The organism is Azospirillum sp. A23, assembly GCF_042938965.1.
GTDB classification, from domain to species: Bacteria; Pseudomonadota; Alphaproteobacteria; order Azospirillales; family Azospirillaceae; genus Azospirillum; species Azospirillum melinis.
Genome location: NZ_CP170667.1, coordinates 1,178,164 through 1,234,117, shown reverse-complemented (window position 1 = coordinate 1,234,117; position 55,954 = coordinate 1,178,164). Strand labels below are relative to the sequence as shown.

Here is a 55,954-nt window from a genome sequence, read left to right as displayed (position 1 = left end):
CTCGATGGCCTTCAGATAATGGCGGACGGCGGAATAGCTGCCGGCCTGCACCATCGTCGGCATCTTGCCGTAGCGGTCGAAGAACTTCTTGGACCAGGCGCGCGATTCGTCGTCGCGGTCCCAATAAAAGCCGGTGGTCAGCACCAGATCCTGGGCGACCTGAAGCCCCAGAGCATGCACGTCGGACAGGAAGATCAGCAGACCGGCGAGCTTCTGCTGGCCACCCTGCGTCAGGCCGAATTCCGACGCCTGCTTGATCGAGGTGATGGTGTCGCCGCCGGCGTTGGCAAGGCCGACGATCTTGGCGCCCGACGCCTGCGCCTGGAGCAGGAAGGAGGAGAAATCGGCGGAGTTCAGCGGCGCCTTCACCGAACCGACGACCTTGCCGCCCGCCTTCTTCACCTCGACCGAGGTGTCGGCCTCCAGCTGATGGCCGAAGGCGTAGTCGGCGGTGATGAAGAACCAGCTGTCGCCGCCCTCCTTCACCATCGCCTGACCGGTGCCGACGGCCAGCGCGTGGGTGTCGTAGGGCCAGTGGAAGCCGGTGGGGGAACAGGCGTCGCCGGTCAGACGCGAGGTGGCCGGACCTTCCATCAGGAAGATCTTCTTCTTCTCCTTGGTCACTTCCTGTACGGCCAGCGCCACGCCGGAGTTGGGCACATCGACGATCACATCGACGCCATCCTGGTCGATCCATTGGCGGGCGAGGTTGGCGCCGATGTCCGGCTTGTTCTGGTGGTCGGCGGAGATGATCTCGATGGGCTTGCCCAGAATCTTGTTGCCGAACTCCTCCGCCGCCATGCGGGCGGCGATGACCGATCCCTCGCCGCCGAGGTCGGCATAGAGGCCCGAACGGTCATTCAGCACACCGATCTTGACCATGTCGCCGGACAGCTTGCCCTGCTGGGCCATGGCAGGCCCGGTGGACATGACACCGATCGTCAGGGCAGCAAGGGCGGCACTGGCCAGAAGACGTGCGATCATGCGTGAATTCCTCCCCCTCAGCGTTGCGTTGCGCATAGTGCGGGCGCCCGTCCGGATTGGATCGTTCGGATCGGTTCGTCCGGCGGGTCCCGGACGGTCGTGCCGGCCTGCTCATTTGGTTTCATCGGAAACCGTCAGGCCGTGCGCGCCGTCCCTTCCCGTCCACTATGCAGGGGCATCACCTTGTACGGAAAGCGGAATTTCAGCTTCACAAACAATTTTCATCAAGGGTCTGCCGAAACGCCCGCTTTTTCCATTCGGCGGTGTATGGAGCTGTCCGGCGGCGGGTCAACGGCCTGTCGGCCCCGGTCGATCCGCCGCATGATCGGCGTCACCGTGGTGCCGTGAACGAGAATCGAGAGCAGCACGATCAACCCGGTGATCGCCCACAGCGCATTCGGCACATCGAACTCCGCGGCGTTCAGCGCATAGGCGATGTAATAGATGCTGCCCATGCCGCGGATGCCGAAGAAGCCGATGGCCAGCTTCTCGCCGACCGGCATCGCCACGCCGGTCAGCCCGACCACCCCCGCCACCGGACGCACCAGAAGCAGGATGACCACCGCGGCACCCACGGCGCTCCAGGACAGGGCGTCGATCAGGCCATGCGCGATCGTCCCACCGAACAGTACGAGCATCATCATCATCATCAGCCGCTCGGTCTGCTCGACGAAATCGTGCAAACGCTCGTGGTATTCGCTGTTGCGCTCCGCGTCGCGCAGGGCAAGCGCGGCGACGAAGACGGCGACGAATCCATATCCGCTGGCAAGTTCCGTCAGGCCATAAGCGATCAGCGTGATGCCGAGCGACACGAACCCGTCGCCGGTCCGCGACAGGTTGGCGCGGTTCGGCACACGGAACGTGACATAGCCGAGGAAACGCCCGACCAGCCAACCGACACCGACTCCGGCAATCAGCTTCCAGACCACGTCCAACAGCACCCAATGTTCCAGCAGGTCCCAGGGCGGATTGCCGTTGAGCAGCGCCACCCCGATGGCGAGATGGACGAAGGGAAAGGCCAGCCCGTCATTCAGCCCGGCCTCGGAGGTCAGGCTGAACCGGATCTCGTCCTCCTCACCCGATTTCGGCGGGCCGACCTGAATGTCGGAGGCAAGGACCGGATCGGTGGGCGCCAGAGCCGCCCCCAGCAGGATCGAGGCCGGAAGAGGGAAATCGAGCCAGTACCAGCCGATCAGGGCGATCATGAGAATCGACAACGGCATGGTGATGCCCAGCAGGCGCCACGTGATGATCCAGCGACGCCAGCCAATGCGGCGATCCAGCTTCAGCCCCGCCCCCATCAGGGAAATGATGACGATCAGTTCGGTCAGCCGCTCGGTTGCTTCCGGAAAGGCCAGCGGCTCCGGGTTTTCCAGTTCCAGCGTTCCGAAGACCAGAAAGCCGAGACCGACGCAGATGATCGGGAGGGACAGCGGCAATTCCCTCAGCACCATCGGCAGCCACGCCACCAGCAGGATCAGGAATCCCAGCCCTACTAACATGACCGTGTAAGACATGCGCCGCCCATTGCCATGATCGCTTCGGCACGGCAATAGGGCCGCGCCAAGGCCAATCTACGACAACGCACGACGTCGCGAATGGGTTCAGCTCAGGCGCAAGAAGGCTTGCGGAATGGATGGCGAAGGTGCCGGCTCAATCGGTCGCGCTTCCCTGCCCGAACTGGAGGCCACAATGGAACGCTTGAACCCGATGCCGCCCGCGGGAGCCGGAACCGCGGGGGCCGTCGCAAAATCGGCCGGTCAGGCCGCCGAGGTCATCGGAAAACCGCTGTAGTCGAGCGAGGCCGACCAGAAACGTTCCAGCTTGCGCAGGGTCTCGTTGGCCTTGGTCAGTTCCTCGTCGCTGAAGCCGGCCTTCTCGAGGGCGGTCAGATGACGTTCGAACATGACGCTGATCTTCTCGCGCAGATCCAGGCCCTTCTCCGACAGGCGGACACGGACCGACCGGCGGTCGTGCGGAGAGCGTTCCTGGCCGAGATAGCCGTTCTCGACCATCTTCTTGACGTTATAGGAGACGTTGGAGCCCAGATAATAACCGCGCGCGGTCAGTTCGCCGACCGTCATCTCGTCTTCGCCGATGTTGTACAGGATCAGGCTCTGGACGTTGTTGATGTCCTGGATGCCGAGCCGGTCCAACTCAGTCTTGAGCACTTCAAGAAAGTGGCGGTGAAGCCGCTCGATCAACAGAATGCTCTCATAATAGGGTTTGCGCACCGCGGTCTCCTTTGGCTCTAACCGGCCGTTCCCCGCGCAAGGACGATACCGGGACCTTAAAGCGAGATTAACCGATCATTCGTCGGCAATCATCTTAATAATTCCAGAAAAAGTCTGGCACAACCCGTCTGTACAGGCCCCTTTCGCAGGGTCCCCCCGGCGAAAGGCTTTCGGCCGGGCGGCAGGTCACGCATAAGCAAAAAGGGGAAGGCCACGCAATCGGTGCGTGACCTTCATCCCCTCGGCATCGCCTATGGTCAGTCCCGGAACACGAGATCGCCGCCAGCCGGTTCGGCGAAGTGCCGCTCGACATCCGACGGACCGACATCGGTCAGCTCGGCCGGCTTCCATTTCGGGTTCTTGTCCTTGTCGACCAGGACGGCGCGGATACCCTCGTAGAAATCGTCGCCGGCCAGACAGGCGAGGCTGAGGCGCAGTTCCTGCACCATGCAGCCTTCAAAATCCAGCTTGGCGCCACGGCGCAAGGCAGCCAGCGTCACCTTCAGGCTGGTCGGCGACACCCGGCGCAGGATGGCGATCTGACCGGTTGCCCACTCGGTTCCCTCTGCCTCCAGCGCCTTGACGATGGCTTCGACACTGTCGAAGGCGTAGCAGCGGTCGACCGCCGCGCGGATGCCGCTCACCGCCGCATCGCCCGCTTCACCGCGGTGGGTGGCGACGGCTTCGTCGGCCGGAACGCCGGCAGCCAGATCGTCGATCAGCGCGTCGATCCTGGCGCTCGGTACGAACGCGTCGGCGGCACCGATGGCAAGCAGGTCGGCGGCCTTCAGCCGGTCGCCGGTCAGCCCCAGCCAGATGCCGACCTGCCCCGGCAGGCGCGGCAGGAAATAGGTGCCGCCGACGTCGGGATAGAGGCCGATCCCGGTTTCCGGCATGGCGAACAGGGTGCGCTCGGTGATGATGCGGTGGGTGCCGTGCACCGACAGTCCGACGCCGCCGCCCATGGAAATGCCGTCGATCAGTGCGACATAGGGCTTGGACAGGCGCTTGATCAGCCGGTTCAGCACATATTCCTCGCTGAAGAAGGCACGGACCGGTCCGGTGTCGCCACGCCCCTCCTTGGCGGCCTTACCAGCCTCATACAGGCTGACGACGTCGCCGCCAGCGCAGAAGGCCTTTTCGCCGGCACCGCGAATCACGACGGCCTTGACCTCCGGATCGGCGTTCCAGGCCCGCAACTGCGGATCGAACAGCCTGATCATGCCCAGCGTCAGCGCGTTCAGCGCCTTGGGCCGGTTGAGCGTGACGAGGCCGATAGCGCCCCGACGTTCGAACAGAATCTCAGCAGCGTCGCTCATCGTCTTGTATTTTCTCAATTATCGTTGCGAATCTGGCGGTGACGGGCCACCTGCGCCATCCCTGCCGAGCATCCCTTTGCGCGTCAGGACGGCAGCATCGGCCGACAGCGATGATACGGGAGCGGGCGGCGCTGTCAAACCCACCATACGGATCCGGATGTTCGCCCGTTACGGTCCGGCACGGCCAATCAGGAACATCGCCCCTCTTGGACCGTTGCGCTCACGCTCTCATCTGAAGACGAGACACCATTCGACTTCTCAGGGAAGGTCAGATGCCGATGCCGCTCAACAGCCTGCCGGGTGCGCCATGAAGATCGGAATCGTCCTGAACCGGCAGGCGGGCTCCCTGGTCGATCGGCCCATCGATCGCGCGGAGACGGCGATCCGCACAGCATTCGAACGGCATGGCGCGACCGTGGACCTCCACACCGTCGACGGCGCGCAATGCACCGACACGATCCAACGGGTGCTGGACTCCGATGCCGAGGCCGTTGTGGTCGGCGGCGGCGACGGCACGCTGCACAGCGCGGTGAAGCTGGCGCTCCCTAAGGGCAAGACGCTTGGCGTGATACCTTTAGGGACTCTCAACCTGTTAGCCCGTGATCTTCATGTTCCGCTGGAACTGGAGGATGCGGCGGAGGCACTGGCTGCGGGCCGGATCCGCGCCATCGACATCGCCGAGGTGAACGGGGAGCCCTACACCAACAGTTCGGTTCTGGGCTTTTATCCGCAGGTGGTCCAGGAACGCGAACGCCAGCGCAAGCAGCACCGGCTGCTGAAATGGCCAGGTGCCGCCGTAGCCTTGGCGAAGACGCTGTACCGGCTGCCGATGCTGGATGTCCGGCTGGACTGGGGCGAGGGGCCGCGGCGGATGCGCACGCCGATTCTGGTGGTCTCTAACAACGTCTATGACGACGGGTTCGGGCTCGTCCTCTCCCGCCAAGCGCTCGATGCCGGGAAACTCGGGGTTTATGTGGCCCGCGAACGGAACGCCTTCGCGATGTTGCGGTTGATGGGACGTCTGGTTGCCGGTTCGTGGAAGCAGGACGAAGGGCTGGAGACCTATGCGGTGACCAACCTGACGGTCCACAGCCGCAGGCACCACCTGAAGATGGTCAACGATGGCGAGATCCGGAAACTGCACGCCCCGCTGCATTATCGGATTCTCCCCGGTGCACTGAAGGTTCTGGCGCCCGGCTGAGAGAAAGGATGAGGATGGCGTGAAACGGCTCGCTCACATCTCCGACCTGCATTTCGGGCGGATCGACCCGCGCGTGGTCGATGGCCTGCTGGCCGACCTGACCGCGCAGGCTCCCGACCTGATCGTCATTTCAGGCGATTTCGTCCAGCGGGCCAAGCCGCGCCACTTCGAAGAGGCGCGGGCCTTTCTGCAAAAATTGCCGTTTCCTTACATGGCTGTACCGGGAAATCATGACATCCCGGTTTACAATGTGTTCAAGCGCTTCACCGACCCGTTCGGCCATTACCGGCGCTACATCACCAGCGACTTCAGTCCGCTGCACATTGACGACGAGATCGCGGTGCTGGGCATCAATACCGCCCGCCCCGTGATCATGGATTTTTCCGAAGGGCGGATGAACAAGCGGCAGATCGCGCGGGTCCGCGAGGTCTTCTGCGGAATGCCGGACAGGGTGTTCAAGGTGCTGTTCACCCACCATCCCTTCCTGCCGCCGCCCGACCTGCCAAAGACCCAGCTGGTCGGCCGCCACAAGCTGGCGCTGCCCGCGTTGGAAAGCTGCGGCGTCGACCTGCTGCTGGCCGGGCATCTGCACAAGGCCTATTCCGGCGACATCATGAGCTTCCACACCCAGGTCGCCCGGTCCATCCTGGTCGCCCAGGCCTCCACCGCCACCTCCACCCGCCTGCGGAACGAGGCGAACGCCTATAACCTGATCACCGTCGCCCATCCCGATGTGAGGTTCGAGGTGCGGTCCTGGGAGGGCGCCGCCTTTACCGGCGGATTGGTGTCAAGTTACCGCAAGGAAGGCAGCCGCTGGGCCCTGCAGGCACAGGACACCGGCTTCCGGCCGGTGGGCTCCGATGGTTCCACCGTCGCCGATCCGATGGCTGCGCGATGGGAGTCGGTTGCCCGGCATGCAAGCGGGGAGGCCCATGGCGGGGCATGAGACCTGCGCAAGGCTGCCGGCCCGGTCCCTAAGGACTGGAACGGCCCCCGCGGCTTGAGTTCACGATGAGGGAAGGCGTAGGATCGCCGCACTCGTTCTAAGTGCATGGTTCTCCCGATGCCGATCACCCTGCCCGCCGCCTTCCCGCGCACCCGTCTGCGCCGCAACCGCGCCGATGCCTGGACCCGCCGTCTGGTCGCCGAGAACACGCTGACCGCCGACGATCTGATCTGGCCGGTCTTCGTGATCGAAGGCGAGAACCGGCGGGAACCCGTCGCCTCGATGCCTGGGGTGGAGCGCATGACCATCGACCTGCTGTGCGAGGCGGTGGTGGAAGCCGGCGCGCTGGGCATTCCCTGCATCGCGCTGTTTCCGGTCGTGGGCTCCGAGGGCAAGTCGGAGGATGCGGCGGAAGCCTACAATCCTGAGAATCTGATGAACCGCGCCATCCGCGCGGTGAAGGCCGCCGCTCCCGATGTCGGCATCCTGGGCGACGTGGCCCTCGACCCCTACACAACGCATGGGCATGACGGCCTCCTGCGCGACGGCTACATCCAGAATGACGAGACGGTCGAGGTTCTGATCCGTCAGGCCCTGTCGCAGGCGGAGGCCGGCGTCGACATCGTCGCCCCGTCCGACATGATGGACGGCCGCATCGGCGCCATCCGCGACACGCTGGATGCCGAGGGGTATCAGCTGACCCGTGTCTGTTCCTACGCCGCCAAATACGCCTCCGCCTTCTACGGCCCGTTCCGCGACGCAGTGAATTCCGGCGGCTTCCTGAAGGGCGACAAGACCACCTACCAAATGGACCCCGCCAACACCGACGAGGCCCTGCGCGAGGTCGCCTGCGACCTGCAGGAGGGTGCGGACATGGTGATGGTGAAGCCGGGCCTGCCTTATCTCGACGTCATCAGGCGGGTGAAGGACCAGTTCGCGGTCCCGACCTTCGCCTACCACGTGTCGGGCGAATACGCGATGCTGCGCGCCGCGTCTGGCAATGGCTGGCTGAACTACGACAAGGCTCTGCTGGAAACGCTGATGGGTTTCAAGCGGGCCGGATGCGACGCCATCCTGACCTATGGCGCGGTGGATGCGGCGAGGCTGCTCAGGCAGGGCTGAGCGGTTCGGGACCGTCTTTGAGCCGTTCGGGGCCGCGGAGCGATCCGCGGCCCTTTATCGTCAGGGCATCCCGAACGACGGAGACGCCCGATGACCGCTGAATTTCCCGTCCGCATGGCTCTGCTGACCGGCCTGCTGCTGGCCGCCTCGCCCGCTGCGGCGTTCGAACTGCACAGCCCCGATTTCACCGACACGTCGCCGATCCCCGAGCGCAATGTCTTCGCTGGCTTTGGCTGTACCGGCGCCAACCAGTCGCCGGCCCTGAGTTGGACGGCGCCCCCGGCCGGCACGCGCAGCCTCGCCGTCACCATCTACGATCCGGATGCGCCGACCGGCAGCGGCTGGTGGCATTGGGTGGTGTTCAACCTGCCGCCCGACAGCCGCGGCCTGCCCGCCGGTGCCGGCGATGCGGCCAAGCCGACCCTGCCAGCCGGTGCCGTTCAGAGCCGCACCGACTTCGGCACTCCCGGCTATGGCGGTCCCTGCCCGCCGCAGGGCGACAAGCCGCACCGCTATGTCGTCACCGTCCATGCGCTGAAGGTCGACAGCCTACCCCTGCCCGCGGACGCATCGGGCGCCATGGTCGGCTTCAACCTGAATGCCGCTGGCTTGGGCAAGGCGACGCTGACGGCCCGTTACGGCCGTTGATCGCCTGACCCGACCAGCCCTAGGATTGACCGAGGCCGAAGGATGAACGCCATGGGTCCCGATCTGCTCGCCCGCCTGTCCCGCTTCGCCGCCCGCGATCTGCGTCCCGGCGGCGGCGACCGGCCACACCGGCCGGAGCTGTGGGCCTTCGTCGCCCATGACCGCGAGCGTCTGGCCGAGGTGCAGATCGAGCGCACCGCCCTGATCGCGGTGCTGGAAGGCACCAAGGAGCTGACCGACCAATCCGGCACAACCCGCCGCTTCCCGGCCGGCAGCGCCATGCTGCTGCCGCCGGGCTGGTCCGGAGCGGTGGTGAACGATCCCAGCGCCGGCGGACGTTACCGTGCGCTGGTGCTGGAGTTCCCGGCGGAGATGGTCCGGCGGCTTCTGCGGGCCCATGGCACGGACGGGCTGACGCAACGCACCCGGCCCGGCGACTGGCATGTCACCCTGACGCCATCCCTGACCGACGCCATCCACCATGCCGCCGCCGGTCTCACCGCCGATCCTCCGCTCCCGCCCAAGCTGGCGGAGCATCGCTGCATGGAGGTGTTGCTGGCCTTGCTGGAGGATGGTGTCTGGTGGCTGGGACCGGTGGCGCCGACCGGGACCGCCGACGCGGTGCGCCAGTTGCTGCGGACCCAGCCCGACATTTCCTGGACCGCGGAGCGCGTGGCCGGAGCGCTCAACCTCAGCACCGGCACGCTGCGCCGCCGATTGAGCGACGAGGGGTGCTCGGTCCGCAGCATCCTGACGGAAGAACGGGTTGCCCACGCCCGCGACCTGCTGGAAAGCGAGGGGCTGAGCGTGCAGGAGGCGGCGGAGGCCTGCGGTTATGCCAACCGCTCCCACTTCGCCCGCCGCATCAGGGAAGCGATGGGCGTCAACCCGTCGAACCTGCGGGGACGCTGACCGGCGCAGCACCGTAGGCGCGGATCAGGGCCGCGACCGAATCGGCGATCACCTTCTCCGGGTCGGCGGTGACCGGCAGGCCCAACATGGTCGGCCAGAACAGAACCTCCTTCATGCCGCCAAGCAGCTGGGTCGCCACCACATGCGGCTCCGGCGCGTTCAGCCGGCCGCGGGCATGTTGGGCGGCGATGTAGTCGTCCAGCAACGCATAGGCTTGGCTCTTACCGCCTTCCAGATAGTCCTGCGACAGTTCGGGAAAGCGCTGATGCTCGGCGATCACCAGACGCAGGAGGCCGCGCACCTCAGGCCGGCCGGTATGGACCAGCAGGGATCGCAGGAAAGCCGGCAGAGCCTGCTCCGGCGGCTGGTCGTGGCGCAGCAGGCTTTGTCCGTCCTCGCTGCGGAACCCCTCATAGAGTTCCGACACAACGGCCTGGAACAGCTCCCGCTTGCCGGGGAAATGGTTGTAGACGGTGCGCTTCGACACGTTGGCGTCGGCGGCGATGGCGTCCATCGACGACGCCTCATAGCCATGTGTCAGGAAGGCACGTGTGGCCGCCTCCACCACCGCATCCCGTTTGGCCGAACCGCGCGCGGCACCCCCCGCCTGAGACGTTGACATTCCCCACCCTCTAAGTACACTGCACAGTGTAGTGTAGTTGTTGCCGCAGGTTCCCAGGGTAATCCGCCCGGCCGCGGCACGGGAGGGGTAAAGCGATGAAACAGCGCAACATCGGTGGCATTCTCTCGGTATCCGAAATCGGCCTCGGCTGCATGGGCATGTCGGAGTTCTATGGCCCGACCGACGATGCCCAGTCGCTCACCACGCTGGAACGGGCGTTGGAGCTTGGCGTCACCCACTACGACACCGCCGACATGTATGGCAGTGGACACAATGAAACGCTGCTCGCCCGTTTCCTGACCGGCAAGCGCGACCGGGTGACGATTGCCACCAAGTTCGGCATCGTCCGCCAGCCCGGCGAGTATGCCCGCCGGGTCGATACCAGCCCGGCCTACGTGGCCCAGGCCTGCGATGCTTCGCTGAAGCGGCTGGGGGTGGAGACCATTGACCTCTATTACGCTCACCGCATCAACCCGGACATCCCCGTGGAAGAGACGGTCGGCGCCATGGCCGATCTGGTGACGGCGGGCAAGGTCCGCGCGCTCGGCCTGTCGGAGGTGTCGGCGGCCACCCTGCGCCGTGCCCACGCCGTCCACCCCATCGCCGCGGTGCAGAGCGAATATTCGCTGTGGACCCGCGATGTGGAGGCTGCGGTGCTGCCAACCTGCCGGGACCTCGGCATCTCGCTGGTCGCCTACGCACCGCTCGGCCGCGGCATGCTGACCGGGACGGTCAGCAGCCCCGACCAGTTCGCCGAGAACGACTTCCGCCGCGTGGCACCACGCTTTGCCGGCGACAATTTCGACCGCAATCTGGCCTTGGTCGAACAGGTCAAGGCACTTGCGGCGCAGAAGGGCTGCACGCCGGGACAAGTGGCGCTGGCTTGGCTGCTGGCTCAGGGGCCCGACATTCTGCCGATCCCAGGCACCAAGCGGATCAAGTATCTGGAGGAGAATGTCGGCGCAGCAGCGGTGACGCTGACCGATGCGGAGGCCAAGGCGCTGAACGACGCGCTGCCACCGGGCGCGGCGGCGGGGGACCGCTACACCGCCGAGGGGATGCGCGGGGTGAATGTGTAAGTTGCGATGACGGACGATGGGAGGCGGCATGGCCTGCCACCTCCCATGTCCTGCATGTCCTACTTCGGCGTTCCCGACCAGACCTGGAACTGGGTGGTTTCCATCAGCATGTCGCTGTGGCCGAACGCCGCCTTGAACAGCTTGCCGATGCCGGCAGTCCTCTGCGTCACCGCAACCAGCGTGCCGCGCAGCTTCAGATACTGCTTCGTCCCAGCCACCAGCGCGTCGAGCATGCCGAAATCCTCGTCCTTGCCGCGGTGGAGCGGCGGGTTGGACAGGATCAGGCCGAAACGCTCGCGGGTGCCCAGGCCGGCCAAGCCGTCGCTCAGCACCAGTTCGGCGTCCGGCACATTCTGGCGGGCAGCGTGCAGGGCCACCGCGTCGATGTCCAGCAGGGTCAACGGCGCGTCGGGCTGGCGTTCACGCACGGCCCGTGCGATCACCCCAGCGCCGCAGCCGAAATCCAGCACGCGGGTACCGGCCGCCACCTCCGGCAGCACTTTCAGCAGGCATTCGGTGCCGGCATCCAGATGGCCGTGGGCGAACAGGCCCGGATAGGACACCAGCTCCAGCGTCCGATCGGGCAGAGCGAGGGTGACGGTCTGCCGCCAATCCTCCAGCGCCCCCTTGGCCGGTGCATCGGTGCGCCGGGTCAGCAGCAGCCGGGCGCGCCGCTTGATGATCAGCGTTTCCGGCTCTTCCGTCAGCCCGTCCAAATGCTTCGCGGCACTGGTCACGCCTTCGTCGTTGCCGCCGGCGATCCACAGCGGGGCACCGGGGGAAAGGCGGGAGGCAAGCGCATGCAAGGCCATCTCGAATCCCGCCCAACCGCGCGGCAGGCGCAGCACGGCTCCGTCGAACGGTCCCTCCGCCGGCCAGGGGGTGGCGGCCTGCCCGCCCGTGGCGAGACGGTTCCACGCCACCACGTCCGCACCGCCATCGCGGAGCGCGTCGGCGATGGCACCGTCGCTGTCGAAGGCGACGAGAATCCGGCCCTGCGGCCGGATGTCGGACAGGGCTTCGGCGGCCACGGCGGCGACGGTGGAGTCGCGGTCCGTAGCCCGATTGTCGAGACGTGCCACCGGATTAGCCCTTGTCCCGCATCAGCCGTGCCTTGTCGCGCTGCCAGCTGCGGTCCTTCTCACTCTGACGCTTGTCATGCTTCTTCTTGCCGGTGGCGAGGCCGATCTCGACCTTGGCATAGCCACGGTCGTTGAAATAGACCGACATCGGCACCAGCGTGACGCCCTTCTGCTTGATCCCGGCCGCGAGCTTGTCCAGCTCGCGGCGACGGACCAGCAACTTGCGCGGCCGCTTCGGCTCATGCTGATCGATGCGGCCGGCCTGGAGATATTCGGGGATGTACGCGTTGAACAGGTACAGTTCCCCGCCCTTCAGCCCGGCATAGGCCTCGTTCACACTGGCGCGACCGCCGCGCAACGACTTCACCTCCGACCCGGTCAGCATGATCCCGGCTTCGAGGACATCATCGATGAAGAAGTCGAACCGCGCGCGGCGGTTCTGCGCCGCATATTTTTTTGCTTCCTCGCGCGTCGCCAAATCTCTCTCCTATACGGCCCGTTCCGTCACTCAGGACAACAGGCCGGCCTTGGTCATGGCTCCACGCACGGCGGCACGGGCGGTCTCGGTCGCCGGAACCAGCGGCAGGCGCACCTCGTCGCTGCCGAGGCCGAGCAGGCTGGCGGCGAACTTGACCGGCGCCGGGCTGGTTTCGACAAACATCGAGTCGTGAACCGGCGACAGCACGTCGCGCAGGCGGAACGCCTCCTTCAGGTCGCCCTTCGCCCAGGCGGTCTGCATGGCGGAGCACAGCGCCGGCGCGATGTTCGCGGTGACGGAGATGCAGCCCACCCCGCCCTGCGCGTTGAAGGCCAGCGCCGTGGCATCCTCGCCCGACAGCTGGATGAAGTCGGGGCCGACCTCCTGCAGCAGGCGGGACGGGCGGGACAGATCGGCGGTCGCGTCCTTCACGCCGACGATGTTGGGCAGCTTTGCAAGCCGCGCCATCGTCGCCACAGACATATCCACGACACTGCGGCCCGGAATGTTGTAAATGAAGATCGGCAAATCCGCCGCGTCATGGATCGCCTTGAAATGCTGGTACAGACCCTCTTGAGACGGCTTGTTGTAGTAGGGCGTGACCACGAGCGCCGCCTGCGCGCCAGCCTGCTTGGCATGGCGGGTCAGGGCGATGGCTTCGTCGGTCGAGTTGGAGCCGGTTCCGGCCATCACCGGAACCTTGCCGCCGGCCGCCTCGATGCACAGCTCCACGACGCGGTTGTGTTCTTCGTGGGACAGGGTCGGCGACTCGCCGGTGGTGCCGCAGGGCACAAGACCGTGCGTGCCCTGCGCGACCTGCCACTCCACGAAGGACTGGAAGGCCTTCTCGTCCACTTTCCCGCCCTTGAACGGAGTCAGAAGGGCGACGATGGAACCGTGGAACATGGCTGCCTCCTCAGTCGGCTTAGCTGGAAAAAAGAGTTGCGCACATTATCCCTCCCCGCCGCCCTCGGCAAGAGCGCCCGGACCTCTGTTTTTGCGGGTCTCCTCACCCTTTTCGCGGCGCTTCCCGGCGCCCTTCCCGCGGCGGCGCTGAGCCCGCAGGACATCGTCCTCTACCGCGAGGCCTTCAGGCTCGCCAATGACGAGCGTCTTTCGGAAGCGCTGGCCTCGGCGTCGAACGCGCAAGACCCGTTACCGGCGAAGGTTCTGCGCTGGATCGCGCTCGCCAACCCGGGCGGCGGCAGCTTCACCGACATCGCCGCCTTCATCCGCGAGAATCCGGACTGGCCGAACATGGCGGCGCTGCGCCGTCAGGCGGAAATGGCGATGCCCGACATCCCGCCGGCCGACGTGGTGGAGTGGTTCCGCCAGAGCCCGCCGCAGACCAACGATGGCTTCGTCCGCTATGCCGACGCGCTGATCGCGACCGGCAGCGCGGAGCGTGCGACCACCCTGATCCGCAAGCAGTGGGCCGACGCCACCTTCACGGCGGACGAGGAGGCCACCTTCCTCTCCCATTACACGCCTTATCTGCGCCAGCAGGACCATAAGGCGCGCATCGACCGGCTGCTCTGGGCCAAGCAGGAGGCTCCGGTCCGCCGGATGCTGCCCTTCTTCGACGAAGCCTATGACGCGCTGATCGAGGCGCGCATCGCGCTGGACGGCGACAGTGCGGGCGCCGAGGCGATCCTGTCGCGCGTGCCGCCCAGCCTGCTCAACGATCCGGGCCTGATGTTCGACCGCGCCCGCTATTTGCGGCGCAAGGGCGACGATGCCGGCGCGCTGGAAATCATCGCCCAGGCCGGCACCGACATGGGCCGTCCGCAATCCTGGTGGTCGGAACGGCATCTGCTGGCCCGCCGGGCGATGGAGCGCGGCGACTACAACCTCGCTTACCGGCTGGTCAGCGCCAACGGGATGAGCGAGGGCAGTTCCTTCGCCGATGCGGAGTTCCTGTCGGGCTTCCTGGCGCTTCGCTTCCTCGACAAGCCGTCGGAAGCCTTCACCCACTTCCACAAGCTGTACCGCTCCGTCACCGCACCGATCAGCAAGGCGCGCGGCGCCTACTGGTGCGGCCGTGCCGCGGAGGCGTTGGGCCAGACCGGACCGGCGCGCGACTGGTATGCCAAGGCGGCGACCTACCCCACCACCTTCTACGGCCAGTTGGCTTTCCGCCATGTCTCCGGGGGCGCGGTGACCCTGCCGACGCCGCCGACCGTGTCCAGCGCCGAGACGGCCGCCTTCAACAGGCGCGAGGTCGTGCGCGTCGCCCGCCTGCTGGCGGAGATCGGCGGCAATGCGTCCGATCAGGTGACCGGGTTCGTCCGCCGCCTGAGCCTGGACGCCAAGACGCCGGCCGACTATGTGCTCACCGCCCGGTTGGCCAGCGACGTCGGCCGCCGCGATCTGGCTGTGGCAGCCGCCAAGGACGCCGCCCAGAACGAGGTGTTCCTAGTCGAGGCCGGCTATCCGATGATCGATGCCCGCCCGGCCGCACCGGAACTGGCGCTGATCCACGGCATCATCCGGCAGGAAAGCACCTTCAACCCCACCATCGTTTCGTCCGCCGGTGCGCGCGGGCTGATGCAGCTGATGCCGACGACGGCGCAGCTGGTGGCGGGAAAGCTGGGGCTGAAGCACACGAACGCGCGGCTGACCTCCGACCCCGGCTACAACGTCACGCTGGGGTCGGCCTATCTGGCCGAGCTGATCGACCGCTTCAACGGATCCTGGGTGCTGGCGATCGCCGGCTACAACGCCGGTCCGAACCGGGTGCGCCAGTGGCTGCAGACCTATGGCGATCCCCGCACGGAGACCATCGACGTGGTCGACTGGATCGAACTGATCCCGATCTCCGAAACCCGCAACTATGTCCAGCGCGTGCTGGAGGCGGTGCAGGTCTATCGCGCCCGCCTGAACGGCGACCGGGCCGAGCCGAACCTGGACAGGGATCTGCGGCGGTAAGCAGTTCGGGTTGGGGAGGGGAACAGCGCCCCCTCCCCAGTTCCTTTACGGTACAGCGACGCCGTCACGCCGTCGTCGGGTTGGGCATGCCCGGCATCGGCTCGTCGGCCGGCGGAGGGACTTCCGGCAGGATGCCGGGGTTGTCGGGCACCGGATAAGGATCGGGCGTCGTCGGACGGTCGGGCTGCGGCGGATTCGGGTTGGACGGCGGCGGAATCTCGCCGGGGGTGGACGGCTTCTGCGGTTCGCTCATACGGGAACTCCTTCGCGAGGGTGGCCATGGGGGTGGCCCTGGGATAACGCGTCAGTTGACAGTCCGTTCAATCGCCCGGCCTCCGGCCTGAACGTCCTGACCGGCACCCTCGACCGTGTTGCAGCCGGTCAGCATGGCCGCCAGCGCCATCAGAAAGGTCAGGATCACCATCTCGCGCGCGGGGAACGGGATGGCGCGGGCGGTGGCGCGCTGCCGACGGTTCTTGGCGTGCTGCATGGTGTCTCTCCGGTCTGGGGTGGGGCTGGGAGAAGGAAATCAGCGATTGCGATTGGGTGATGGCCGGGGTGTCGTTCGTCTCTGTTTCTGACAACGGAATGACAGCGGCTTGGTTCCGCACCCCACCTCGCCGCCATGCAGTGAATGCAACGGTCCTTTCGAGGCGCCTGAAAACCTTGACGCGGTACGCCCACCGGGCAAGATGACCAGCTTTTGCGCAGCCTGCCCGCTTTCCGGTCAAGCCCTACGGTCCGGCGGCACGGCACAGGCCGCGACATCACCCTCTTCCACCACAGGTTTCGTCATGAGCACCGCCACCCTGCCCGCCCCGGAGCCGTTGCGCGCGCGCCTTGCCGCCCACATCGGCGAACTGCTGCGGCTGGCGGCGCCGGTCATCGTCTCCCGCGCCGGCCTGATGGTAATGATGGCGGTCGACACCGCCATCGTCGGCCGTTTCTCCGCCCAGGAGCTGGCCTATTACGGGCTGGCCCATCTGCCCGGCAACATCATGGTCGGTACCGGTGTCGGTCTGCTGATGGGCACCGTGATGATCACCGCCCACGCCTTCGGCGCCGGCAACGATGCGGACTGCGGGCGGGCATGGCGGCGGTCGGTCCCCTATGCGCTGCTGCTGGGGGTGCTGTTCGCCCTGGTCTCGCTGCTCGGCGTTCCGCTTTTCCAGGCCGGCGGCCAGACCGCGGAGATGTCTGCCGGCGGCGCCCATGTGCTGGCGGTTCTGGGCCTCGGTGCGCCGGGCATGATGCTCTACATCACCACCGGCTTCTTTCTGGAGGGCGTCAAGCGCCCATGGCCGGGCATGGTCGCCATGGTGATCGGCAACATCGTCAATGCGGCGCTGGCCTGGGCGCTGGTGTGGGGCCATGTCGGGCTGGAGCCGCTGGGCGCGGTCGGCTCCGCCTGGGCGACCACCATCGTGCGCTGGGCCATGGGGCTGGGGCTCGTCGCCTATGTCTGGTGGATGCGAGACCATGACCGCTGGCAGGTCCGCCGGCCGGTGTCCGACTGGTGGAGCGGTGCCGCACGCCAGCGTCACCTCGGCTATGCCGCCGGGCTCAGCATCGGGGTGGAGAGCGGGGCTTTCGGTGGGCTCGGCCTGTTCGCCGGCATGATCTCCCCACTGGCGCTGGGGGCCTACACGGTCGGGCTGAACCTGACCGCCCTGCCCTTCATGGCGGCGGTCGGACTTGCCTCGGCCACCGCGGTGCGGGTCGGCGTCGCCTATGGCCGCGGCGACCGCAGCGACATGGCGCTGGCCGGCTGGACCGGCCTCGGCGTCACCAGCGCCATCCTGGCCTGCGTCGGCATTCTCTATCGCAGCGTGCCCGACGCGCTGGGCGCCATCTACTCCAACGATCCGCAGCTGCTGGAGGCGGTGGTGCCGCTGATCGCCTTCACCGCCTGGATCCTGATCGCCGACGGCGGCCAGACGGTGATGGCGAACGCGTTGCGCGGCCGGCACGACGCCTGGATCCCGACGGCGCTGCACTTCTTCTCCTACGCCGTGGTGATGATTCCGGTGTCGGCCTTCCTGGTCTTCGGTCTCGGCCACGGTGCCCATGGGCTGTTCGAGGGAATCCTGATCGCCAGTCTGGTATCGGTCACCATCCTCTCGCTCCGATTCGCGTATTTGAGCCGGCGTTGAGCCGGCTTTTCAGCCCCGAATCGTTGTGTGCAATTGCGAGAGTTGCTATATTTCCTAGGCAAAACCTTCGGCCCGCAAGGCCAGTGACTGCCGCGGATTCGTCAAGCGGCGGCGCATTCGAAGAATGAGTGTCCTGCTTGAGCAACACGCCCCTTCCTCCCGCCTCCGACATCGCGCCGATCAACATCGAAGACGAGATGCGGAAATCGTATCTCGACTACGCGATGAGCGTGATCGTGAGCCGCGCCCTGCCCGACGTCCGCGACGGGCTGAAGCCGGTGCACCGGCGCATCCTCTACGCGATGAAGGAGGGCGGGTACGACTCGACCAAGCCCTATAAGAAGTCGGCGCGCATCGTCGGCGACGTGATGGGTAAATACCACCCGCACGGCGACAGCGCGATCTACGACGCCATGGTCCGCATGGCGCAGGACTTCTCGATGCGCCTGCCGCTGATCGACGGCCAGGGCAATTTCGGTTCGATGGACGGCGATCCGCCCGCGGCGATGCGCTACACCGAGGCGCGTCTGGCCAAGTCGGCGGAAGCGCTGCTGGATGACATCGACAAGGACACCATCGACTTCCAGGCCAGCTACGACGATTCGGGCCGGGAGCCCACCGTCGTCCCGGCCCGCTTCCCGAACCTGCTGGTGAACGGCGCAGGCGGCATCGCCGTCGGCATGGCGACCAACATCCCGACCCACAATCTGGGCGAGGTGATCGACGCCTGCTGCGCCTATATCGACAACCCAGACGTCACGCTCGAAGAGCTGATGGAGCATGTGCCCGGCCCCGATTTCCCGACGGGCGGCCTGATCCTCGGCCGCTCGGGCAGCCGGGCGGCTCTGCAGACCGGGCGCGGCTCGATCATCCTGCGCGCCAAGACCCATTTCGAGGAGGTGCGCAAGGACCGCACCGCCATCGTCGCGACCGAGATCCCCTATCAGGTCAACAAGGCCAAGCTGATGGAACGCATCGGCGAGGTCGTGAACGACAAGATCATCGAGGGCATCGCCGACCTGCGCGACGAATCCGACCGCGACGGCGTGCGCGTGGTGGTCGAGCTGAAGCGCGACGCGGTTCCCGACGTGGTGCTGGCCCAGCTGTTCCGCCACACCCAGCTCCAGACCTCCTTCGGCGTCAACATGCTGGCGCTGAACGGCGGCCGTCCGGAGCTGATGCATCTGCTGCAGATCATCACCGCCTTCGTCCGCTTCCGCGAGCAGGTCATCACCCGCCGGACAGAGTTCCTGCTGGGTAAGGCGCGCGAGCGGGCGCACACCTTGGTCGGTCTGGCGGTCGCCGTCGCCAACCTGGATGCGATGATCGAGCTGATCCGCAGCGCCCCCGACCCGGTCTGGGCGCGCGAGGAGATGATGAACCGCGAGTGGCCGGTCCATGACGTCGGCCCGCTGATCGAACTGATCGACGAGCCGGGCCGCGGCGTCAGCGAACAGGGCACCTACCGGCTGTCGGAAGTCCAGGCGCGCGCCATCCTCGACCTGCGCCTGCACCGCCTGACCGGGCTGGAGCGCGATAAGATCGGCGCCGAGCTGACCGACGTCACCGACCAGATCGCCGATTTCCTCGCCACGCTCGCCAACCGGCCGAAGCTGATGGGGATCCTGCGCGACGAGCTGGTCGAGATGAAGGAGCGGTTCGGCACCCCGCGCCGCACCGAGATCCAGGATCTGGAGTTCGAGGCCGACATCGAGGACCTGATCCAGCGCGAGGACATGGTCGTCACCGTCAGCCAGTCCGGCTATGTGAAGCGGGTGCCGCTGTCGACCTACCGTGCGCAGAAGCGCGGCGGCAAGGGCCGCTCCGGCATGTCGATGAAGGCGGAGGATGCGGTCAGCGACCTGTTCGTCGCCAACACCCACACGCCGCTGCTGCTGTTCTCGAACCGCGGCATGGTCTACAAGCTGAAGGTCTACCGGCTGCCGCTGGGCAATCCGCAGGCGCGCGGCAAGGCCTTCGTCAACCTGCTGCCGCTGATCGACGGGGAGACCATCACCACCGTCCTGCCGCTGCCGGAAGACGAGGCCGCCTGGTCCGATCTGCACGTCGTCTTCGCCACGTCGAAGGGCAACGTGCGCCGCAACCGCATGTCCGACTTTGCCAACATCCGCTCGAACGGCCTGATCGCCATGAAGCTGGAGGAGGAAGGCGAGCGGCTGATCGGCGTCCACACCTGCTCGGAAACCGACGACATCCTGCTGGCGACCCGCGGCGGCAAGTGCATCCGATTCCCTGTGGACGACGTGCGCGTCTTCGCCGGCCGCACCTCCACCGGCGTGCGCGGCATCAAGCTGGCCGACGGGGACGAGGTGGTGTCGCTGTCGATCCTGGCCCATGTCGACGCCACGCCCGAGGAACGCGCCGCCTTCTTCAAGATGAAGCGCGACGAAGGGCTGGAGATGGAGGGCGAGGCCGCTCCGGAAGCCGATGAAGTGCCGACCGACAGCGTCACCCTGTCGCAGGAGCGGTACGAAGAATTGAAACAGAAGGAACAGTATATTCTCACCGTCTCCGACCGCGGCTATGGCAAGCGCAGTTCGTCCTACGAGTATCGCACCGCCGGACGCGGGGGCCAGGGCATCTGGAACATGGAGATGGGCGAGCGTAACGGCTCCATCGTCGCCGCCTTCCCGGTCGAATCGAACCATCAGGTGATGATGGTCACCAACGGCGGCCAGGTGATCCGCATGCCTCTGCACGATGTGCGGGTGGCAGGCCGCAAGACGCTGGGCGTCACTCTGTTCCGCGTGGGGGCGGACGAACGCGTGGTGTCCGTCGCCACCATCGCCGAGGAAGAGGGCGAGAATGGCGTGGGTGAGAACGGCCTCGGGGAGACTGGAGTCGAGGACGGCGGTGACGCCAACGGTTCGGTCGGGTCGGTCGGCGATGCCGGCGGCACCACCGGGCCGAACGAATAACGGACGGGCCTAAAGGGGAACCCATGGCGACCAGCCAGACCGAGACCAGCACGGGTCGTCGAATCGGTGTCTATCCAGGCACCTTCGATCCGATCACCAACGGTCACATGGACATCATTCAGCGCGCCGCCCGTCAGGTCGACCACCTGATCATCGGTGTCGCCCGGAATGCCGGCAAGGGGCCGCTCTACTCCACGGACGAACGGGTCGCCATGGTTCGCGAGGATGTGGCAGCGCTGAATGCCGGCGGGGCCAGCATCGAAGTGCGGGCGTTTGACAATCTGCTGATGCATTTTGCCATCGAGATGAACGCCCGCGTCATCATCCGCGGCCTGCGCGCCGTCTCGGATTTCGAATATGAATTCCAGATGGCGGGCATGAATGCCCGTCTGAACCCGAAGGTCGAAACGATCTTCCTGATGTCGTCGGAGAAGCACCAGTTCATCTCCTCGCGCTTCGTCAAGGAGATCGGGCGCCTGGGCGGCGACATCCGCCATTTCGTTTCGGCCCGTGTCGCCGAACGGCTGGCCGAACGCTTCGCGCTGGAGGCCGGCAACGGCACTGTCCCGACGACCAGCCAGACCTGATCCTCGAAGCCATGGGTTTGATGGGCGGGCTTGATGCAAAATCCTGCATCCGCCATCAACCCCATGGTTGACCTTTCAGGCGCGTCTTTCTATGGTGCGCCCACTTCCGGCGGGGGCCAGTTTCCCACCGCCGCGCTGGATGATCCGGTAGCTCAGTCGGTAGAGCACGTGACTTTTAATCATGTGGCCGTGGGTTCGAATCCCACCCGGATCACCATCCCTTCAAATTTCCACCAAGCGCGATCAACGATTTCTCACAGGCCACACAAGCGTGGTTTTTCGAGTCGTGGATCGGAAAAATCAGATCCCCCTTTTTGATATTTTCTTTCGTAGGCCATGAGAGGAAATCGATAAGGGTAAGCCCCAATTTAATCTTCCCGTGATTCTATTAAGACTCACAACGATTAGAGATTAAAGGGTTCAGCCATGGATCGGTTGATGAATGCATCTGTTCGGGCGAAGGTGATTGCAGCTTTCTCGGTGCTGTTAATCGGCACCGCGCTGCTTGGCCTGTTTGCGATCAACCGCATGTCATCTGTCAATGACGAGGCGGCTGAGATTCGCGACAATTGGCTGCCTTCGGTCGTCGCCGTCTCCGATCTCTATTCGACCTTCTATTCCTACCGGACCGGCGAAGGCGCATTGATCGCCGTGCAGGACGAGGCCGAGATCCGCAAGGAAGAGGAAAGCCTGGAAAAAATCATCCACGCTATAGAACAAAAGCGCGCCGTGTACGAGAGCATGCTGACACCGGGCTGGGAAACCGAGACCTATCGAAAGCTCGTCGAGTCGCTCAATCGCTATTTCACCATCAGTCGGGACAAGTTGCGCCCTCTCGCGCGCAAGAACGACGCGGTAGCAATCTCCGGACTGTTCATCGGCGAGTCGCGACAGGAATTCCGTACTGCCATGGCAATTCTGGAAGAGCTGGTGAATTTCAATCGCGTTGAGGGGGTCAAGGCGGCGGACAATGGGGCCAAGATCTACGTCGTCTCCCGTAACTGGATCGCCGCTGCGATACTCGTGGTGGCGATGTTTGGCATGGGCGCCGCCCTGCTGATCCTGACCGCCGTCGTAAAGCCGATTCATGCCCTGACCGGAACCATGGGCCGGCTGGCAAACCGGGAAATGAGCGTCGAAATCGCTGGCACGGCGCGACGGGATGAGTTGGGCTCGATGGCCCGCGCGGTCCAAGTGTTCAAGGACAACATGATCGAGGCCGATCGCCTCGCCGCCGTCGAAGCCGCCGAACAGCAGGCCAAGATGCGCCGCGCCCAAGCCATCGAGCAGTTGCTCACCGGCTTCGAAAATTCGTCGACCGCCGCTCTGCGCACAGTCGCAGCGGCCGCGTCGGAGTTGGACGCCACCGCGCACAGCATGTCGGCGATGGCGCAGCAGACCAGCACCCAGGCCACCGTCGTGGCATCGGCGGCCGAGCAGACCAGCGCCAACGTCCAGACCGTCGCCACCGCCACCGAAGAAATGGCCAGCTCGATCCGCGAGATCGGTTCCCAAATCTCCCGTTCCGCCGACATCGCCGGCAAGGCGGTGCAAGAAGCCTCCCAAACCAGCGATGCTGTCCGCAGCCTCGCCCAGGCCGCGCAGAAAATCGGTGAGGTCGTCGGACTGATCACCGACATCGCAAGTCAGACCAACCTGTTGGCCTTGAACGCCACCATCGAAGCGGCGCGGGCCGGTGAGGCCGGGAAGGGCTTCGCCGTCGTTGCCAGCGAGGTGAAGAGCCTTGCCGGCCAGACGGCCAAGGCGACGGAGGAGATCGCCAGCCAGATCGGCGCCATCCAGCAGACGACGCAGGGCGTGGTGACGGCGATCACCGGCATCGGCGGCACCATCGGCAGCATCAACGACATCACCACCGCCATTGCCGCCGCCATCGAGGAGCAGAGTGCTGCGACCAACGAGATCTCCCGCAACGTCCAGCAGGCCGCGGCCGGGACGCAGGAAGTGACGGGCAGCATCGTTCAGGTGACACAGGCGGCGGGCGAGGCCGGCAATGCCGCCGGTCAGGTACTGACCGCCGCCGGCGAGTTGTCCCGGCAGGCCGAACTGATGCGCCGGGACGTCGAAACCTTCCTGGGCGACATCAAGGCCGCCTGAGCGCCAGCCTCCCGACCACAAACGAAAAGCCCCGCCGAAGCGGGGCTTTTCGTTGTTCTGAAACGGACTGCCGAGATGGCGACCCCAGCTGGATTCGAACCAGCGACCTGCCGCTTAGAAGGCGGCTGCTCTATCCAACTGAGCTATGGGGCCTTATCCCGGTTTCTCCCCCGGATGCTGGTCGCGACTCGGGCCGATACCGGCTGCCGCATAGGCTATCAGAAGCGCGGGCGGTCGGTGCGGAAGTTGTCGGCGTAGTTGCGCGGACGGACGCGGCGGACCGCAACCTCCTGCACGGTATAGCTCCAACCCTCGCGCTCCGCGAAGGCGATGGCCTCTTCCTTGGTCTCGAAGGACAAGCGCACCTGGTTCAGCGTGTCGCCGGAGCTGGTCCAGCCCATCAGCGGTTCCGGACGGCGCGGCGTCTCGATCTCGTAATCCAGCATCCAACGGTGAGTCTTGGCCCGGCCGGATTGCATGGCCGTCTTGCTCGGCTGATAGATCCGGACGTTCATGGCTCGCTCGTCTCCCCAAATGCCTGCCGTTGCGTCCTGGCTCCATGGCTTGGACGCGGATTTGTCCTCTGGCGATGGTCGGGGCGCCCGGATTCGAACCGGGGGCCTCCAGTACCCAAAACTGGCGCGCTGACCAGACTGCGCTACGCCCCGTCGCCGCGTTGTGAGATACACGAACGCCACGCTCACGGCAAGCGGAGGGCGCACCGCTTTCGCGGTCTTTTCCATCCCGCCTGCCCTGCCGGTCGTTCGCTGCGGCATTCGGTCGCTCAACAGCCTGTCGTCAACACCGTTCCGGATCCGTTTCGTTGCCATCACTCCCCCCCGCACCACTCGCCATCTTGCTGTTCCAGCCGGACCTTGCCGACCGGCCGGACCGCCGCTCGGCCATCGACCTCGCCCACGAACTGCTGCGAACAGGTGCTGCGGTGGATGTGGTGGCGCCGATGGGCGGAGGACCGCTGCGCGCGGAGCTGGATCCCGCCGTCGGGCAGATCGACCTTGCCAAGCGCCATGCCGCCACATCCCCTCTCGCCCTGGCGCGCATGGTGGCGGAACGGCAGCCGGCGCTGCTGGCGGTTCCGCGGGAGGTGGTCTGGGTCGGCCGGCTGGCGCTGTGGCTGGCGCGCAGCAAGGTGCCGCTGGTCGTGCTGACGGGCGAGGTGAAGGCCGACCTTGCGGCTATTCATGCCGCAGCGCCTCGATCGGGTTGAGGCGGGCAGCCCGTCTGGCGGGGTACAGGCCGAAGAACACGCCGACGATACCGCTGACCACCACCGCCAGAACGACCGAGTCGATCTGGATCAGCGTCGGCCATCCGGCCAGAGCCGCGACTCCCATGGCGGTGCCGATGCCGAGCGCCACGCCGACGGCGGCGCCGATCAGCGACAGGGTGGTCGATTCGATCAGGAACTGCACCAGGATGTCGCGCCGCCGCGCCCCAATGGCAAGCCGCAGCCCGATCTCCCGCGTGCGCTCGGTCACCGACACCAGCATGATGTTCATGATACCGATGCCGCCGACCAGCAGCGAGACCGCTGCCACAGCGGCCAGCAGGAAGGACAGGGCGCGTGACGAGGCATCACGGGTCGCGGACACCTCCGACAGGTCACGCATCCAGAAATCGTCGTCCTGGCCGGCAACCAGCCGGTGGCGCTGGCGCAGCAGGTCGCGGATCTGCGCCTGGGCCTCGGCCATGTCGGTGCCGTCGCGCATCTTCACCACCATGGTGTGGATGAAGCGCGGGTTGCTCTTCGCCATGCCCGGAATGTTGCGCTTGGCGGCGGACAGCGGCACGAAGATGACGTCGTCCTGATCCTGACCCTGGGTGTTCTGCCCCTTCTCCGCCAGCACGCCGACGACGGTCAGCGGGGTGGAGAAGACCCGCACCGGCTCCCCGATGGGGTCGCCGCCGCCGAACAGGTTGCGCACCACCGTCTGGCCCAGCACCACCACCTTGTTGGCCTGTGCCACATCCTCGTCCGACAGGCCACGACCGGTCGCGACATTCCAGTCGCGGGCATCCATATAGTCGGGCGTGATGCCGAACAGCACGGTGCCCCAATTCTGGTTGCCGGCGACGATCTGCAACCCCCAGCGCACCGACGGAGCCGTCACCACCACGCCGGGGATCTCCGACAGCACCGCCAGCGTATCGTCCTCCGTCAGGGAGGAGGCTGTGCCGGCGCCCAGCTTCACACCGCCCCGGGCGATGCTGCCCTGCCCCACCATGATCAGGTTGGTGCCCAAGCTGGCGATCTGGCGCAGCACCTGATCGCGCGCACCGGCGCCCACCGCGACCATGGCGATAACGGCAGCCACGCCGATGACGATACCCAGCATGGTCAGCGCGCTGCGCAGCGGGTTGGCCCGCAGCGAATCGAGCGCGGCGCGCAGGGCGTCCCAGGCGGTCATGCCGCGGCCTCCGGCGTCTGGTTCACGTCGTCGATCAGCCGGCCGTCGCGGAAGTGCAGGACGCGGGACGCGAAGCGCGCCACCTCCGGCTCATGCGTCACCAGCACGATAGTGATGCCGCGGCGGTTCAGCCGCTGGAACAGGCCGATGATCTCCAGGCTGGTGGCGCTGTCGAGCGCCCCGGTCGGCTCGTCGGCCAACAGCAACAGCGGATCGTTGACCAGCGCACGGGCGATGGCGACGCGCTGCTGCTGCCCACCGGAAAGCTGGGTCGGCCGGTGCCTTGCCCGTTCGCGCAGCCCCACCGAGTCGAGTGCGGCAAGCGCCCGCTCGACCCGCTGGGCATGGCCAACGCCGGCATAGACCATCGGCAGCATGACGTTGTCGAGCGCCGTCTGCCGCGGCAGCAGGTTGAAGGATTGGAAGACGAAGCCGATGCTGCGGTTCCGCACCGCCGCCAGCGCGTCGGAGGATAGTCCGGCACCCTCTTGCCCCGTCACCTCCTGCCGATCCAGCCGGTAGGTGCCCGAATCCGGACGGTCCAGGCAGCCCAGCAGGTTCATGAAGGTGGATTTGCCGGACCCCGACGGCCCCATCACCGCAACGAACTCGCCACGACGGATGACGACGGAGACATCGTCCAGCGCATGGACGATCTGCGGCCCCATGCGGTAATGGCGGGTCAGGCGCTCGACCGCGATCAGAGGCACGACCTGAGGCTCGGCCGTTTCAGAAGCCAAGGCGCGGTCCCCGGCGGGTATCGCGGTCGGCGGCGAGGATGCCGGTGATGACCTCCTGCCCCGCCCGCAGGTCGCCGGACACCACCTCGGTGAAGCTGCCGTCACCGATGCCGAGCCGCACCGGCACACCGACAGGGCTCCCGTTGCCTGGGCTGGGCACCCAGACGGTGCGCGTGGCTTCGGCTGCCCGGCCGGGATCGACCAGCGACTCGAAGCGGTCGCGCTGCGCCGGGTCGAGCAGTCCGGCCATCCGCTCCAGCGTCGCGGTGCGGATGGCGTTGGCCTCTACCCGGCGGCGTTCCGGATCGCCGCCTTCCGCATCCAGTACTGCGAAGCGCTCGCGGGCCTCGGCGACCAGGGCGGCGATGTCGCGCCGCTTGATCTCGTCCAGCTTCAGCCCGTCCGTCACCCGCTTGGCGGCAGCCTCCAGCGCCACGGCACCGCGCCCGCCATTCAGGCCGCCGGTGGTCGGCGCCGGCGCATCGGCGGACGGTTCGACGCCCGGCGGACGGAAGCGCAGGGCCGCATTCGGCAGCTTCACCGCCGATGGCCGCTCGTCCACCGTGATGCGCAGGTTGGCGGTCATCCCGGGCAGCAGGCGCAGCTCCGGATTCTCCACCGTGATGACGACGATGTAGGTGACGACGGTCTGGTCCTCCTTCGGCGCCAGCCGCACCTGCGCCACCCGGCCGGTGAAGCTGTCGCCGGGGAAGGCGTTGACGGTGAAACGCACCGCCATCCCTTCGCGGACCCGGCCGATGTCGGCCTCGTCGATGTTGGCCAGCACCTCCATCTGCCGCAGATCCTGGGCGATGGTGAACAGGGTGGGCGCCGACAGGCTGGCCGCCACCGTCTGGCCGCTGCTGACCGCCCGGTTCACCACCACGCCGTCGATGGGCGACCGGATGACCGAGCGGTTCAAATCGACACGGACCAGTTGCAAGGCCGCTTCGCGCTGGGCCACCTGGGCACGGGCGACCTCCACCTGGGCGGCGGCGACCGCCAGCGAGGCTTCGGCGGATGCCTCCGCCGCTTCGGCCTGCCGCTTCTGCGCACGGGCGGCGATCAGCTGGGCCTGGGCGCTGTGGGCCGCGGTTTCCGCCTTTTCCAGATCGGCGGCGGCGACCACGCCACGGCCCTGCAGATCGCGCCGCCGCCGCAGGTCGCGCTCCGCATCGCGCTGGGCAAGGTCGGCACGGACGATCTGCGCGTCGGCATTGGCAATGCTGGCGTTGGCATTGGCGAGATCGGCCCGCGCCTTGTCGAGCAGGGCCTGCTGCTGGATCAGCGCCGCCTTGGCGGAATCGACATCCGCACCGGCCTGGGCCAGCCGCGCGGCAAGCTGATCGCCGTTCAGCCGGGCGAGGATCTGCCCGCTGGTGACGCGGCTGTTGAAATCGGCATAGAGCTCGGCGATCTGGCCGGAGAGTTGCGAGCTGACCTCAACCGTCACCAGCGCGCTCATGGTGCCGGTGGCGGTGATGGCGCTGACCAGCAGACCTTGTTCCACCCGCGCCAGACGATAGGACGGACCGGGCTCGGCCCGCGCCAGCACGACATAGGCGGACAGGCCGGCTACGGCGCTGAGCGCCAGTCCGATGAAAATCGCCGCCTGCCTGCCTGCTCCCTTGGCCATCGCGCACCTCCGCACCGCGCCACCTGCACGATGAATCTGGGAGAGTTTACGCGAAAGTCATGGGCTGGGGGGCCGTCTTTCAGCTTTCGGCTTACGGCTTGGCAATGTCCGGGGAAACCACACGGTCGCCGGGACGGATACCGAGCCGCGAAGCCATGCCGCCGTTCAGCTCCAGGATCGCCTTGACCGGGCCGTCGGAGTTGACGGAGTCCAGCGATTCCGGCACCGCCCGCTCATGGATGTTCACGATGCGGCCGTCGGCGGCGATGAACAGCATGTCCAGCGGAATCAGGGTGTTCTTCATCCAGAAGCTGGCGGGCTGAACCCGGTCGTAGACGAACAGCATCCCGGCATCGGCGGCCATCGACTGGCGGAACATCAGCCCCTGGGCCTGCTGGCCGGGCGTCAGCGCCAGTTCGATGTCGAAGCGGAACTTGCCGCCGCCGGCCGTCTCGACGGTCAGCTTGGATTTCTGGAAACTCTCCAGCGCCAGTGCCGGGAAGGCGACCACCAGCAGCAAGAGTGCCGCCACCACACCCCGAAAACTCCGACCGACCATCATGCTTGTCCCCGAAGGCTGACTTGACCCGTGGATGCGGGAGAGGCGCCAGTGAAGCACGGTGCCCCGCCCCAGCCAAATTAAGCCTGTTTAGGACTTCGCCAGACGGTCGAATGCCTGCAGCTTCGCCAGCAGGGCCGGCATGTCCGTCAGCGGGACCATGTTGGGACCGTCGCTCGGGGCGCAGTCGGGGTTCTCGTGAGTCTCCATGAAGACGGCGGCGACGCCGACGGCGACGGCGGCGCGGGCCAGGACCGGAACGAACTCCCGCTGGCCACCCGAGGTGGTGCCCTGCCCGCCCGGCTGCTGGACGGAATGGGTGGCGTCGAACACCACCGGGAAGCCGGTCTCCGCCATGATCGGCAGCGACCGCATGTCCGACACCAGCGTGTTGTAGCCGAAGCTGGCGCCGCGCTCGCACAGCAGCACGCGCTCGTTGCCCGAGGCGACCAGCTTGGCGGCGACGTTCTTCATGTCCCACGGCGCCAGGAACTGGCCCTTCTTGACGTTCACCGCGCGGCCGGTTTCGGCGGCGGCGATCAGCAGGTCGGTCTGCCGGCAGAGGAAGGCCGGGATCTGCAGCACGTCCACAGCCTCGGCGACCGGGGCGCACTGGGTGGATTCATGCACGTCGGTGATAACCGGGCAGCCGAACCGCTCGCGGATCTCCGCGAAGATCGGCAGCGCCTTGTCCATGCCCAGACCGCGCGCGGTGGCGATGGAGGTGCGGTTGGCCTTGTCGAAGCTCGACTTGTAGATCAGCCCCATGCCCAGCGCGCGGGTCATCTCCACCAGCGCGGACGCGGTCTCCATCGCATGGTCGCGGCTTTCCATCTGGCAGGGGCCGGCGATCAGGACGAAGGGACGGTCGTTGGCAATGGTCAGGTCGCCGACCTGAACGGCGCGCGGCGTGGTCATCGGAGTGCTCCAAAACAAATCGAGGCGAGAGGGCGCCGCCCTCCCGCGCTCACCCGACAGGGGTTCGGGCAAGGGTCGGAAGGCCCTTGCATCCCACTATTCAGGAAATCGGTCAACGGCGCTGGCGTCAGGCCAGATGCGTCCGGAAGAACTCCACCGTCAGCCGGTTCGCCTCGTCGGCGGCATCGCGGTCGTAATGCTCGCCGCCCGGCCGAGCGAAGGCATGGTCCACGCCGGGATAGACCTTGGCGGTCACCCATTCGTTATCCTTCACCCCGGCGACCACCGCATCGCGCTTGTCGGGGCTGGAGAACTTGTCGTTCTCGGCGATGTGCAGCAGCAGCGGCTTGGCGATCTTGTCGACCTCACCCAGCAGCCCCTCCAATCCGACGCCGTAATAGCCGACATTGGCATCGGCGTCCGACCGCGTCGCCATCATGAAGGCCAGCCGGCCGCCCAGGCAGTAGCCGACGCTGCCGGCCTTGCCGGTGCAGCCGTCCTGACCACGCACCCAAGCCAGCGCTGCTTTGAGGTCGTCCACCGCCTTGTCCTGATCCATGCCGTTCAGCAGGGCGAAGGCCTGGTTCCATTCCTCTTGCGTCTTGTCGGTCAGCTGCACGCCCGGCTGCTGGCGCCAGAACAGGTCCGGGCACACCGCCAGGAACCCCTGCGAGGCGTACCAGTCGCACATCTCGCGCATCACCGCGTTGACGCCGAAGATCTCCTGAATAACCACCAATCCGCCGGCGGGGGCCACCGTGGGCTTGGCGACATAGGCTGAGAAGCGGCCGCCGTCGGCGGCATCGATCATCACGTCTGACATGGCACTGTCATCCTCCCGTTGGCAAATCCGCCCCTGATATGGAGCGGAGTTGCCCCCGGTCACCCCGCCTTCCGTCAGAAACCGACACTGACGCCAATGAGGCCGCCGAAATCGCGGCGGTTCTCCTCGCCCAACCGGGCATTCAGGCCCAGCGTGCCGGTCACCGACTCCGCCAGCTTGAAGGAGGCGCCGGCCGTCAGGTCGACATAGCTGCGGTCCGGCTTCGCCACCGCCACGTCATAGGCCAGCGTTGAAATGCTGCGGCTTTCCACCGTGATGGAGCGCTGGTCGTCCTTGAACTCCCGATTCAGCGTCACCTTGGCATAGGGCAGGACGCTGCCGAAATCATAGGCCGCCTGATAGCCGATGCTGCCGACCAGCGAGTTGCGGGTCTGTGAGCGGTAGGTGAAGCCGAACAGGCTGTTGTCCTCGCTGAACCCTTCCACCTCGACATGCTGGTAGCGCAGGCCCAGCACCGGGCCGTGGGTCAACCCGCCGGTCATGAACTCATAGCCGCCCTCGGCGCCGATGGAGGCGTTGATGCCCTCGGTGTTGCCGCTGGTCGAATGGTCGGTGCCGTTGATGCTGACACCACGGCGCAGGTCGTAGTCGGCGAACCCGATGGAGCCGACGCCGTTCACGAAGGCGCCGCCCATGCGGTAGACGCCGTAACCGCTCAGCACATACTCCCGCTGCTTGTAATCGCCGCCGGTGGAAAAGCTGCCGCGGTAGTGCGACGCCGTGCCGGCCACGCCGAGCAGCAGGTTCTCGGTGAAACGCTTGTCGATGCCGACGCTGACCGACAGCGGCGTGCCGCGCACCTCCGCCTGACCGCCGGCACCGGGATCGCCGGTGCGGTCGCTGGTCAGCCGGCCGACCCCGCCGCTGATCCAGGCGCCGCTCGTGCCGGGCTTGCGACTCCACAGGCTGGTCGCCGCCTGGGCCAGGATGGTGGAGGTCAGCCGGTCGCGGGTGTGGATCGGCGATTCGGCGAGCTGCGCCACATTGCCGGGGGCGGTCAGCGCGTTCAGCACGAAGTCCGACACCGCGCGATGCCCGGCCGTGGTCGGGTGGACGCCGTCGGCGAACAGGTAGGTCTGCGCCGCGTTGGACGCCACCAGCGTCCCGGAGGTGCAGAGCAGCGAACTGCTGGTGGTACAGGCGGTGCCGGTCACATTGGTGAAGCCGAAGGCCGCCGGATCGGCCACCGCCGCCCGCAGCAGGGAATAGGTGTCGATGGGAATGACCGATACGCCGGCATTCGCCAGACCCAGCGTGACCAGCTGGTTATAGCCGCTGACCAGTTGCGTGATCTGTGCCGCCGCGGCTGAGCCCTGCGCCCGTCCGAACGGAGTCGATCCGATGTCCGGCACCGTCGGGACCAGGATCGTGCGTGCCCCGGCGGCGCGCAGACGCGCCACCTGCGTCACCAGATCGCCGGCGGCCTGAGTCACTGTCGCCTGAGCGGTGGCGGGGTTGTTGAGTGCCGTGAAGATGTCGTTCGCCCCGCCCCAGACGGTGTAGAGCGCATTCGGATCGGCCCGGCCGCCGCTGGAGGCGAGATAGCCGGAGATCTGCGTCGCCACGCTGGGGGCGAACGCGGTCGGGCCGGTCGCCGGAAAGCCGACCGAGGTGTTCACCCGTGCGCCGCCGACCGCATAGTCGGTGCCGCCCCGCGCCGCCGTGGTGGCGGAGGTGCCGAGCGCTCCAGCCACATTCTCCGCCCACACCGGACCCGGGTTGGTGGTGAACTTGCCGCCGACGGGCAGCAGCGACTGGAACGCGCCGCTGTCGGTCAGGCTGTCGCCGAAGAAGATGGTGGAGGAGTAATCCGCCGCAGCGGCCGGGACCGCGGCGACAGCGGTCAGACAGGTGGCGAGCGCGGCGATCCTGACGCGATTCATGGCCCTTCCCCGATCAGATTGTTTGATTGCCCGATTTTCAGAGGATCGTCGCACAAGGGTGTCGGGCGCGCAAGGTACCTGACGTATGGGGAAGGTTGCGGGCGGCAAAAAGCCCCGCCGGTTAGGGCGGGGCTTCCGTAACCGAGGACGGTCGGTCCGAAAAGGTCAGACCAGCCGGCTCTGATCGATGGCCGCCTTGATGAAGGCGGTGAACAGCGGGTGCGGCTCGAACGGCTTGGACTTCAGTTCCGGGTGGAACTGCACGCCGATGAACCAGGGATGGTCGGGGATCTCGACGATCTCCGGCAGTTCCCCGTCCGGCGACAGGCCGCTGAACTTCATGCCGCAGCGCTCCAGACGCTCCTTGTAGTACACGTTCACCTCATAGCGGTGACGGTGCCGTTCGGAGATGTCGGTGGTGCCGTAGATCTCGGCGACCTTGCTGCCGTCCAGCAGCTTGGCCGGATAGGCGCCCAGACGCATGGTGCCGCCCAGATCGCCGACTTCGGCACGGCGTTCCAGCGTGTTGCCGCGCATCCACTCCGTCATCAGGCCGACGACCGGGTTGCCCGGCTTGCCCAGCTCGGTGGAACCGGCATCCTCGATCTTCGCCATGTTGCGGGCGGATTCGATCACCGCCATCTGCATGCCGAAGCAGATGCCGAAGTACGGCACCTTGCGCTCACGCGCAAACTGGGCCGCCCGGATCTTGCCTTCCGTGCCGCGGGAGCCGAAGCCGCCCGGCACCAGGATGCCATGGACGTTTTCCAGCCGCTTCACCGCAGCATCGTCGTCCTCGAAGATCTCCGAATCGATCCAGTCGAGGTTGACCTTGACGTTGTTGGCGATGCCGCCATGGGTCAGCGCCTCGGCCAGCGACTTGTAGCTGTCGAGCAGGCTGATGTACTTGCCGACCACCGCGATGGTGACCTCGCCCTGCGGCTTGCGCACCCGATCCATGATGCGGGTCCAGCGCGACAGGTCCGGCTCCTTGTCGGTCGGCAGACCGAAATAGCTCAGGACCTGGGTGTCGAAGCCTTCCTCGTGGTAGCTGATCGGCACCTGATAGATCGAGTCGACGTCGAGCGCCGCGATCACCCGCTCCGGACGGATGTTGCAGAACAGCGCGATCTTCTTGCGCTCGTTCTCCGGAATCGGACGGTCGGCGCGGCACAGCAGGATGTTGGCCTGGATGCCGACGCTCAGCAGTTCCTTCACCGAATGCTGGGTCGGCTTGGTCTTCAGCTCGCCGGCGGTCGGGATGTAGGGCAGCAGCGTCAGGTGGATGTAGAGCACATTCTCCTGGCCGACCTCGTTGCCGAACTGGCGGATCGCCTCCAGGAAGGGCAGCGACTCGATATCGCCCACCGTGCCGCCGATCTCGATGAGGACGAAGTCCTCGTCGGTGGCGTCGGCGCGGATGAACTCCTTGATCTCGTCGGTGATGTGCGGAATGACCTGGACGGTGCCGCCCAGGTAATCGCCGCGACGCTCCTTCGCGATCACGGTGGAGTAGATGCGGCCGGTGGTGATGTTGTCGCCCTTGCGGGCCGACACGCCGGTGAAGCGCTCGTAATGGCCGAGGTCAAGGTCCGTCTCGGCCCCGTCGTCGGTCACGAAGACCTCGCCGTGCTGATACGGGCTCATCGTGCCGGGATCGACGTTCAGGTACGGGTCCAGCTTGCGCAGCCGCACCTTGTAGCCGCGCGTCTGGAGAAGCGCCCCAAGCGCCGCCGATGCCAGACCTTTGCCCAGCGAAGAAACGACGCCACCGGTGATGAAGATGTAGCGAGTCATGTCCGTCCGAAGAGCTTGAGAGCTGTTCCATGTCCCCAGAGGGGACGGAATTTCCATGTCCCCCGATGGGGGCGAATGTTTCAGTCCCCGGAGGGCCGCCGCGGCGTCAGCCGCAATCAACCCTCAAAAGAAAGAGGCGGCTTCGGGGAGGCCGCCTCGCTGTCCGCTTCGCACCCGTGCGCTGGGAACTGTCCCGTTACTGGGACACCGGCGGCGCGGGTTGGGCCGGAGCGGCCGGCTGGGCCGGGGCCACCGGGCTCGCCGGCAGTGTGTCGATGATCGACGCCGGGCGCGAATGGCCGCCGGCCAGGATCGCCAGCACGATGCTGGTGGCGAAGAAGCAGCCCGCCAGAATGCCGGTGGTCCGCGTCAGCAGGTTGGCCGTGCCGCGGGTGCTCATCATGCCGCCCATCGTGCCGCCGCCGATGCCGAGCCCGCCGCCTTCCGACCGCTGGATCAGGATCACACCGACCAGCCCGACGGCGATCAGCAGATGAATGACCAGAATCACCGATTCCATGCGATGCTCACCCCACACCATCCCAAAAATCGAATAGCGCGCCACAGGCCGTCTTAAGGGCCCGTGGCGCGCGCCCATTGTTTGTACCGCGCCATCGCGCGATATGCTAGCGCCAAAATACCTGAGCCTTATCCGTTGGCGGCATGGCTGACACCGCTTGCGCGCCATGCCGCAAGGGAAGGCCGGCGTCAGCGACAGGCGGTGCCGATGGCCCAGAAATCGTCGGCCTTCAGCGACGCACCGCCGACCAGAGCGCCGTCGACATTCTCCACCGCCATCAGCTCCGCCGCGTTGCCAGGCTTGACCGAGCCGCCATAGAGGATGCGGACCTTGGCGGACTCCGCGATCTTGCCGTCCAGCTCGGCGCGGATATGGGCGTGCATCGCCTTCACATCGTCCGGGGTCGCGGTCTTGCCGGTGCCGATGGCCCAGACCGGCTCATAGGCGATGACGGTGTTCTCTGCCGTCGCATCGGCGGGGATGGAGCCGGCCAGTTGCCCCGACACCACGGCGTTGGCTTGGCCGGCATCGCGCTGAGCTTCGGTCTCGCCGACGCATATGATGGCGACGAGTCCCTCCTTGTGGGCGGCCACCGCCTTGGCGTTCACCACGGCATCGCTCTCGCCATGGTCGGCGCGGCGCTCCGAATGGCCGAGGATGACGAAGCGGCAGCCGGCGTCCTTCAGCATGGTCGGCGCCACGTCGCCGGTGTGGGCGCCGGAGGTCTTCGGCGCACAGTCCTGGCCGCCCAGCGCCAGCGGGCTGTCGGCGATCGCCTCGCCCACCGGGAACAACAGCGGGAAGGGAGGGCAGATCAGCATGTCGAAAGCGACCGGCCCGGCGCCCTTCAGCCGACCGGCGAGGTCGGAGGCGAGATCCAGCGCGTCGGCCTTCAACCCGTTCATCTTCCAGTTTCCGGCGATCAGCTTCCGGTTGGCGGTCATGGTCGTTTCCTTCTTGTCTCGGCTTTATATGGGAACTTGTGGAACGTTCTTGGCCTCTCGTGACCAAAGCCCATAGCAAGCCCGCTGCGGAAATTCCACTCACCCGACCGGCACATCGCCCCCCGAAAGCCATAAGAGACATCTTGTAGCAGTCCCCTGGCGCAGGCCGGCCAGCCGCCCTCCGGCAAAGGCGGATCACATCCTTGGCGGAGCCGAACCATACGAAGTGCCATGTTGCAGATACCCCTTTCCGGAATAGCATCATTTGCAACGCACCAACTCCCCTCGGCGAAGGCCTGACCACCATGAAGAATTTTTCGGACCTGACGGAAAAGGAGCTGCTGGCACTCGCCATTGCGCTGGAGGAGGAGGACAGCCGCATCTATGACGAGTTCGCCCACGGTCTTGCCGACAATTATCCCGACACCGCCAAGCTGTTCCGCGCGATGGCATCGGAGGAAAGCGGGCACCGCCATCGGCTGCTGGAACTGTTCCAGGCACGATTCGGCGACCACATCCCGCTGATCCGCCGCCAGGACGTGAAGGGCTTCGTCGAGCGCAAGCCGGTCTGGCTGACCCGCCCGCTGGGGCTCGACACCGTGCGGCGGCAGGCAGAACTGATGGAGGCGGAAACCAAGCGCTTCTACACCCGCGCCGCCGAACGGTCGCAGGACACCGCAATCCGCCAGCTTCTGGGCGACCTGGCGGAGGAGGAGCGGCGGCACGAGGCGAAGGCCGAGCGACTGGAGGCGGCATACGTTTCACCCGACGTGCGGGAACGCGAACACGAATCGGAACGCCGTCTGTTCGTCCTTCAGGTGATCCAGCCCGGCTTGGCCGGCTTGATGGATGGATCGGTATCCACGCTGGCCCCGCTGTTCGCCGCCGCCTTCGCCACCCAGGACAGCCACGAGACCTTTCTGGTCGGTCTGGCCGCCTCCATCGGCGCCGGCATCTCCATGGGCTTCGCCGAGGCGCTGTCCGACAACGGCTCGCTGACCGGGCGCGGCAGCCCGTGGCTGCGCGGGCTGGTCTGCGGCGCCATGACCACGGTTGGCGGGCTGGGCCACGCCCTGCCCTATCTGATTCCGCATTTCTGGACGGCGACCGCCATCTCCATCGGCGTGGTGGTGATCGAACTGGCCGTCATCGCCTGGATCCGCAACCGCTACATGGACACCCCACTGCTGTCCGCCGCCTTCCAGGTGGTGGTCGGCGGGCTGCTGGTATTCGCCACCGGAATCCTGATCGGCAGCGCCTGAGCGCGGGAGGAAAAGCCGGCTCCCGGAACGAGCTTGTTCTTGTAACCGGACGCACGATTGTTTATGTCTGAGTTGCTGTCCTAATTAGAACAAATCGAACCAACCGCGTTGCCATGGCTGACCTTAAAGCGGGCGTGAACCAGCTCTTCCTCCGCGAGGAGGAACTCCGCACCGGGATGGAGCTGCTTTTCTACGCCTATCGCGAATTCACCGCCGAACCGGACGAAATTCTGGCGGAGATCGGCTTCGGCCGCGCGCATCACCGCGTGATCTACTTCGTCGGCCGTTATCCGAAGATCACGGTGTCGGAACTGCTGGCGATCCTGAAGATCACCAAGCAGAGCCTGTCGCGCGTGCTGGGTGAACTGGTCCGCCAGGGTTTCATCGACCAGCAGACCGGTGCCCGCGACCGAAGGCAGCGGCTGCTGGAGTTGACGGAAAAGGGTGTGGAGCTGGAGCGCCAGCTGTCCGAGACCCAGCGCCAGCGCATCGCCCGTGCCTATCGCATGGCGGGGGCCGAGGCGGTGGAGGGTTTCCGCAAGGTGATGATGGGCATGCTGGACGAGGAGGACCGGGCGAAATTCGCACCGCCCGTTCCCCCTGCCCGTCTTGCCGTCAAACGCTGATAAGGAAAATGTCGAAGCGGATCAGCCGGCTTTCGATTCGATGGTCTCCACCGGAGCTGCGGTTTGGGCCTCCGCCGGCGTTGCCTCGGTCGGCTTTGCTTCGGTTGCGCCGTCGGCCGGCTTTTCAGCGGCCGTCTTCGCCTCGTTGGGATTGCGGCGGCGGAAGCCGCCCTTGCGGTACACCACGTTTTCAGAAGCGCCCGGTGGGCATTGAACGATGTTCCCGCCCTTCGCCAGGAAGGCACGGGTCATGTCGGCGAGGTCTTGGGCGTCCAGGTCCCGGGGGTCGTTGGACCTGTGGTGGTCGGCCATCGTGATCGCTCCTCGTGTCTCTCGGCCCTCAGCGGAGGGCACATGGAGGTTAACACGGATCAAGGCCAAAACGACCAAGCGCTTACACGACTGCCCGCCATGCATACCCAAGATATGTTCGACAGGCACCTCTATGTCGATTGCGGGGAGCCGCGTTATAGTCCGGCCATGACCGAAGATCAGCCCCACATCCTGGTCGTCGACGACGACACCCGCCTGCGCGAACTCTTGCGCAAATACCTCGCCGGCAACGGCTTTCTGGTCAGCACCGCCCGCGACGCCGCCGATGCGCGGGCACAGCTCGGCGGGCTGGCCTTCGACCTGCTGGTGCTCGACATCATGATGCCGGGCGAATCGGGGCTGTCGCTGACCGAATCGCTCCGGCGCGAGCGGGACCTGCCGATCCTGCTGCTGACCGCCCGCGACGAGCCGGACGACCGCATCGCCGGGCTGGAGGCCGGGGCCGACGACTATCTCGCCAAGCCCTTCAACCCGCGCGAACTGCTGCTGCGCATCAACTCCATCCTGCGCCGGCAGGCGGCACGCCCGCCGGAACCGACGGCCCCGCCGGCGGCTCCGGTCCGGCTCGGTCCCCTCACCTACCTGCCCGACCGGGACGAGTTGCGCCAGGGCGACGAGGTGATCCGCCTGACCACGGCGGAGGCCAGCCTGCTGCGCATCCTCGCCACCTCGCCCGGCATCACCTTCACGCGCGACGAACTGACCGAACGCAGCAAGGTCGCCGGCAACGCCCGCACCGTCGATGTCCAGGTCACACGCCTGCGCCGCAAGATCGAGATCGACCCGCGCGAGCCGCGTTACCTCCACACCGTCCGCGGCGAGGGGTATGTGCTGAGGCCCGATCCGTGACGGCGAGCGGGCAGACCGGAGCCGACAATGCAGCGGCCAGGCGGGCGGCGGTCCGCCGGGCCGAACGGCGCCGGCGTACGCCGTTCCTGAAGAGGTTCCTGCCGCGCACCCTGTTCGGACGGTCCCTGCTGATCATCGTCACGCCGGTGATCCTGGCCCAGGCGGTGGCGACCTGGATCTTCTACGATCGGCATTGGGATACGGTGACGAACCGGCTGGCCTACGGGGTTGCCGGCGACATCGCCACCGTCATCGCCGTGCTGGAACACGACCCGACGCCGGAGGGGCGCGACTGGACGCTGGCCACCGCCGCCCGCACCACCGACCTGATCGTCACGCTGGAGCCTGGCCAGATCCTGCCGGAGCAGCGCCGCCAGCAAAGCGGCCTGCTCGGCGGCCTGCTGGAACGAACGCTGGGCAAGGCGCTGGATGAGCGGGTCGGCCGCCCCTTCACGATAAACACCCGCGTCGCCCATGAATGGTACGAGATCCGGGTGCAGATGGCCGACGGCGTGCTGTCGGTGATGTCGCCGGAACGCCGGCTGTTCACACCCACCAGCTACATCTTCATCCTGTGGATGGTCGGGTCGGCCATCGTGCTGTTCGCCGTCGCCATCCTGTTCATGCGCAACCAGATCCGGCCGATCAAGCGGCTGGCGATTGCCGCCGATGCGCTGGGCAAGGGACGCGACGTCTCCAACTTCAAGATGGAGGGGGCGACGGAGGTACGGCAGGCGGCATCCGCCTTCCTCTTGATGCGCGAGCGCATCCAGCGCCAGATCAACCAGCGTACTGAGATGCTGGCCGGCGTCAGCCACGATTTGCGCACGCCGCTGACCCGGATGAAACTGGCGCTCGACATGATCGAGGATCCCGACCTCGACCCCGAGGTGGAGGAACTGAAGGCCGACGTCGCCGAGATGGAGGAGATGATCGAAGGCTACCTCGCCTTCGCCCGCGGCGAGGGGACGGAGGCGGTGCAGCCGACCGACCTGACCCGCCTGCTGAACGAGGTTGCCGCCGGTGCCCGGCGCGAGGGAACCGAGGTGACGCTGACCGCACCGGAGGGGCTGTCCCTTCCGCTGCGGCCCAACGCGGTCCGCCGCTGCATCGCCAATCTGCTGGTCAATGCCGGCCGTCACGCCGGCACCGCCTGGGTCAAGGCGGAGCGGAAGGACGGCGTGATCGAAATCACCGTGGACGACGACGGTCCCGGCATTCCCGCCTATCTGCGCGACGACGTGTTCAAGCCGTTCTTCCGCGTCGACAGCAGCCGGAACCTCGACACCGGCGGCTCGGGCCTGGGGCTGACCATCGCACGCGACGTGGCGCGTGGCCACGGCGGCGACATCACGCTGGATGACAGCCCTTACGGCGGCCTGCGTGCGGTGATCCGGCTGCCGATTTGATCCGATGAGGTGATGCCATGAAAAAGCCCGCCTTCATTCAGGCGGGCAATTCATGTCATGCAATGACGGCCTCGTCCCCCACCCTCCCTACAAGCTGCAAAGCGCAAGCAGGAAAGGTGGGAACGGGGGCAATGGACGAGCGCGTGGTTACTGGTTCGCCGCCGCCGCGACGACATTGGCGCCGGCAAGCTCGCCGCCGATGCCGTTGTTCAGCGCCCAGATGGCGGCCTGGGTGCGGTTGGAGGCGTTGATCTTGCGCAGCAGGCTCTTCAGGTGAACCTTCACGGTGGCTTCCGTGATGTTCAGGTGGTTGGCGATCATCTTGTTGCTGTCGCCGTTCAGCAGGCAGCGCAGGATCTGCACCTCACGCTGCGACAGGCCCTTGCGCGACACCGGCATCTCGGTGCCGTTGCCGTTGACGCGGCCGGAGATCAGCAGAGCAGCCAGATGGGTCGGGAACACCTTCTCGCCCATCATCACCAGCTTCAGCGACTGGGCCAGCGCGTCGGACGACAGGTCCTTCATCAGATAGCCGTCTGCACCGGCTTCCAGCGCGTTCGCCAGGCGGCGGGTGCACAGGTCGCTGGTCAGGATGACCAGCCGGGTTTCCGGCAGCAGGGCGCGCAGGCGGCGCATGCCGTCGGCTTCCTCGTCGCCACCATTCTGCAGGTCAAGAAGGACCAGCTGAGGCCGAATGCCGTTCTCGACCGAACCCAGCGCCTCCCGCAGGTTTCCCGCCTCGGCGACGATCTGGAAGGGCGAATCGTCGAGCAGGCGCTTCAGCCCCTCGCGAAACAGCTTGTTCGAGTCGATAAGAAAAGCGCGCACTGAGTCCATCGTCCGCTCCCGCAATTTTAGTCGATCGTCATGACGTCGTGGCCAGGGTGGAGGCCGTTGTACAGAGGAAGGTCCCGACGCATTGGCGATTCGGCGATTACCCCTCGATAGCTTCGGCAGGCCGTTATTTAGGGGGAGGTTACCCCCGTGTCGTGTCCTACGGTACCACTCTCCGGAGTTAAAAGAAGAACGCATTGGGCATATGCGCAAAGCCTCTCCAAGATTTCCGGATCCAAAGATATCACAGCAGCGAACATTGTTATGCGCAAAGGCATTAACTGTTTTGTTAACCACCACTTATTTGCGTATGAGCGTATCTCCTAAGCAATCAATGCCGCAAAATTCTCACATCGGGTTGCTCCGATCACTGCCGACGGGATGACGCCAACAGATACCCCGAATGGAACGTCCGTACTTTCGACATATAAGAGGCCGCCGCCATCGTCGTAGCCTTGACCCTGCCCGGTCGCGCATGCGCATTTCCGCCGGCTTCCGCCACCCGGCGAAGAGAGGATGAGGACAGGATGGGTTGGCAGATCATCGCCGCCGCCATGGCGGGCTATCTTGTGCTGCTGGGACGCAGTGCCTGGAAACAGGGCGAGTTCCTCCAGTACCTGCGCAGCCTCGCCATCGTCGCCACGCTGTGCGCCCTGCTCGCCGGCGCCGTCGCCCTGGCGATGCTGCTGGATGGAGCATAGGCGCGCGGCCAGCACCTTCTCCCACTGCCCACAAACGAAAAGGGCGCCGGCGGTTTCCCGCCGGCGCCCTTCTTCATTGCCCGCAGGCGATCAGCTGAGCGGGATCGCCACGAAGCGCAGGTCGCCCTTGCGGTCGACCAGCAGCAGCACCGACTTCTTGCTCTGCTCCTTGGCCTTCTGGACCTTGGCGGTCACGTCCTCGGGCTTGCGGACCTCTTCCTGGCCAACCTCGATGATGACATCGCCGGCGCGCAGGCCTTTTTCCGCCGCGGTGGAGTTGCCCGCCACGTCGGTGATGACCACGCCCTTCATGTCGGGCTTGATCTCATACTGCTGGCGCAGTTCCGGGGTGATGGCGGTCAGCTTCATGCCGAGGGATTCGGTCGGCTTTTGGGCCGGGGCCTTGTCCTTCGGCTGCTGCTTCTCGTCCGGACCGGCGGCGAGCAGACCCTGCTCCTCCGCCGCCTCAAGCTCGCCGACCTTGACCTGGACGGTCTGCGACTTGCCCTTGCGCCACACTTCGACCGGAACGGCCTTGTCGATGGAGGTTTCGGCGACGACGCGCGGCAGGCGGCGCATCTCGTCGATTTCGCGGCCGTCGAACTTAATCACGACGTCGCCGGCCTGGATGCCGCCCTTGGCGGCCGGGCCGTCGGGGGTGACGGAAGCGACCAGCGCGCCCTTGTGGCCGGGCAGGCCCAGACTTTCGGCGATCTCCGGCGTCACCGCCTGGATGCGCACACCCAGCCAGCCGCGGCGGGTCTTGCCATAGTCCTTCAGCTGCGCCACCACCTGCTTGGCGAGGTTGGACGGAATGGCGAAGCCGATGCCGACCGACCCGCCCGACGGCGAGAAGATGGCGGTGTTGATGCCGATGACCTCGCCGTTCAGGTTGAACATCGGGCCGCCGGAATTGCCGCGGTTGATCGAGGCGTCGGTCTGGAGGAAGTCGTCGTACGGGCCGGCGTCGATGTTGCGCTGACGCGCCGAGATGATGCCGGCGGTGACCGACCCACCCAGGCCGAACGGGTTGCCGATGGCCAGCACCCAGTCGCCGACGCGCATGGCGTCGCTGTCGCCGAAGGACACGGCGACCAGCGGGTGGCTGGTCTTGATCTTCAGCAGGGCGAGATCGGTCTTGCTGTCCTTGCCGACCAACTCCGCTTTGATGTTGGTATCGTCCTGCAGGATGACGGTGATCTCGTCGGCGTCCTGAACGACGTGGTTATTGGTGACCACATAGCCGTTCTTGGCGTCGATGATGAAGCCGGAACCGAGCGATGTCGCCTTGCGCTGCGGCTGGTCCTGCTGCTGCTGGCGGTCGAAGAAGTCCTTGAAGAAATCCTCGAAGGGCGAGCCCGGCGGGAACTGAGGGATCTCCGGCCGCTGGCCCTGCGGACGCTGCGGCGCGTTCTGGCTGGTGGAGATGTTGACGACCGCCGGCAGCAGCTTTTCCGCCAGATCGGCGAAGCTGCCGGGCGCATTGCGGTTCGGCGTTGCAGCTTGAGCTTGAGCCGGAGCGGCAGCGATGCCGCCCATCACGGCGCCGCCGGCCATGACCGACGTCATGCCCCAGACGATCGCGGCGACCAGCGGCCGGACGCCCGCCTTGCGAGGCCGGGCCTCGGCCACGGCGCCGCGCGTGGCGGGTTCGAAGTTGGGTATGCGAATCAACGTGCTCTCCCTACCAGACGTCCGGCCGATTCCATGGACGGGAGCGGCCGCCCAGTTCTGGGCCATATATGTGTTGGGCCAAGAGTATGGCCGCAAGATGGCGTGCCGGTCCAGTCGGCACCAGTGGAAAACTTAAGGCCGGAGTTTTCTTTTGAACTCTTGCTGCGGACCGTCGGTCCATCGGCTCGCCCGGCCCGACAGCATTGCGGCCGGACCGGGGGAAACTCCGATCCGGCCGCAAGCCGTTTCGAACCTGTCGCGCGGCGTTACTGCGCCGGCGCGGGGGCCGGTGCCGGTGCCGGTGCGGGAGCGGGAGCGGGCGCCGGGGCACCACCGCCGACCTGCGGGCCGGCGCCGTTGAAGTAACGGAAGAACTCGCCGGTCGGCGACAGCACCATGGTGGTGTCGTTGCCGTTCAGCGACTTCCGATAGGCCTCAAGCGACCGGTAGAAGCCGTAGAAGGCGGGGTCCTGCGAGGTCGCCTCGGCGATCAGCTTCAACGCGCTGTTGTCGCCTTCGCCGCGCAGGATCTGCGCGTCGCGCTGGGCCTCGGCGATGATGACCGTGCGTTCGCGTTCGGCGCGCGACTTGATCTGCTGCGACTGCTCCTGACCCTGGGCGCGGGCCTCGGACGCTTCGCGTTCGCGTTCGGAGCGCATCCGGGCGAAGATCGACTGGCTGGTCTCCTCCGGCAGGTCGGCGCGGCGGATGCGGACATCGACGATCTCGATGCCGAAGCGCTTGGCCTCGTCGTTCACCTGCCCCTTGATGTCGGTCATGATGCGGGCACGTTCGTCCGACAGCACGGCCAGCACCGTGACGTTGCCGAGCACGCGGCGCAGGGCCGAGTTGACGATGGAGTTCAGGCGGGTTTCGGCCACCGCCTCGGTCCCGGCGGTCTGGTAGAAGCGCAGCGGGTCGTGGATGCGGTAGCGGGCGAAGGCATCGACATCCAGGCGCTTCTGGTCGGCCAGGATGACCTGTTCCACCGGCGGGTCGAGGTCGAGGACGCGACGGTCGAGCAACCGGACCTCCTGGATGAAGGGGATCTTCACCTTCAGGCCCGGATCCTGGATCACCCGGCGCGGCTCGCCGAACTGCAGGACGAGCGCCTGCTGGGCCTCGTTGACGGTGAACAGGGCGGACGACGCGACGACGCCGAGGGCGACGATGGCGATACCGGCGATGGCGAGGGTGCGTTTCATGATGCGATCCTCCTCACTGGCCGGACATTGACGGGTTCTGGGAAGAATTCTGGGGCAGCGCGGACAGCGGCTGCGTCTGCGTGCCGGACCGCGCGCCCCCCTGGTTGCCGCCCTGGTTGGACGGAGCCTGGCGCGGCGCCTGCTGCTGCGGGGCCGGCGTGGCGTTCGGGGCCAGCTGGTTCAGCGGCAGATAGGGCACGACGTTCTGCGCCGAACCCTCGACGATGATCTTGTTCCGGCCGCGGAAGATCTCCTCCATGGTCTCCAGATACATGCGCTTGGACGTGACGTCCTTGCTCAGCGCATAGGCCTCGTAAACCTTGCGGAAGCGGTCGGCGTCGCCCTGCGCCAGGCTGACCACCTGCTCGCGGTAGGCCGAGGCCTCCTGCACCAGCCGCTCCGCTTCGCCGCGGGCGCGCGGAATGATGTCGTTGCGGTAGGCTTCCGCCTCGTTGCGGGCGCGCTCGCGGTCGGCGCGGGCACGCTGCACGTCGTTGAAGGCGTCGATGACCGGCTGCGGCGGATCGGCCTTCTGCAGCTGGACCTGGGTGATCTCGATGCCGGCCTGATACTCGTCCAGCATGGTCTGGAGAAGCTGGCGGGTCGAGGTTTCGATCTGCTGGCGGGCCTCGGTCAGGGCGGGCTGCAGGTCGGTGCGGCCGATGACCTCGCGCATGGCGCTTTCGGCGGCCTTCTTCACCGTCACTTCCGGCTCGCGGATCTTGAACAGGAAATTGCCGGCGTCCTTGATGACCCAGAACACCGTGAAGTCGATGTCGACGATGTTCTCGTCGCCGGTCAGCATCAGCGACTCGTCCGGCACGTCGCGGTCGTTGCGGCCGCCGCCGACGGAGGACCGGTAACCGACCTCGATGCGGTTGACGCGCGTCACCTTGGGCAGCAGCACCGTCTCGATCGGCGACGGCAGGCGGTAGCGCAGGCCGGGCTGTTCGGTACGGGTCCACTCGCCGAAGCGCAGGACGACGCCCTGCTCGTCCGCCTCGACGCGGTAGATGCCGCTGGCGAGCCAGATCAGGCCGAGCACGCCGGCGACCAGCGCCACGCCTCGACCGCTGCCAAAGCCGCCGGGCATGGCGCGCCGCAGGCGGTCCTGGCTGCGCCGCAGAAGATCCTCAAGGTCGGGAGGCTGCGGGCCGCCGCCACCGCCGCCATTTCCTCCGCCCTGGGGACGGCCCCACGGGTTGCCCGGGCCGTTGTTGCCCGGCGGGGGACCCCAGGGGCCGCCACCGCCGCCCCCACCTTGATTGTTCCACGGCATCCGACTCTGTCCCCCTTCTGCGATTCGTCCCATCATGTGGAAGCGCAATGGCTTAAGCCCCGCGCATCCCTTTACCGATCTCGTCCGTCGGTCCTATAGTCCCCCATACCCTTCGGCAAGGATTCCACCAACGGATATCCGCCAATATCGGGAAGACAGCGGAGTTTTCAACCATGGCGCAGATCAGCGAAGCTCAAGTCATGCAGGCGCTGAAGACCGTCATCGACCCGGACCGGGGCGGCGACATCGTCAGTTTGGGCATGTTGTCGGGCCTCGTGGTGCGCGACGGGCATGTCGCTTTTTCCATCGAAGTGGACCCCAAGCGCGGCGCGCAGGCCGAGCCCCTGCGCCACGCCGCCGAGAAAGCGGTCGATGCCCTGCCCGGCGTCCTTTCGGTCACCGCCGTGCTCACCGCCCACCGCGCCGCGCCCCAGGCGGCGCCGCAGCAGGGCCACTCGCACGGTGGGCACGGCCACTCGCATGGTCATTCCCACGGGCCCTCCCATGGCGGCGCCCCGCAGAACGATCCGCAGAAGCCGCTGGTCCCCGGCGTGAAGGCCATCGTCGCGGTGGCATCCGGCAAGGGCGGCGTCGGCAAGTCGACCACCTCGGCCAATCTGGCGCTGGCGCTGGCGGCGAACGGGTTGAAGGTCGGTTTGCTCGATGCCGACATCTACGGCCCGTCGATGCCGCGCATGATGGGCATCGCCGGCCGGCCGAACAGCCCCGACGGCAAGCGCCTGGAGCCGATGGAGAATTTCGGCGTCAAGGTGATGTCCATGGGCTTCCTGGTCGCCGAGGACACGCCGATGATCTGGCGCGGACCGATGGTGATGAGCGCGTTGCAGCAGATGCTGCGCGACGTGAACTGGGGCACCCTCGACGTGCTGGTGGTGGACATGCCGCCGGGCACCGGCGACGCCCAGCTGACCATGGCCCAGCAGGTTCCGCTGGCGGGTGCGGTGATCGTCTCCACCCCACAGGACATCGCCCTGCTGGACGCCCGCAAGGGGCTGAACATGTTCCGCCGCGTCGATGTGCCCGTGCTGGGCATCATCGAGAACATGAGCTATTTCTGCTGCCCCAACTGCGGCCACCGCACCGACATCTTCAGCCATGGCGGCGCCCGCAAGGAAGCCGACGATCTGGGCATGGAGTTCCTCGGCGAGATCCCGCTTCACCTGTCGATCCGCGAGACCTCCGACCAGGGCCAGCCCATCGTGGTGTCGCAGCCGGACTCCGAGCATGCCCAGGCCTATCGCCGGATTGCGACGCGCCTGTGGGAGAAGATCGGCGGCGGCACCGGCGGCCGTGCGGCGCCGCGCATCGTCGTGCAGTGACTGGTCAGGGGTGGGAGGTCACCTCCCACCCCGTCCCGTTCATCCGTAGCGCCGCAACGCTTCCACCGTCAGCCCCAGGCCGACGGAGCCGAAGATGTTGCCTTCCACCACCCGCGCGCCGGGCGCCTCGGCCAGGATCGCCGCGCGGACCTGGGGCAGCAGGGTGGAGCCGCCGGTCAGGAACACTGCGTCGATGCGGTCGGCGGTCACGCCTGCATCGGACAGGCAGTCGCGGATGCGCGTGCCGATACGGGCCGCCAGCGAGCCGGTGGCGCGGTTCAGCGCCTGCCGATCCACCGCAAGGGCAAGGTCCCCGTCGCCCCAATCCAGCGCCAGCTGCGTCGCCTCATGGTCGGACAGGGCGATCTTGGTGCGCTCCACTGCCATCGCCAGCGCATGGCCCTGGCGATGTTCGACCACGCCGATCAGGCGCTCGATCTTCTCCGGCTCGGCGGAATCGCGTTGCAGGCGCTCCAGCTCGGCCATCGCCTTGGCGGTGTAGAGGAAGTTGATCTTCGACCAGGTGGCCAGATCGAAATAGATGCTCTTCGGCGCCAGCAGCCCGGCACGCTTCATGGCGCTGCCCAGCCCCAGTTCCGGCATGGCGGTGGCGAGGCTGAGGTCGCGGTCGAAATCGGTGCCGCCGACGCGGATGCCGTCGTTGGCCAGGATGTCGCCGGCCCGGTCGGCCTTGCCGCGCCGCGCCGGCCCGATGCGCACGACCGAGAAGTCGGAGGTGCCGCCGCCGATGTCGGCGATCAGCGCCAGCTCCTCGCTCGCCACCTGCTGCTCGTAGTCGAGGGCGGCGGCGATGGGTTCGAACTGGAAGGAGACGTTGCGGAAACCGGCGGCCTGCGCGATCTGGCCTAGCGTCTCTTCCGCCGCGGCATCGCCGGCCGGGTCGCCATCGACGAAATGGACCGGGCGGCCGACGACGACGTCGCCCAGTTCCCCGTCCAGCGCATCCTCCGCCCGCTTTTTCACCAGATCGAGGAAGGTGCCGATCACCGCGCGGAAGCTGATGCGACCCTTGCGGAGTGCCGTGTCGGCGTCGATCAGGTCGGTGCCGAGCATCGACTTGATCGAGCGCATCAGCCGCCCCTCCACCCCCGACACATAGCCGTCGATGGCGGCCTGGCCGATGGTGGTACGGTCATGTTCGAAGTCGAAGAACACTGCGGTCGGCAGGGTCGTGCGCGTGCCGTCAAGCGCCAGCAGCCGGAAGCCGTCCGCATCCTGTACGCCCAGCGTCGTGTTCGAGGTGCCGAAATCGAGCCCGCACGCCGTCATGTCCCGCCTCCTGCCCGGATGACCGGTGCGGCCAGCCGCCGCACCGGAAAAGGGGCGAGCGTATAACGGCTCCGGACCGCCGGATCAAGCGCCCTGCCGATCGATCGTCACATGTTGCGCATCGCCCTGCCCGCCAGAGGGCGGCTGGCCAGCACCACCGGCAGCAGGAACAGGGTCAGGTTGGTCCAGGAGAAGGCACGTCCCCGCCCCTCCTCCCTGCCCCGGCCTCTACCCCTGCCGCGCTCCGGCTGCCGCTCCATCCAGCCGCCGCTGGCGCCCTGATATTCCGGCATGGCCGTCAGCACGCCGCCCGAGGTGTCGGGGGCGGAGCGGTTCTGGAACATGTCGCGCTCGATGGTGTGAGCGAGCGCTCGCTCGGTCATCTGCGGCGCCATGGCGTTGCCGACGGCGGCGAGACGCCCATCGGCCCCGACGAACAGCTCGCGCTGGGGATTGGCCGCCAGCGACAGGATAGCCGCGGCGACCTCCTCCGGCGGGTGGATCGGGTTCAGCGGCTTGATTGCCCGGCCGGTGTAGTTGGCGGCATGTTGCCACAGCGGGGTGTCGATGGAGGCCGGCATGACCATGCAGACATGGATGTCGGGCTCGTCCACCAGTTCCTGCCGCAGGGATTCGGAGAAGCCGCGCACGGCGAATTTCGCCGCGGTGTAGGGGGTGGCATAGCGCTGGCCGATGTTGGACACCATCGACGCGGTGTTGATGACGATGCCCTCCCCGCGGTCGAGGAAATGGGGCAGCACGGCGCGGCAGCCATGGACCATGCCGAAGAAGTCGGTGCGCACCACCTGCTCGAACACTTCGTCGGGGATGTCCTCGAAACGGCCGAAGGCGATGACGCCGGCATTGTTCACCCAGACGTCGATGCCGCCGAAGGCCTGGATGGCACGGTCGGCCAGAGCCTGCATCGCGCGCTGGTCGGTCACGTCGGTCGGCACCACCATGGCGCGGCCGCCGGCTTCGATGCACTCCTCCGCCACCTCGTGCAGGGCCGCCAACCGCCGGGCGGCCAGGATCACCGCGGCCCCCTGGCTGGCGAACTCCAACGCGGTCGCCCGACCGATGCCGCTGGAGGCGCCCGTGATGACAACCACCTTGTCGCTCATATCGCTGCCCGGCCGCTTCGCCATGAACGCAGTCCTTTCGTCAAAGTTTCTCGGGGCAAATTCCTTGCGATTGCGCCGTACAACAGCGCAGGGACCGGAAAATTTCGGACGAGGGTCGACCGCGGCGCATGCGGCCTTCCCGCCGCCGGTCTGGAGATGCGGAGACGAACCGGCTACAGTCACATGTCCTTGTTAAGGATTTTGTCCTCAACCAGTGTGGAGCGGGCGCGGTGCCGGCGAGAGAGCTTGACGTGAAGGGGCTGCATTGCCCGTTGCCCATCCTGCGCACCCGCGCCCTGCTGAACGGCATGGAGGCTGGGGAGGAGCTGGTGGTCTACGCAACCGATCCGGCCTCCGTCATCGACTTCAAGCATTTCTGCAACACGACCGACAACGCGCTGCTGTCGCACGAAGCCCAGCCCGACGAAATCCATAAGACGGTCTTCGTCTACCGCATCCGCCGCGGCGTCTGAGGCGTCCATCGCCGCCCGTCCGCCGTCCCGCGAAAGGTCCCTGCCCCGATGCCGCTTTCCCCCGCCATTCTGCCGCCCCTGCGTCCCGGTGCCGTCATCCATGGACCCGGCTCCTATGGTGTCGACACACTGCTGGACGGCTTTTCGGCGGAGTTGAAGCGGCGCGGCTTCCGTGTCGGCGGGTTGGTCCAGCGCAACCACGGGCCGGGCGACGATTGCGCCGAGCGGATGGAACTGGTCGACGTCGCCACCGGCCACGCCTATGACATCACCCAGAGGCTGGGCCGGGAATCGCAGTCCTGCCGCGTCGATCCGACCGGCGTGGCGGAAGCCAGCCAGGCGATCCGCAACGCCGTCGCGTCGGGGGTCGACCTGCTGGTGGTCAACAAGTTCGCCGGGCTGGAATCGCATGGCGACGGCCTGTCGGACGAGATGCTGGCCGCCATCGCCGAGGGCATTCCCGTGCTGACCAGCGTCGGCAGCCGCTATCTCAACGAATGGCAGACCGCGACCGGCGGCTTCTGCGACCTGCTCTCCCCGGTGGCCGACGCGCTTTGGCGCTGGTGGGGGCCGCAGCGGATGTACCAGGATCTGGTGCAGGGCGTCGCCGATGCCGACGTCCGCCGCGTCGTCACCGGCGACAAATGGGTGCTGGTGGAAACCGCCAATGGCCTCGGCGTCGCCGTAAGGCAGGCGCCGGCGGCTGAGGAAACTGCGCAGCGCTGGACCGGGCGGGGCCTGCGCGATCTTGCCGCCATGGCCGCTCAGTCCTGGGATCCGCTGGAGATCGCTGTCGGTGTCGCCGCCCTGAACGCGCATTACAACCGTCCCGACGTGACCGGCGTCCCCGGCAACGGGCTGGACCTGTTCGCCTCGGTCGAGGGCCGGGTCGTGGTGATCGGCGGCTTCCCGCAGCTTGCCCGCCGCCTGCCCCGCGCCAAGGTGATCGACATGAACCCGCAGGAGGGCGAGTACCCCGAGGCCGCCTGCGACTGGCTGCTGCCGGGCGCCGACGCGGTGGCCATCACGGCGTCGGCCTTCGCCAACCGCACCCTGCCCCGCCTGCTGCGGGTTTCGGCGGGAGCGGAGGTGGCGATGGTCGGCCCCGGAACGCCGCTGACCCCGCGCCTGTTCGATTACGGGATCCAGTCGCTGGCCGGTTTCGTCGCCATCGACCGCGAGGCGGTGGTGCGCACCATCGCCGGCGGTGGCGGTTCGCGCGATTTTCATCCCTATGGCCGGATGGTCACGCTGCACCGGCCACCCCATTCTTAACTGAACAAGAATACCGGAGGAGTTGAGACCCCATGGCCGATCTGGACCACCAGACCCGCATCGAACTGGAAGCCGCCGCCTTCCGCGGTCTGGTCGAACATCTGCGCAAGCGCACCGACGTGCAGAACATCGACCTGATGAATCTCGCCGGCTTCTGCCGCAACTGCCTGTCGAAATGGTACGCGGCTGCCGCCAAGGAACGCGGCGTCCAGCTGTCCGACGAGGATGCCCGCATCGCCGTCTACGGCATGCCCTATTCCGAATGGAAGCGGAAGCACCAGAAGGAAGCCTCCCCCGAACAGCAGAAGGCGTTCGAGGATACCAAGCCGCTGCACGCCGAGATCAGCGGCCACCGGTAAGGCCGCATGCCCCCTTCCCGCGCCGATGCACGCAGAAGGGGGCAACGCCTCAGGCGTTCACCGAAAAGGGCTGCACCACCGCCTTGAACTCCGCCATCGCCTCGCAGGCGTCGGAATGGGCGGCGAGCGCCGGCCAGCGGGAGCGGTCGAACACGGCCGGGTGGGCTTCGCCGACGAAGCGCAGGGCGCAGCCGGCGGCGATGTCGGCATGGCCGATGCGGTCGCCGAACCACCAGGGACCGGCGGTGGCGGCGCGGTCGGCCTCCAGCACGTCGAGGACGGCACCGATCTGGCCGGTGCAGCGCTCCATCCACAGATCGGACCGCTCCTTGTGCAGGACGCGTTCGTAGACAAGACTGACCGCCTTGTCGGCCAATCCCGTCGCCAGCGCCGAGAGCTTCAGCGACCGTCGGCGCTCCAGCCCCTGGCGGGCGATCAACGCGCGGTCCGGTCCGGCGACCTCGTCCAGATGATCGAGGATGGCGCCGCTTTCGATCAGCACCTCGCCATCCGCCAGAACCAGCGTCGGCACCCGTTTCAGCGGGTTGAATCGTGCGACCTCCGCCGCGTCGGAGAAGACCGACCAGGGCCGATGCTCGTAAGCCATGCCGTAGAGGCGCAGAGCGATGGCGACGCGGCGCACGAAGGGCGAATCATACTGTCCGATCAGAATCATCGATTGTTTCCCTGATGATGGCCCTAGGGATGGCCCTAGGGATGGATGGGCCGATGGCTGAATCCTTCCATCTATCCTAGACCGGATTTATCCCGCCACCGCATTCGTGCAACGCGGTTCAGTCCCGCGCCACGATCGGGGTCAGCTTGTAGCGGGCGGCGATGCTCTCCAGCCGTCCATCCGCCTTGATCGCTGCAACGAAGGCATTGACCCGGTCCAACCAGGCTGCATCTCCCGGCGCCACCGCATAGGCGTAGGGGGTCGGCTGCACTGGCACATCCGGCACGATCAGCCGTGCCCAGGGGTGAAAGGCCAGCATGCGCTGTCCATAGGGATAATCTGTCAGGAAGGCGTCGGCACGGCCGGACTGAACCTCCTCCTCCCGCTCCTGCGGGCGGGTCACGGCGACGATTCGCGCGGCCTTCATGGCGGAGCGGGCGTAGCCGTCCATGTAGGTGTCCTTTTGCACCGCCACGACATTGCCGGTGCGGTCGAGATCCTCCCACCGCTGGATGCCGCCGTTGGTCTGGGTGGTCACCGCATAGATGCCGCTGCGCAGATAGGGCTGGCTGAAGGCGACTTGCTGCGCCCGTGCCGGGGTGGCGCCGATGGCGAACATGCCGATGTCGCAGCGGTCGGCCAGCAAATCCTCGATGAAGCGGGGAAAGCTGCTTTCCACCACCGTCAGGCGAACGCCCAGATCCTTGGCGAATTCCTGCGCAAGCTCCGCATCCAGCCCCTCCAGCGCACCGGTGCGTGGATTTCGAAACGAGATCGCATAGTAATCGGGCCACGAGCAGACACGAAGTTGCTTTTGTTCTGCAATTTTCTGAAGTCTCCCGTCCGCCGCCACGGCCGGCGCCACGATTCCGACCGATAGAACCGACAGAATTGAGAAGCTGACTGCCCACAGGCCTCGCGTCGCCATGTCACACCTTTCGTTAACCAACCATCGCTGTTCTTTGCGACCTGGAAGCAAGACCGCAAAACCGCAGCGGTATCTTAGCATCGACCGGCCCGCGACGGCAGCGGATGCTTGGCGTCGGGTGTGTGTAGCTGCTATTGTACCAGGCGTAAACTTCGACCAAGAGCTTGGGCCCAGCGCATTGATCCGACTGCGATCCGGTAGCGGACCGCAGATGACGGACGGCTTCGGACCCATGCCCCCTGCGGCTTGGTCGCTCCACCACATCTGACCGTCCGGAACGAACGCCCTGTCCCCGTCCCCAGTCAAAGCGGATCTGAAGGGTCTCTTCGAAAAGCGGGGCGGCATCATCGCCTTCGCCCTTCTTGCGGTTTTCGCCCTGCTGATCAACCAGGGCCAGCAGCTGATCACCGCGCGCCAAGCGGCCCTCGACTCGGCGGAGGCCAGCCTCGCAAGCCTCGCAGCGGCGCTGGAGGTCTCGACCACCCGCACGGTGCAATCGGTCGATGTGACCCTGTCCTCCATCGTCGATGCGCTGTCGGACGCCAACTGGACGGTGGAGGACGGCGCACCCGGTCCCGACGTGACGGCCATGCTGATGGACCGGCTGCGCCGGTCGCCCCACCTGCGCGGGCTGACCCTGCTCGACCGCACCGGCCGGATCGTCGCCACCACCGAAGGTGCTTACCCCGCCGCCACCTACCTGACGGAACTGGACGTGTTCCGCCTGCAAGCAGCCGCCCAGGGCAACGGGCTGGTGATCGGCGATCCACGCCCGGGACGCAGCCTGATCGACCGCGCTCCGGCGGGCGAACGGTCGGGCCGCTGGCTGCTGCCGATGAGCCGCGCCATGCGCGAGGCCGACGGCACGCTGCAAGCGGTCGTCGTCGCCACCGTCAATCCGGATTACTTCCAGGGCCTGTACCGGGCGGTGCAGGGTGGCACCGGCGCGGGAATGGGCGACCGGATCGCGCTGTACCGCTATGACGGCACGCTGCTGACCGTCCAGCCGCAGATCGGGGACGAGATCGCCAAGTCCTTCGCCGCCACCCCGCTGTTCCGCCATTATCTGCCGCAGGCGGAATATGGCGTATTCCGCCACTCCGGGACCGATGTCGGCGCCGGCCCGGGAACGCGAATCGTCGCCTACCGGACGACTCCGGTCTGGCCGCTGATCCTGACGGTCAGCGTGCGCACCGACACGGTTCTGGCCCCCTGGCGCGACAATCTGCGGATGGCGTCGCTGCTGTCCGGCGGCATGATCCTGCTGCTCAGCCTGTTCGGGCTGCTGCTGGCCCGCTCCCTTGCGGCACAGCGCGAACAGGGCAAGGAACTGGAAGAGACCAATGCCCGCCTGTCCGCCATCGTCGATACCGCGGCGGAGGGCATCGTCACCGCGCGGCCGGACGGCGTGATCGAAGCGGCCAACCCGGCCGCCCATGCCATCTTCCGCTGCGCACCGGGCGAGCTTGTCGGCCGGCCGGTGGTGGATTTCCTGCCGACGGACAGGCGGTCCGGCGTCTCCCGCGCGCTGGAAGAGATCACGCGCGGCCGCCGCGCCATGGACCTCGCCACCCGCGGCGAGATCATGGCGCTGCGTGTGGCTGCCGACGATGCCAGGGATCGGACGGAAAGCTTCCCGCTGGCCTACTCGATGGCCTTGGTCAAGACCGCCGCCGGCCCGCTTTATGCCGCCATCCTGCGCGACCTGACCGAGGAGAAGCGGCTGGAGCATACGTTGCGCGACGCCAAGGAGCGGGCGGAGGACGGCCAGCGCATCAAGATGGAATTCCTCGCGACGATGAGTCACGAGATCCGCACACCGATGAACGGGGTGATCGGCATGGCCGGGCTGCTGCTCGACACGCCGATGGAAGCCGAACAGCGCACCTATGCCGAGACGATCCGCGATTCCGCCGAATCGCTGCTGGTCATCATCAACGACATCCTCGACTTCTCGAAGATCGACGCCGGCCGGCTGGATTTGGAGGTTGGAGAGTTCGAACTGGTGCCGATGGTCGAGAGCGTCGCGGAAATTCTGGCGCCGCGCGCCGCGGCCAAGGGACTGGACCTCGCCAGCTTCGTGCCGCCGGGGCTGCGCGGCCCCCTGCTGGGCGATGCCGGCCGGCTGCGGCAGATCCTGTTGAACCTTGCCGGCAACGCCGTGAAATTCACCGATTCCGGCAGCGTCACCATCCTGTTGAGCGAGGAGCCCGACGAGTGGCAGGAAGCGGACGGTCCCGACGCCGGCAAGGCCGAAGACGGCGGCCGCGTCCGGTTCGAAGTGCGCGACACCGGCATCGGCATCCCGGAGGAGGAGCGGCCGCGCCTGTTCGCCATGTTCACCCAGGTCGATTCGTCTCCCGCGCGGCGCCATGGCGGCACCGGTCTGGGGCTGGCGATCTGCAAGAGGTTGGCCGAGCTGATGGGCGGCCGGATCGGCGTGGACAGCGAGCCGGGGACGGGAAGCGTCTTCTGGGTGTCCGTCCCGCTGAAGCGCGGTGTCGGCAGCGCCCATCCGCCGGCCCCCATCGGCAACTGGGCGGGACGGCGCCTTCTGCTGGTCGATGACATCGCCGTCAACCGCGATCTGCTGACCCGGCAGATCGACGGATTCGGCATCGTCGTCGAGACGGCGGAGACCGGAGAGCAGGCGCTCGACCGGCTGGTCGCCGCCGCCCGTCTTGGCACGCCCTTC

52 protein-coding genes and 3 tRNA genes (2 of these 55 running past the window's edge) are annotated in these 55,954 nt (G+C 66.7%); 23 read left to right on the top strand and 32 right to left on the bottom strand.

Translation table 11 applies throughout. The features are described 5' to 3' along the window. The 4 genes from ABNQ40_RS23205 to ABNQ40_RS23190 all read right to left on the bottom strand — a co-directional run. On the bottom strand, positions 1-984 hold the 5' portion of the coding sequence (locus ABNQ40_RS23205) for an ABC transporter substrate-binding protein (RefSeq protein WP_109050047.1). 246 nt of this gene lie to the left of the window's left edge; 984 of the gene's 1,230 nt are visible here — the first part of the coding sequence; it begins with the start codon at positions 982-984; its stop codon lies off the left edge, out of view. A gap of 224 nt (positions 985-1,208) precedes the next feature. Next, complete coding sequence (locus tag ABNQ40_RS23200) at positions 1,209-2,501, bottom strand: sodium:proton antiporter (protein ID WP_109050046.1); 1,293 nt, start codon at positions 2,499-2,501, stop codon at positions 1,209-1,211. 243 nt (positions 2,502-2,744) lie between these two features. Then, on the bottom strand, positions 2,745-3,218 hold the full coding sequence (locus tag ABNQ40_RS23195) for a MarR family winged helix-turn-helix transcriptional regulator (RefSeq protein ID WP_045580172.1): 474 nt from the start codon (positions 3,216-3,218) through the stop codon (positions 2,745-2,747). A gap of 257 nt (positions 3,219-3,475) precedes the next feature. Beyond that, positions 3,476-4,537, bottom strand: coding sequence for an enoyl-CoA hydratase/isomerase family protein (locus ABNQ40_RS23190; protein ID WP_109050045.1), 1,062 nt, complete (start codon positions 4,535-4,537; stop codon positions 3,476-3,478). Positions 4,538-4,844: 307 nt separating this feature from the next. Here ABNQ40_RS23190 and ABNQ40_RS23185 point away from each other — a divergent pair, with 307 nt between their 5' ends. The 5 genes from ABNQ40_RS23185 (at position 4,845) to ABNQ40_RS23165 (ending at position 9,366) form a co-directional block, all read left to right on the top strand. Further along, positions 4,845-5,738: a diacylglycerol kinase family protein gene (locus ABNQ40_RS23185; RefSeq protein WP_109050044.1), complete on the top strand. Its 894-nt coding sequence runs from the start codon at positions 4,845-4,847 to the stop codon at positions 5,736-5,738. Positions 5,739-5,757: 19 nt separating this feature from the next. Next, positions 5,758-6,684: a metallophosphoesterase gene (locus tag ABNQ40_RS23180; RefSeq protein WP_247879808.1), complete on the top strand. Its 927-nt coding sequence runs from the start codon at positions 5,758-5,760 to the stop codon at positions 6,682-6,684. Between the two features lie 117 nt (positions 6,685-6,801). Beyond that, positions 6,802-7,806 carry a porphobilinogen synthase gene (gene hemB, locus ABNQ40_RS23175; RefSeq protein WP_247879807.1) on the top strand — a complete coding sequence of 335 codons (1,005 nt, stop codon included), beginning with the start codon at positions 6,802-6,804 and terminating at the stop codon, positions 7,804-7,806. A gap of 114 nt (positions 7,807-7,920) precedes the next feature. Continuing rightward, complete coding sequence (locus ABNQ40_RS23170) at positions 7,921-8,454, top strand: YbhB/YbcL family Raf kinase inhibitor-like protein (protein WP_391349090.1); 534 nt, start codon at positions 7,921-7,923, stop codon at positions 8,452-8,454. A 51-nt stretch (positions 8,455-8,505) separates the two neighbouring features. Continuing rightward, on the top strand, positions 8,506-9,366 hold the full coding sequence (locus ABNQ40_RS23165; RefSeq protein WP_109050041.1) for a helix-turn-helix transcriptional regulator: 861 nt from the start codon (positions 8,506-8,508) through the stop codon (positions 9,364-9,366). Here the strand turns inward: ABNQ40_RS23165 and ABNQ40_RS23160 are convergent. Beyond that, positions 9,338-9,988 carry a TetR/AcrR family transcriptional regulator gene (locus ABNQ40_RS23160; protein WP_109050040.1) on the bottom strand — a complete coding sequence of 217 codons (651 nt, stop codon included), beginning with the start codon at positions 9,986-9,988 and terminating at the stop codon, positions 9,338-9,340. The two genes, ABNQ40_RS23165 and ABNQ40_RS23160, sit on opposite strands and share 29 nt — an antisense overlap. A gap of 95 nt (positions 9,989-10,083) precedes the next feature. On the opposite strand from ABNQ40_RS23160, the gene ABNQ40_RS23155 reads away from it, so the two are divergent. Next, positions 10,084-11,067 carry an aldo/keto reductase gene (locus ABNQ40_RS23155; protein ID WP_109050039.1) on the top strand — a complete coding sequence of 328 codons (984 nt, stop codon included), beginning with the start codon at positions 10,084-10,086 and terminating at the stop codon, positions 11,065-11,067. Positions 11,068-11,126: 59 nt separating this feature from the next. Here the strand turns inward: ABNQ40_RS23155 and ABNQ40_RS23150 are convergent, their stop codons facing one another. Genes ABNQ40_RS23150 through dapA form a run of 3 tightly spaced genes read right to left on the bottom strand, consistent with a single transcriptional unit; the run spans position 11,127 to position 13,533 of the window. Further along, a complete protein-coding gene (locus tag ABNQ40_RS23150) occupies positions 11,127-12,149 on the bottom strand; it encodes a methyltransferase (RefSeq protein WP_109050038.1) in 1,023 nt (340 codons plus the stop codon). Positions 12,150-12,153: 4 nt separating this feature from the next. Then, positions 12,154-12,627, bottom strand: coding sequence for an SsrA-binding protein SmpB (gene smpB, locus ABNQ40_RS23145; protein ID WP_109050037.1), 474 nt, complete (start codon positions 12,625-12,627; stop codon positions 12,154-12,156). Between the two features lie 30 nt (positions 12,628-12,657). Next, positions 12,658-13,533 (bottom strand): 4-hydroxy-tetrahydrodipicolinate synthase, encoded by an 876-nt coding sequence (gene dapA, locus ABNQ40_RS23140; RefSeq protein WP_109490947.1) that lies wholly within the window; start codon positions 13,531-13,533, stop codon positions 12,658-12,660. Positions 13,534-13,569: 36 nt separating this feature from the next. Between dapA and ABNQ40_RS23135 the strand changes: the two genes are divergently transcribed. Continuing rightward, positions 13,570-15,555 (top strand): lytic transglycosylase domain-containing protein, encoded by a 1,986-nt coding sequence (locus ABNQ40_RS23135; protein WP_247879806.1) that lies wholly within the window; start codon positions 13,570-13,572, stop codon positions 15,553-15,555. Between the two features lie 64 nt (positions 15,556-15,619). Here the strand turns inward: ABNQ40_RS23135 and ABNQ40_RS23130 are convergent, their stop codons facing one another. Together ABNQ40_RS23130 and ABNQ40_RS23125 are read right to left on the bottom strand one after the other, a co-directional pair. Next, the gene (locus ABNQ40_RS23130; protein WP_014247578.1) at positions 15,620-15,808 is read right to left on the bottom strand and encodes a hypothetical protein; all 189 of its coding nucleotides are present in this window, start codon (positions 15,806-15,808) and stop codon (positions 15,620-15,622) included. 51 nt (positions 15,809-15,859) lie between these two features. Further along, the gene (locus ABNQ40_RS23125; RefSeq protein WP_199235331.1) at positions 15,860-16,045 is read right to left on the bottom strand and encodes an entericidin A/B family lipoprotein; all 186 of its coding nucleotides are present in this window, start codon (positions 16,043-16,045) and stop codon (positions 15,860-15,862) included. A 304-nt stretch (positions 16,046-16,349) separates the two neighbouring features. Here ABNQ40_RS23125 and ABNQ40_RS23120 point away from each other — a divergent pair, with 304 nt between their 5' ends. The 5 genes from ABNQ40_RS23120 (at position 16,350) to ABNQ40_RS23100 (ending at position 23,352) form a co-directional block, all read left to right on the top strand. Further along, on the top strand, positions 16,350-17,708 hold the full coding sequence (locus tag ABNQ40_RS23120) for an MATE family efflux transporter (RefSeq protein WP_109050035.1): 1,359 nt from the start codon (positions 16,350-16,352) through the stop codon (positions 17,706-17,708). 137 nt (positions 17,709-17,845) lie between these two features. Then, a complete protein-coding gene (gyrA, locus tag ABNQ40_RS23115) occupies positions 17,846-20,647 on the top strand; it encodes a DNA gyrase subunit A (protein ID WP_109050034.1) in 2,802 nt (933 codons plus the stop codon). A 23-nt stretch (positions 20,648-20,670) separates the two neighbouring features. After that, positions 20,671-21,234 (top strand): pantetheine-phosphate adenylyltransferase, encoded by a 564-nt coding sequence (gene coaD, locus ABNQ40_RS23110; protein ID WP_391349037.1) that lies wholly within the window; start codon positions 20,671-20,673, stop codon positions 21,232-21,234. Positions 21,235-21,375: 141 nt separating this feature from the next. After that, positions 21,376-21,451, top strand: a tRNA-Lys gene (locus tag ABNQ40_RS23105). A gap of 209 nt (positions 21,452-21,660) precedes the next feature. Further along, a complete protein-coding gene (locus ABNQ40_RS23100) occupies positions 21,661-23,352 on the top strand; it encodes a methyl-accepting chemotaxis protein (RefSeq protein ID WP_391349035.1) in 1,692 nt (563 codons plus the stop codon). Between the two features lie 76 nt (positions 23,353-23,428). On the opposite strand, the gene ABNQ40_RS23095 is transcribed toward ABNQ40_RS23100, so the two are convergent. From ABNQ40_RS23095 to ABNQ40_RS23085, 3 genes are all read right to left on the bottom strand, one after another. After that, positions 23,429-23,505: transfer RNA gene (locus ABNQ40_RS23095), tRNA-Arg, on the bottom strand. 65 nt (positions 23,506-23,570) lie between these two features. After that, positions 23,571-23,867 (bottom strand): ETC complex I subunit, encoded by a 297-nt coding sequence (locus ABNQ40_RS23090; protein WP_391349033.1) that lies wholly within the window; start codon positions 23,865-23,867, stop codon positions 23,571-23,573. A gap of 75 nt (positions 23,868-23,942) precedes the next feature. Continuing rightward, positions 23,943-24,020: transfer RNA gene (locus tag ABNQ40_RS23085), tRNA-Pro, on the bottom strand. Positions 24,021-24,175: 155 nt separating this feature from the next. Between ABNQ40_RS23085 and ABNQ40_RS23080 the strand changes: the two genes are divergently transcribed. Beyond that, positions 24,176-24,580 carry a hypothetical protein gene (locus ABNQ40_RS23080; RefSeq protein ID WP_391349031.1) on the top strand — a complete coding sequence of 135 codons (405 nt, stop codon included), beginning with the start codon at positions 24,176-24,178 and terminating at the stop codon, positions 24,578-24,580. On the opposite strand, the gene ABNQ40_RS23075 is transcribed toward ABNQ40_RS23080, so the two are convergent. The 10 genes from ABNQ40_RS23075 to tpiA all read right to left on the bottom strand — a co-directional run bounded on the left by ABNQ40_RS23075 (position 24,549) and on the right by tpiA (position 35,622). Further along, on the bottom strand, positions 24,549-25,781 hold the full coding sequence (locus tag ABNQ40_RS23075) for an ABC transporter permease (RefSeq protein ID WP_391349030.1): 1,233 nt from the start codon (positions 25,779-25,781) through the stop codon (positions 24,549-24,551). The genes ABNQ40_RS23080 and ABNQ40_RS23075 overlap by 32 nt on opposite strands. Then, on the bottom strand, positions 25,778-26,491 hold the full coding sequence (locus ABNQ40_RS23070) for an ABC transporter ATP-binding protein (RefSeq protein ID WP_391349028.1): 714 nt from the start codon (positions 26,489-26,491) through the stop codon (positions 25,778-25,780). The genes ABNQ40_RS23075 and ABNQ40_RS23070 overlap by 4 nt, the downstream gene beginning before the upstream one ends. Positions 26,492-26,510: 19 nt before the next feature. Further along, positions 26,511-28,157, bottom strand: a complete 1,647-nt coding sequence (locus ABNQ40_RS23065; protein ID WP_391349027.1) for an efflux RND transporter periplasmic adaptor subunit — start codon at positions 28,155-28,157, stop codon at positions 26,511-26,513. A gap of 91 nt (positions 28,158-28,248) precedes the next feature. Next, positions 28,249-28,692, bottom strand: a complete 444-nt coding sequence (locus ABNQ40_RS23060; protein WP_342210684.1) for a DUF192 domain-containing protein — start codon at positions 28,690-28,692, stop codon at positions 28,249-28,251. A gap of 114 nt (positions 28,693-28,806) precedes the next feature. Beyond that, positions 28,807-29,634 carry a 3-deoxy-8-phosphooctulonate synthase gene (kdsA, locus tag ABNQ40_RS23055; protein WP_109050328.1) on the bottom strand — a complete coding sequence of 276 codons (828 nt, stop codon included), beginning with the start codon at positions 29,632-29,634 and terminating at the stop codon, positions 28,807-28,809. 127 nt (positions 29,635-29,761) lie between these two features. Further along, positions 29,762-30,457 (bottom strand): dienelactone hydrolase family protein, encoded by a 696-nt coding sequence (locus ABNQ40_RS23050; protein WP_109050327.1) that lies wholly within the window; start codon positions 30,455-30,457, stop codon positions 29,762-29,764. A 74-nt stretch (positions 30,458-30,531) separates the two neighbouring features. After that, positions 30,532-32,361: an autotransporter domain-containing protein gene (locus tag ABNQ40_RS23045; protein WP_109050326.1), complete on the bottom strand. Its 1,830-nt coding sequence runs from the start codon at positions 32,359-32,361 to the stop codon at positions 30,532-30,534. 165 nt (positions 32,362-32,526) lie between these two features. After that, positions 32,527-34,158 (bottom strand): CTP synthase, encoded by a 1,632-nt coding sequence (locus ABNQ40_RS23040; protein WP_109050325.1) that lies wholly within the window; start codon positions 34,156-34,158, stop codon positions 32,527-32,529. Between the two features lie 196 nt (positions 34,159-34,354). Then, positions 34,355-34,678 (bottom strand): preprotein translocase subunit SecG, encoded by a 324-nt coding sequence (secG, locus tag ABNQ40_RS23035; protein ID WP_012973986.1) that lies wholly within the window; start codon positions 34,676-34,678, stop codon positions 34,355-34,357. A gap of 188 nt (positions 34,679-34,866) precedes the next feature. Further along, entirely contained in the window at positions 34,867-35,622 is a 756-nt protein-coding gene (gene tpiA, locus ABNQ40_RS23030; protein WP_109050324.1) for a triose-phosphate isomerase, read from the bottom strand. A gap of 305 nt (positions 35,623-35,927) precedes the next feature. Here tpiA and mbfA point away from each other — a divergent pair, with 305 nt between their 5' ends. Then, positions 35,928-36,884, top strand: a complete 957-nt coding sequence (gene mbfA / locus ABNQ40_RS23025; protein ID WP_109050323.1) for an iron exporter MbfA — start codon at positions 35,928-35,930, stop codon at positions 36,882-36,884. A 113-nt stretch (positions 36,885-36,997) separates the two neighbouring features. After that, on the top strand, positions 36,998-37,510 hold the full coding sequence (locus tag ABNQ40_RS23020; RefSeq protein WP_098739700.1) for a MarR family winged helix-turn-helix transcriptional regulator: 513 nt from the start codon (positions 36,998-37,000) through the stop codon (positions 37,508-37,510). A 21-nt stretch (positions 37,511-37,531) separates the two neighbouring features. Here ABNQ40_RS23020 and ABNQ40_RS23015 read toward each other — a convergent pair whose 3' ends face one another. Continuing rightward, positions 37,532-37,822, bottom strand: coding sequence for a hypothetical protein (locus ABNQ40_RS23015; RefSeq protein WP_247879842.1), 291 nt, complete (start codon positions 37,820-37,822; stop codon positions 37,532-37,534). Positions 37,823-37,990: 168 nt separating this feature from the next. Between ABNQ40_RS23015 and ABNQ40_RS23010 the strand changes: the two genes are divergently transcribed. Together ABNQ40_RS23010 and ABNQ40_RS23005 are read left to right on the top strand one after the other, a co-directional pair. Further along, a complete protein-coding gene (locus ABNQ40_RS23010) occupies positions 37,991-38,692 on the top strand; it encodes a response regulator (RefSeq protein ID WP_109490986.1) in 702 nt (233 codons plus the stop codon). Then, positions 38,689-40,101 carry an ATP-binding protein gene (locus ABNQ40_RS23005; protein WP_109050322.1) on the top strand — a complete coding sequence of 471 codons (1,413 nt, stop codon included), beginning with the start codon at positions 38,689-38,691 and terminating at the stop codon, positions 40,099-40,101. Before ABNQ40_RS23010 ends, ABNQ40_RS23005 begins: the two co-directional genes overlap by 4 nt. A gap of 147 nt (positions 40,102-40,248) precedes the next feature. Here the strand turns inward: ABNQ40_RS23005 and ABNQ40_RS23000 are convergent, their stop codons facing one another. Continuing rightward, positions 40,249-40,938 carry a response regulator transcription factor gene (locus tag ABNQ40_RS23000; protein ID WP_098739703.1) on the bottom strand — a complete coding sequence of 230 codons (690 nt, stop codon included), beginning with the start codon at positions 40,936-40,938 and terminating at the stop codon, positions 40,249-40,251. Between the two features lie 524 nt (positions 40,939-41,462). Here ABNQ40_RS23000 and ABNQ40_RS22995 point away from each other — a divergent pair. Next, on the top strand, positions 41,463-41,636 hold the full coding sequence (locus ABNQ40_RS22995; RefSeq protein ID WP_199235437.1) for a hypothetical protein: 174 nt from the start codon (positions 41,463-41,465) through the stop codon (positions 41,634-41,636). Positions 41,637-41,726: 90 nt separating this feature from the next. Here the strand turns inward: ABNQ40_RS22995 and ABNQ40_RS22990 are convergent, their stop codons facing one another. The 3 genes from ABNQ40_RS22990 to hflK all read right to left on the bottom strand — a co-directional run bounded on the left by ABNQ40_RS22990 (position 41,727) and on the right by hflK (position 45,794). Then, positions 41,727-43,376: a DegQ family serine endoprotease gene (locus tag ABNQ40_RS22990; protein ID WP_247880101.1), complete on the bottom strand. Its 1,650-nt coding sequence runs from the start codon at positions 43,374-43,376 to the stop codon at positions 41,727-41,729. Between the two features lie 200 nt (positions 43,377-43,576). Then, entirely contained in the window at positions 43,577-44,515 is a 939-nt protein-coding gene (gene hflC / locus ABNQ40_RS22985; RefSeq protein WP_109052178.1) for a protease modulator HflC, read from the bottom strand. A gap of 13 nt (positions 44,516-44,528) precedes the next feature. Then, positions 44,529-45,794 carry an FtsH protease activity modulator HflK gene (hflK, locus tag ABNQ40_RS22980; protein WP_109052179.1) on the bottom strand — a complete coding sequence of 422 codons (1,266 nt, stop codon included), beginning with the start codon at positions 45,792-45,794 and terminating at the stop codon, positions 44,529-44,531. A 173-nt stretch (positions 45,795-45,967) separates the two neighbouring features. On the opposite strand from hflK, the gene apbC reads away from it, so the two are divergent. Then, positions 45,968-47,134 (top strand): iron-sulfur cluster carrier protein ApbC, encoded by a 1,167-nt coding sequence (gene apbC / locus ABNQ40_RS22975; RefSeq protein ID WP_109052180.1) that lies wholly within the window; start codon positions 45,968-45,970, stop codon positions 47,132-47,134. A 39-nt stretch (positions 47,135-47,173) separates the two neighbouring features. Here apbC and ABNQ40_RS22970 read toward each other — a convergent pair whose 3' ends face one another. Together ABNQ40_RS22970 and ABNQ40_RS22965 are read right to left on the bottom strand one after the other, a co-directional pair. Beyond that, positions 47,174-48,424, bottom strand: coding sequence for an Hsp70 family protein (locus ABNQ40_RS22970; protein ID WP_109052181.1), 1,251 nt, complete (start codon positions 48,422-48,424; stop codon positions 47,174-47,176). 107 nt (positions 48,425-48,531) lie between these two features. After that, positions 48,532-49,572, bottom strand: a complete 1,041-nt coding sequence (locus ABNQ40_RS22965; RefSeq protein ID WP_391349019.1) for an SDR family oxidoreductase — start codon at positions 49,570-49,572, stop codon at positions 48,532-48,534. Between the two features lie 227 nt (positions 49,573-49,799). Between ABNQ40_RS22965 and ABNQ40_RS22960 the strand changes: the two genes are divergently transcribed. From ABNQ40_RS22960 to ABNQ40_RS22950, 3 genes are read left to right on the top strand one after another with little or no spacing between them, the layout of a single operon-like run. Continuing rightward, complete coding sequence (locus ABNQ40_RS22960) at positions 49,800-50,021, top strand: sulfurtransferase TusA family protein (RefSeq protein ID WP_247880103.1); 222 nt, start codon at positions 49,800-49,802, stop codon at positions 50,019-50,021. Positions 50,022-50,069: 48 nt separating this feature from the next. Continuing rightward, the gene (locus tag ABNQ40_RS22955; protein ID WP_109052184.1) at positions 50,070-51,296 is read left to right on the top strand and encodes a DUF2478 domain-containing protein; all 1,227 of its coding nucleotides are present in this window, start codon (positions 50,070-50,072) and stop codon (positions 51,294-51,296) included. Positions 51,297-51,328: 32 nt separating this feature from the next. Further along, the gene (locus ABNQ40_RS22950; RefSeq protein WP_109052185.1) at positions 51,329-51,655 is read left to right on the top strand and encodes a DUF1244 domain-containing protein; all 327 of its coding nucleotides are present in this window, start codon (positions 51,329-51,331) and stop codon (positions 51,653-51,655) included. A 49-nt stretch (positions 51,656-51,704) separates the two neighbouring features. On the opposite strand, the gene ABNQ40_RS22945 is transcribed toward ABNQ40_RS22950, so the two are convergent. After that, a complete protein-coding gene (locus ABNQ40_RS22945) occupies positions 51,705-52,331 on the bottom strand; it encodes a glutathione S-transferase family protein (protein WP_109052186.1) in 627 nt (208 codons plus the stop codon). Positions 52,332-52,449: 118 nt separating this feature from the next. After that, positions 52,450-53,259: an ABC transporter substrate-binding protein gene (locus ABNQ40_RS22940; RefSeq protein ID WP_109052187.1), complete on the bottom strand. Its 810-nt coding sequence runs from the start codon at positions 53,257-53,259 to the stop codon at positions 52,450-52,452. Between the two features lie 490 nt (positions 53,260-53,749). On the opposite strand from ABNQ40_RS22940, the gene ABNQ40_RS22935 reads away from it, so the two are divergent. Continuing rightward, positions 53,750-55,954, top strand: partial view of a response regulator gene (locus tag ABNQ40_RS22935; protein ID WP_348982911.1) — the 5' portion only. Its footprint extends 1,164 nt past the window's final position; the window shows 2,205 of its 3,369 coding nt (coding positions 1-2,205); its start codon is at positions 53,750-53,752; its stop codon lies beyond the right edge, outside the window.

Bases quoted from the DNA above. Each gene is read 5' to 3' on its own strand.
- ABNQ40_RS23200 (WP_109050046.1), bottom strand. From the start codon at position 2,501: ATGTCTTACACGGTCATGTTAGTAGGGCTGGGATTCCTGATCCTGCTG.
- ABNQ40_RS23190 (WP_109050045.1), bottom strand. From the start codon at position 4,537: ATGAGCGACGCTGCTGAGATTCTGTTCGAACGTCGGGGCGCTATCGGC.
- ABNQ40_RS23185 (WP_109050044.1), top strand. From the start codon at position 4,845: ATGAAGATCGGAATCGTCCTGAACCGGCAGGCGGGCTCCCTGGTCGAT.
- hemB (WP_247879807.1), top strand. From the start codon at position 6,802: ATGCCGATCACCCTGCCCGCCGCCTTCCCGCGCACCCGTCTGCGCCGC.
- ABNQ40_RS23170 (WP_391349090.1), top strand. From the start codon at position 7,921: ATGGCTCTGCTGACCGGCCTGCTGCTGGCCGCCTCGCCCGCTGCGGCG.
- ABNQ40_RS23165 (WP_109050041.1), top strand. From the start codon at position 8,506: ATGGGTCCCGATCTGCTCGCCCGCCTGTCCCGCTTCGCCGCCCGCGAT.
- ABNQ40_RS23160 (WP_109050040.1), bottom strand. From the start codon at position 9,988: ATGTCAACGTCTCAGGCGGGGGGTGCCGCGCGCGGTTCGGCCAAACGG.
- ABNQ40_RS23155 (WP_109050039.1), top strand. From the start codon at position 10,084: ATGAAACAGCGCAACATCGGTGGCATTCTCTCGGTATCCGAAATCGGC.
- dapA (WP_109490947.1), bottom strand. From the start codon at position 13,533: ATGTTCCACGGTTCCATCGTCGCCCTTCTGACTCCGTTCAAGGGCGGG.
- ABNQ40_RS23130 (WP_014247578.1), bottom strand. From the start codon at position 15,808: ATGAGCGAACCGCAGAAGCCGTCCACCCCCGGCGAGATTCCGCCGCCG.
- ABNQ40_RS23125 (WP_199235331.1), bottom strand. From the start codon at position 16,045: ATGCAGCACGCCAAGAACCGTCGGCAGCGCGCCACCGCCCGCGCCATC.
- ABNQ40_RS23120 (WP_109050035.1), top strand. From the start codon at position 16,350: ATGAGCACCGCCACCCTGCCCGCCCCGGAGCCGTTGCGCGCGCGCCTT.
- coaD (WP_391349037.1), top strand. From the start codon at position 20,671: ATGGCGACCAGCCAGACCGAGACCAGCACGGGTCGTCGAATCGGTGTC.
- ABNQ40_RS23100 (WP_391349035.1), top strand. From the start codon at position 21,661: ATGGATCGGTTGATGAATGCATCTGTTCGGGCGAAGGTGATTGCAGCT.
- ABNQ40_RS23090 (WP_391349033.1), bottom strand. From the start codon at position 23,867: ATGAACGTCCGGATCTATCAGCCGAGCAAGACGGCCATGCAATCCGGC.
- ABNQ40_RS23075 (WP_391349030.1), bottom strand. From the start codon at position 25,781: ATGACCGCCTGGGACGCCCTGCGCGCCGCGCTCGATTCGCTGCGGGCC.
- ABNQ40_RS23065 (WP_391349027.1), bottom strand. From the start codon at position 28,157: ATGGCCAAGGGAGCAGGCAGGCAGGCGGCGATTTTCATCGGACTGGCG.
- kdsA (WP_109050328.1), bottom strand. From the start codon at position 29,634: ATGACCACGCCGCGCGCCGTTCAGGTCGGCGACCTGACCATTGCCAAC.
- ABNQ40_RS23050 (WP_109050327.1), bottom strand. From the start codon at position 30,457: ATGTCAGACGTGATGATCGATGCCGCCGACGGCGGCCGCTTCTCAGCC.
- ABNQ40_RS23045 (WP_109050326.1), bottom strand. From the start codon at position 32,361: ATGAATCGCGTCAGGATCGCCGCGCTCGCCACCTGTCTGACCGCTGTC.
- ABNQ40_RS23040 (WP_109050325.1), bottom strand. From the start codon at position 34,158: ATGACTCGCTACATCTTCATCACCGGTGGCGTCGTTTCTTCGCTGGGC.
- secG (WP_012973986.1), bottom strand. From the start codon at position 34,678: ATGGAATCGGTGATTCTGGTCATTCATCTGCTGATCGCCGTCGGGCTG.
- tpiA (WP_109050324.1), bottom strand. From the start codon at position 35,622: ATGACCGCCAACCGGAAGCTGATCGCCGGAAACTGGAAGATGAACGGG.
- mbfA (WP_109050323.1), top strand. From the start codon at position 35,928: ATGAAGAATTTTTCGGACCTGACGGAAAAGGAGCTGCTGGCACTCGCC.
- ABNQ40_RS23020 (WP_098739700.1), top strand. From the start codon at position 36,998: ATGGCTGACCTTAAAGCGGGCGTGAACCAGCTCTTCCTCCGCGAGGAG.
- ABNQ40_RS23015 (WP_247879842.1), bottom strand. From the start codon at position 37,822: ATGGCCGACCACCACAGGTCCAACGACCCCCGGGACCTGGACGCCCAA.
- ABNQ40_RS23010 (WP_109490986.1), top strand. From the start codon at position 37,991: ATGACCGAAGATCAGCCCCACATCCTGGTCGTCGACGACGACACCCGC.
- ABNQ40_RS23000 (WP_098739703.1), bottom strand. From the start codon at position 40,938: ATGGACTCAGTGCGCGCTTTTCTTATCGACTCGAACAAGCTGTTTCGC.
- ABNQ40_RS22995 (WP_199235437.1), top strand. From the start codon at position 41,463: ATGGGTTGGCAGATCATCGCCGCCGCCATGGCGGGCTATCTTGTGCTG.
- ABNQ40_RS22990 (WP_247880101.1), bottom strand. From the start codon at position 43,376: ATGGCCCAGAACTGGGCGGCCGCTCCCGTCCATGGAATCGGCCGGACG.
- hflC (WP_109052178.1), bottom strand. From the start codon at position 44,515: ATGAAACGCACCCTCGCCATCGCCGGTATCGCCATCGTCGCCCTCGGC.
- hflK (WP_109052179.1), bottom strand. From the start codon at position 45,794: ATGCCGTGGAACAATCAAGGTGGGGGCGGCGGTGGCGGCCCCTGGGGT.
- apbC (WP_109052180.1), top strand. From the start codon at position 45,968: ATGGCGCAGATCAGCGAAGCTCAAGTCATGCAGGCGCTGAAGACCGTC.
- ABNQ40_RS22970 (WP_109052181.1), bottom strand. From the start codon at position 48,424: ATGACGGCGTGCGGGCTCGATTTCGGCACCTCGAACACGACGCTGGGC.
- ABNQ40_RS22965 (WP_391349019.1), bottom strand. From the start codon at position 49,572: ATGGCGAAGCGGCCGGGCAGCGATATGAGCGACAAGGTGGTTGTCATC.
- ABNQ40_RS22955 (WP_109052184.1), top strand. From the start codon at position 50,070: ATGCCGCTTTCCCCCGCCATTCTGCCGCCCCTGCGTCCCGGTGCCGTC.
- ABNQ40_RS22950 (WP_109052185.1), top strand. From the start codon at position 51,329: ATGGCCGATCTGGACCACCAGACCCGCATCGAACTGGAAGCCGCCGCC.
- ABNQ40_RS22945 (WP_109052186.1), bottom strand. From the start codon at position 52,331: ATGATTCTGATCGGACAGTATGATTCGCCCTTCGTGCGCCGCGTCGCC.
- ABNQ40_RS22940 (WP_109052187.1), bottom strand. From the start codon at position 53,259: ATGGCGACGCGAGGCCTGTGGGCAGTCAGCTTCTCAATTCTGTCGGTT.